This is a genomic window from Hyphomicrobium sp. 2TAF46 (assembly GCF_052114865.1).
In the GTDB taxonomy this organism is placed as follows: domain Bacteria; phylum Pseudomonadota; class Alphaproteobacteria; order Rhizobiales; family Hyphomicrobiaceae; genus Hyphomicrobium_B.
On the sequence record NZ_JBFRFO010000003.1, the window covers coordinates 458,313 to 515,983 of the forward strand.

Below are 57,671 nucleotides of genomic sequence, written 5' to 3' on the forward strand. Positions count from 1 at the left end.
GAATGACGTCGTTGAGCTGGCGCTTCCAAGCATCGTCGCCGTTGCGCACGCCCATCGTGATGCGGAAGGCGATCTTCGCCGCGCCCGTTTCTTTGACGAGAGGAACGACGACGAGCGGCTCGCCGTCCCGTGCGGCCCAATAGGCCGCGATCGGGCCCCACAGAATACCGGCGTCAACATCACCCTTGCGGATGTCGTCCACCATGTCTTTGGCCGGATTTGCATAGCGGCGGTCGACGATCATCGGATAGCCGTGCACGTTGCTCATCAAGCCGTAACGCGCAGCGAGCGTACCGCCCGCCGAACCCTGCTGAACTCCGATCTTCTTTCCCTGAAGGCGCGGATCGGCAAGCGTGTCGACGCCATCGAGACCAGTACCCTTTTTGTAGATGAGCGCCGACGTCGAACGATAGATCGCGTTGGTATTGAGCACGAGGTCGTCACCCTGGCCCCAGCCGATGACGAGATCGCAGCGCTTGGCGCCGAGCGTCATGCGCACGAAACCCGTGGCCTTGGGAAACCACGTATAGACGACCGGCAGCTTCAATTCATCGCCGATGATGTTGGCGATCTTGTTTTCGAAACCTTCTTCCTTCTGATCTGAAAACGGAAGATCTGCGGGATCGGCGCAAACGCGCAGCTGCTGCCTGTTGACGAGATCCGCCTTGGGCGCATCGGCAGCGCGAGAAGGAAGTGCGAAAGCAAATATCGAAATGGCTGCGCAAACTCCGAGAGCCAATGCAGGCACTGGAATGGATGAAATCTTGAGCGCTTGTTTCCTCACATTGGTAACCTTTTTGTTATGGCGGCGTGAACGTCGCGGCTCCTGATATGGAGTGGGGGCACGTCGCAAATGCGACCCGCCCCCTCTAAGCCTTTGCTAGCGATATCTTGGCGATCTAGCGCGACACCGACGCGCCGGACCATCAATCAAGTCTGCCAATCATATGATGAGAACTGGACAAGTTTCCAGATCCTCAGCCCGTGCATTCGTCAGCAGCCTTTTTGGCTTCCGGCGAGATATCTTCGCGGCCATTCGGACGGCCAGCAGGCATACCTGTCTTGGGGTCGGTCGCGTTCTGGGAACGTGCCTTAATGTACGTATAGATATCATCGATGTAGCACATGATGTTCTTGTCTTCGCCGAACGCCGGCATGACGTACTCCGTTCCGGCGCGGTTCACGACGCGGCCGCTCGAAACCGTCGCGATGAACGTATTGTAATCCATCGTCTTCAAGCTGTCCGCCAGCGCAGGAGCGAAGGTGCTGCCGAGAGCGTTCGGACCGTGGCACACGTGGCAAGCATCGTGATAGCGGCGGAAGCCGTTCCACGTACCCCAGTCAACCATGTAATCCTTCGTGACGACGGGCACGGGGTCGCCGTCCTTGTTGCGATAGCGGCCATCTTCAAACTTGATGCCCAGGCTCTTGGCGAGCTCACTGACTGGGTTGGTATAGACGGCATCGCCATCTGCCTTGCGCGATCCCAGCGGCGGCGCGTTCGGATCGTCAGGATTGGGAGCAGCCGACGAGGCAGCGGGAGCTGCAGGTGCGGTAGCTTCGGCGACCTTCTGAGGCGCTTCGGCTGCAGGCGCTGGCGCCGGAGCCGCTTCAGCCTTCTTCTCGGGCACGGCGGCCGGGGCCGGAGCTGCGGCCTCTACCGGCTTCGCGGGTTCGGCAGCAGGGGTCGCGGCAGCCTCAGACTTCGCTTCCGGAGCGGGAGCTGATGTCGATGCTGCAGGCTTCTCTTCCGGCTTGTTCTGTTCTTGGCAAGCGGCAGCGCCCGCCGCGGCGCAGGCCATCAGAGCGACGGCCATTCTCTTACTAAACTTGTTCACGAGGTTCCTCTTCATCCTGTCAATTATTTCCACGAGTCCACTCTGCACTGACCATTTCCCGATCCTTTTTTTTATTATCGTGGATCGTGGATGGTGAGCCGCCGTTCGCCGAGCATCCGCTTGTAGCGTCGCATTTATAAGCGAAAGAAGATCGCCACTTGTCGCGCCGTCGTTTGTATGCGGCCGTTAGTTTCTTAGGACAAGGACTGATTACGGACAGCAAAGAGCCGGCGCAGGTTTCCCCGCACCGGCTCCCCTATTTCTAGGCTCGCGCCTTATGGGAGAGCGAACACGGTGAGCGAGCCACCGAGGTTCGTGTACTCCGAAAGACCGGCGTAGCCACCGACAGCACCGAGACCATCGGTCGGGTTCGTCAAGCCAGCAGCAAGACCGATACCGGCCCAACCACCAACGCCCGAGAAGATGCCAACGTACTGCTTACCGCCGTGGCTGTAAGTCATAGCGTTGCCGATGATGCCCGACGGCGTCTTGAACTTGAAGAGCTCCTTGCCATCCTTCTGGTCGACGGCTTTGAAGTAGCCTTCGAGCGTGCCGTAGAAGGCAACGCCGCCAGCGGTGGTCAGAGCGCCCGACCATACCGAGAACTGCTCAGGCTTCGACCAGACGATCTTGCCCTTTGCACCGTCCCAAGCGATGAAGTTACCCATACGCTTCGGTTCATCCGGACCCGGGAACATGGACAGCGTGGCGCCAACGTAAGGCTGACCAGCCGTGTACGAAACCTTGAAGGGTTCGTAGTCCATGCAAACGTGGTTCGTCGGAACATAGAACAAGCCGGTCAGCTTCGAGAACGAAGCCGGCTGCTGGTCCTTGGAACCGAGAGCCGCAGGGCAAACGCCCTTCGTGTTGACGTCTGCGCCGTTCTTGAACGTCGAGTACTTCGCGACGCGGATCGGACGGCCATAGTCCTTAGAGGACTTGTCCATGTCGATGCCGGTTGCCCAGTTCACGACCGGATCATACTTCTCAGCGACGAGAAGCTCGCCCGTTGCACGATCCCAGGTGTAGCCGAAGCCGTTACGGTCAAAGTGAGTTGCCGTTTTGCGCTTCGTTCCATCGAAATCGAGCTCAGCGAGGATAGGCTCGTTGATGCCGTCATAGTCCCACTCGTCGAACGGCGTCATCTGGTATGCCCACTTGGCAACACCGGTGTCGACGTCACGAGCGAACATGGTCATCGACCACTTCTGGTCGATCGGCTTGCCATCCGGTCCCGCACGCTGTGCAGGGTTCCAGGTCGAGGGGTTGCCGGTTCCGTAGTAGATCAGGTTGAGTTCCGGATCGAAGGCCATGTAGCCCCAGGTCGAACCGCCACCGATCTTCCACTGATCGCCGTTCCAGGTCTTGAGCGAGGAGTCCTTGCCGACCGGCTTGCCGAGCGACGTGGTCTTCTCGGCATCAACGAGGATGTCAGAGTCCGGGCCCATCGAGTAGGCGCGCCAGACCTTCTTACCGCTGTTGATGTCGTAGGCGGTGACGTGGCAACGAACGCCGAATTCAGCGCCCGAGATACCGATGATCACCTTGTCCTTCGTGACAAGCGGAGCACCCGTGCCCGTCTCACCCTTCTTCGGATCGCCGTCGACGACCTTCCACAGTTCCTTACCGGTCTTCGCGTCGAGAGCGACGAGAGCGGTATCGGCCTGGTGGAGGAAGATCTTGCCTTCGGCGTACTGCACGCCACGGTTAACCGTGTCGCAGCACATCACGGGGATGACCGAGGGGTCCTGCTTTGGCGTATACTTCCAGATGATCTTCTGCTCGTCGGCGAGGTTCAGCGCGAACACGATGTTCGGGAACGCCGAGTGAAGATACATCGTGTCGCCGATGACGAGCGGGCCGCCTTCGTGACCACGAAGAACGCCCGTCGAGAACGTCCATGCCACTTTGAGCTGGCCAACGTTTTCGGTGTTGATCTGGTCCAGCGTCGAGTACCGGGTGCCGGCATAGTCGCCAGACTGCTGTGCCCAGTTATTCGGATCGCTCGACAACTTGGCAACGTCATCGTTCGCCCAGACGGGCGCCGAGAACGCGGCTGTTGCGAGCAAACCGTAGGCGAATGCACTTTTGCGCATCGCGCTTCCTCCATTTTGAGAAAAGTCTTGCCACGCTTGCAAGTCGAACCCGAGAACTCCCGATATCTCCTTCTCCGATCTTGGGAATTGCGGGATTTTTTTCCCGTCTTTGCCCCATCGGAGGAGAAGCTCTTCACGAAACCGTGTAGAAACCGATAGTCCTCGTGAACGGGGGGCATGTAGACACTTTTTTTTTAAGCCCGCAACACGAAGTGCGACACTCATTCGCCTGCGGCAAATTAGGACAATACGACTGACCCAAAATATCCCTGTATTTACGGGGAAAATTTGCGCTGCACCAAAAATGCTGCGGCGCACGTCTAATTGTTTCCGAGTGTTGAAAAATAGCCCCAATGGCGAGGAATTTTCGGGCGTTGGTGAAAAGTTCAGAAGGAAAATGCTATTTCAGCCCATTCACAATTGGTGAAGAACTTGAATGCCGCCAATTCCCCCTTTCTCAGCAAAACCTTCCCGCAAGGACTTCCTTCGCGGCGCCACGCTTGCCGCGCTTCTGCCGCTTTTGCCTCGGCTTTCCCGCGCTGAGGCAGAAAGAATCGGCGTGATCGAGATCGCACCCGGAATCTTCGTTCACGTCGGTAAGTACGAATTGGTTAATAGTGAAAATCGCGGAGATATCTCCAACGCGATCTGCATTATCGGCGCCTCGGCTGTAGCCGTCATCGACACGAGCGGCTCCTATGAGGCCGGTAAGGATCTTCGCGAGACTATCTCCAAGATCACCGACAAACCCGTTCGCTACGTGATCAACACGCACATGCATCCAGACCATGTGCTGGGGAACGCCGCCTTCAAATCGCCGACAGTCGAATTCGTCGGCCATTATAAGCTGCCGGCGGCTCTGTACGCGCGCAAGGACAGCTATCTGACGAACGCACGTCAGCGTGTCGGCGACGCGGCCTTCGCCGGCACTGAGATCATTCCACCGGCCGTGCTCGTCAATGACACGCTCGACCTCGATCTCGGCGGCCGGACGTTGACTCTCAAGGCACGCCCAACGGCGCACACTGACAACGACCTGACGATTTTCGATTCCGCGACGGGCACATTTTTTCTCGGCGACCTTCTCTTCTCCGATCACATTCCAACGCTCGACGGATCGATCGTCGGTTGGCTCAATCTCATCCCGGTGCTGAAGCAGGAAAAAGCCGATCGCGCCGTGCCGGGGCACGGACCGAAGACGATGCCTTGGCCCGACGCGATCGCGCCCGTGGAGCGCTATCTGAATGTTCTGGCCGGTGACGTTCGAAGGATGATCAAAGACGGCAAGACGATCGAGGAAGCCGTCGCTACCGCCGGACAATCGGAGCGCGGCAAGTGGGCTCTGTTCGACGAGCATCACCCGCGCAACGTTACAGCGGCCTTCACCGAGCTGGAATGGGAATAGCAAAGCAAAGGGCGCCCGAAGGCGCCCCGAACTGAGATAATGGTACGCAGCTTCCTAGAAGCAGCGAAGCTCGCCCTCGACTTGGGCGCGTCTCAGGTTTTTCACCTTCTCCTGAAACTCTGGCGCGTGCGTCCAGGCGACGTTTTCGCCGCCACGCAGGCCAACGGACACGAGCGTCTCGGCCTCTTCATATTGGCTGTAAGGCAAGATGTTCGCGATCTCGTCGATCGAGCACGAGCACTTCTCGAGCATTGCGCGATTCTGGCCATTCACGGCCATGCACGCATAAACGTAATCGGCGCGCGCTGTCGTCGGGTAGTCGTTCGGCGGCAGCTCCTGAGCTGCGACGCGTCCCGCGGAGGCGGAAATCAGAACAGCCGCCGCTGCGAAAAGTCCGCTGCAAACGCGGACCGCGAAGCGCTTTGTCATTTCACGTCTCCTACACCCTCGAGGGTTGTCGTCTCTTCAAGCGTCGGCGAGTTCTTGTCGGTATTTGTGTACTCCGAGGTCATCTTCGCGAAGTATCCCGGAATTTTTTCCGACAACGCTATTGTAAACGTCGCGCCCTCGAACCCGTTCATCTTCCCTTTTGCGGGATCGTTAACGTAGGGCGTCGCAGTCACCTTGTAGCCTTCGACCGGCTGACCTTTGTAGACAATCGTCGCCGGAGTCATCGTCGCGCCGTCGCCGAGATACTTGCTAAAGGTCCCCTTGAGATAGGCGCTATCCCCGCCGGCCAGCAGGCGGAAATGCGCAACTGCGTTATCCAGGAAGACGATGAGCATAGGGTTGCCGTCCATATCGGTGATCCGCTGCGGTTCGCGGGCCCTATCCCCCGAATACATCTTGATCAGCACGTTTTTCTTGCCGGGCGCACCATCGCTTTCGATCTTCACGACGATATCGTCAGTGAAGCCCTCGCCGAGCGCCTTTGGATTGGAAGGCTTGCGCTCGAATTTATAGACGAGGTCGGTTCCCGGCGCGATCGCGGCGATATGCGGACGATCGAAGAGGATCTCCGTCAGCTTCGGCGTCTCCGCGGCAGTGGCGCCAATGGCACCCAGGCAAATAACCGCGAACGCCGCAATACCGGCCCTGCGGAACAAAATTTTCGACATGTGGGGCGATCCTCCAGATCGTCTATTCGGGATTTTTTGTCCGGCTGTGTAGCGGGACCGGGAAGGCTTGACCAGATGACTTGCCAATTTCAGTCAATGACCGTGCCAATGGTCCCCGTTTCCGGAATGCAAGATTGCCATAGGATGCCGGAAGATCGGAAAGTCTCAACTTACAAGGCAGTAACACGGGAGCTGGAAGGCCCGGCCACCGGAGCGGATCGTCACCGGATGAATTTACCGAACGCCCGGGGCCCGTTCCCGACCGGGGCCCTTCCGGTCACCTTGAGGCTTAGCGGATCGATCCGCAGCAGGACGTCGTCACCCCAGCAGGCGACGTAAACATTCGTCTCGCCGGCATCTGCCTCGATGCCCTCGGGGTGATCGCAGGCGTCGATCCGTTTGATGGGAGCAAGCGTCCCCAGATCRAAAACGGTGATCGTTCCCCCATATTGATCGGTGACGAACCCCCTCCCCTGCGCCAGGGCCACCGCGTAAGGCCGCCGGCCCGTCGGCACCTTGCCGACAACCGTTCTTGTCGCGATGTCGATTACGGTGACGTCGTCGCTTTTGACGTTGGCCGTAAAGGCCCGCATCCCGGACTTATCGATGGTGATGCCGAAAGGGCGGCTGCCAGTCGCGACCGTTCCCAAACGCGTCCGCGTCGCGACATCGATAATGGAAATGGCGTCGCTGTCCCGGTCCGCTGAAAGCAGCAAACGGCCGTCCGGCGTCACCGCGATCCCCGACGGAGAGAGCCCGACGGCGATCTCCCCCGCAACAGCAAACTTGACCGTGTCGACGACGATCAGCTTATGCGCATACCAATCGGCGACATAAACTTCGGGAAGCGTGGGATGCGCGGCAATCCCGAGCGGTGCGCCGCCGAGAACCAGACGCCGCTTCACAGCATGCGAAACGGCGTCGATCTCGATGAGCTCTTTGCTGTCCGGGGCCGTAACATACGCGGTCGCCTTGTCGGGCGAGAGAGCGACCCCGGCGGGTTTGCCGCCGACGCCGATACGGCCGGTTTCTTTCATCGCTTCGAGATCGACGAAAGAAACGCTGTCGGCTGGCTGATCCGTTACGATCGCCTCATGAGCGACGGCGGGCGCGATGGCAGGTACGCCCTCCGGGCCGAGCAGCGCGAGCAAGCAAAGGCCGAACCCGCGCCCGAACCTCTTGAAACGCAAGAGTCCTATCAGCTTCCACCCTCGATCTTCTTCTTCAACGCCGCGAGCGTCGAGGTGTAGAGATCCTTGATCGCCTTGAACGCGACTTCGTCCGAAAGCTCCGGCGGCGGATCGTTAAGCATGTAGCCGCGGTAGAACGCGCCCTTCCACTCGACCGTCGACTTGTCGCCGTTCGCCGTCACCGTGACGTGGGAGGAATAATCGTTGATCGGCAGAACCTTCACATCGACCTTGGTGATTTCGTACCCGAAAGAGTGCTCCGCGGCGTCGTACTTGTCGAGCTGCTCCTCGACCGTACCGCCGCTCTTGAGCGTCAGGGTGCGCGTTGCGCCAACGTCGTTGCCGCCCTTGCCTTCCGTCTTGGCGACGGCCGGGATCCAGCTCCCGTCCTGGAAATTGCCGATCACGGCCCAAACCTTGTCGGCCGGGGCGTTGATCTCGATGGACTCAACGACTTTCTGACGCGACGGGCCGTGCGCCCATGCCGGAGCGGTCGAAGACAGCGGTGCCAGGCCGAAGATTGCTGCGGCGATCAGCAAGCGTTTGAGCATACATTTCCTCCGGAAATTTTATGATGCGATGGCCGGGTCGGTGGCCCGGGGATCGAGCGGGGGACATTAGGCAGGTTTCATTATCTACGGAAAGACGGCAAAATGTGTCGCATTCGAAGTGACCGTTCGCAACGCTTGACCGCCCGGGTAACGTTGTTTTACCTGCGGCCGCGTGCTTTGGTCGAATCCCGCCGGTTGCAAGACCAGGGGCCATGAGGAGCAGGATTTGGAACCTGAAAAGTCGAGTAACGGCGCCAACCACTATCAAAACGTCGCCTGTCCTTTTTGCGGCATTCTTTGCGACGATCTGGAAATCGGACCGTCTGGTAGCGGACTGAAGGTTCTGAAGAACGGCTGCGTGAAATCGGTAGCCGGCTTCGAACGCCCACTCACCGAGCCCAAGCCGCAAGTCGACGGCAGAGACGTGACGCTGGACGAGGCGATAGCGGCTGCGGCCCGTTTGATCCGAGAGAGCCGCCTGCCGGCCTTTGGCGGTCTCGGCACCGACGTCGATGGCGTTCGCGCGACCATCGCCCTTGCCGAAAAGGGTGGCGGTGTCGTCGACCATGCGCTGAGCGACGCTCAGTACCGCAACTTCAGAGTGCTGCAGTCCTCCGGCTGGGTGTTGACGACGCTCACCGAGGCGCGCAACCGCGCCGACCTGTTCATCATCGCCGGAAGCGACGTTCACAAATTGCATCCCCGCTTCTTCGAACGCATCGTTTGCAACGAAGCCTCGATGTTCTCCGATAACCCGCCGAAGCGAACGGTCGTGTTCCTCGGCGAAGGCCTGGATCAGTCCGCCGTCATCGGGAAAGAGCGCATCGGCGAGGTCGTGACGCTGCCGGTGAAGGCCGAGCGGATCGCCGAAGTTCTCGACGCCATGCGCGCGCTGAACAAAGGTGCAACGATCCCGGGCGACGACATCGGTGGTCTGCCGCGCGCGGCCGTCGACGATCTTTTCGCCCGCTGCAAGGCAGCGAGCTATGGCGTCGTCGTATGGGCTCCGCCGAGCCTGGGCTTCCCAAGCGCCGATCTGACCGTCCAAGCTATCTCCGAGTTCGTGAAAGACATCAACCTGACGTCGCGCTTCGCGGGCCTCGCCCTCGGCGGCAACGAAGGGGCCGTCTCCGCAGGCGCCGTTTGCGGCTGGCAGTCGGGCTTCCCGCTGCGAGTCTCCTTCGCGAGCGGCAAGCCGGATTACGATGCGGAACGCTACGCGATCAGCCGCTTGCTCTCTGCGAAGGAAACCGATCTGCTGCTGTGGATCGCGTCCTTCTCGCCCGATCTGACCCCGCCGGATACCGATGTTCCGACGATCCTGCTCGCTACGCCGTCGGTCAAACCGCCGCGCACACCGAAGGTCTATATTCCCGTCGGCACGCCCGGCATCGACCATGCCGGAACGATGGTCCGCGTCGACAACGTCGTATCGCTGCCACTGCGCAAGCTGCGCCAGTCGAACCTGCCCAGCGCCGCCAGCGTGCTCGAAAAAATTGAAGCTGCCCTCTAGACCCCATACCGAGATCGATATCGATAATGTTGATTAAGCTCACCGGCGGCAAAGTCTACGACCCCGCAAATGGCGTTGACGGCGAGGTTCGCGATATCTTCATCGAGAACGGCCGCATCGTCTCTCCCGAGCCGACCGCCAAGGTCGATCACGAATACGCGTTGCATGGCCGTGTCATCATGGCTGGCGGCATCGATCCGCACTCGCACATCGGCGGCGGCAAGATGACGATCGCCCGCATGATGCTCCCCGAGGATCACATCGGCAATGAAGTCGCGCGCACGGAATTGACTCGCGCCGGCGTTGGCCACGCCGTCCCCTCGACGATGACGACAGGCTACCGTTACGCCGAGATGGGCTACACATCGGCCTTCGAGCCCGCGATGCTGCCCGCGAACGCCCGTCAGGCGCACATGGAGATGGCCGACACCTCGATCATCGACAAGGGCGCCTTCGTGATGCTCGGCTCTGACGACTTCTTCTTGCGTCAGCTCGCCGCCAAAGCCGACTTCTCGGCCATCAAGGATTACATCGCCTGGACGATGCACGCCGCACAGGCGATCGCCGTGAAGGTGGTCAACCCCGGCGGCATCAGCGCCTTCAAGTTCAATCAGCGGAAGCTCGATCTCGACGAGAAGCACACCTATTACGGCGTGACGCCGCGCGATATCATCGTGAACCTGGCGCGCGGCCTGAACGAGTTGGGCGTGGTCCATCCTCTGCACGTTCACGGCTGCAACCTCGGCGTCCCCGGCGGCTACGAGACGACGCTCGCGACGATCAAGGGCGCGGAAGGCCTGCCGATCCACCTCACGCACATCCAGTTCCACAGCTACGGCACCGAAGGCGACAAGAAGTTCTCCTCCGCCGCCGCGCAGATTGCCGAAGCGGTCAACGCCAACAAGAACGTTTCGTGCGACGTCGGCCAGGTCATGTTCGGGCAGACCTGCACGGCATCGGGCGACTCGATGCGCCAGTTCGTCAACACGCGCTCCGCCGATCCGAAGAAATGGGTCGTGATGGATATCGAGTGCGACGCGGGCTGCGGTGTCGTCCCCTTCAAGTATCGCGACAAGAGCTTCGTCAACGCACTGCAGTGGGCGATCGGCCTCGAGTTGTTCCTACTCGTCAACGACCCCTGGCGTCTGTTCCTGACGACCGACCATCCGAACGGCGGTCCGTTCACATGGTACCCGCATCTCATCCGGCTCCTGATGGATAAGAACTTCCGTCGGGACATGATGCAGAAGATCAATCAGGACGCGCTGCAGTATTCGACGCTTGGCTCGCTCGACCGCGAATATTCGCTCTACGAAATCGCGATCATGACGCGCGCCGGTCCGGCGAAGAGCCTCGGCCTCGTAGATCGCGGCCACCTTGGCGTCGGCGCCTGGGCGGACATCACCGTCTACGACGACAATCCCGACCGCGAAGCCATGTTCACGACGCCCGAGCTTCTCTTCAAGAATGGCGAGCTGATCGTGCGCAACGGCAAGATCGTCAAGGTCGTCAACGGCGGAACGCACGTTGCCCGGCCGAACTACGATCGAAGCATCGAGAGGTCTTTGAAGCGCTATTTCGAAGATTTTCACACGGTCCGCATGGATAACTTCCGTCTCTCAGACGATGAAATCATCAACGGCGGCCGCGGTTCGCTGATCATCCAACCGACCAGGGCGCGCGCAGCATGAGCAAGACGGTCAACGGCGTCGTCATCGACGATACCTTCGCCGAAGCTTTCGGCATGAGCGGAACCGGCATCATCATCACAGCCGATACGCTGAAGTGGGCACGCATCGCCGCAACGGTCGCGACGGGCTTCGGCACGTCCGTCATCGGCTGCGGCGCCGAATGCGGCATCGACAAGGAATTGTCGCCGGATGAAACGCCGGACGGCCGCCCGGGCGTCCGCATCCTCATCTTCGGATTCTCGCCCGACTCGCTCGTTCCGCAAATCCGCAACCGCATCGGCCAGTGTGTGCTGACGAGCCCAGGCTCAGCCTGCTATGCGGGTTTCAAGGCGGATAAGACGATCGGCCTCGGCAAGGGCCCGCGGTTGTTCGGCGACGGATACCAAACGGCGAAGAAACTCGGCGGCACCCGCTACTGGCGCGTGCCCGTCATGGACGGCGAGTTCGTTGTCGAAGAGGAGACCGGCCTGACGACCGACGCCGTCGGCGGCGGCAACATGCTCATCCTTGGCACCGACCGGACCGGGCTTCTCGAAACCGCCGAAGCTGCGGTCGATGCCATCGCCAAGGTCGATGACGTCATCACGCCCTTCCCTGGCGGCATCGTCCGCTCGGGTTCAAAGGTCGGCGCCAAGTACGCCGGCATGTTTGCTTCGACGAACGACGCCTTCTGCCCGACGCTTCGCGGCACCGTCAAAAAAACTGAGCTGGCGCCCGACACGCTCGCCGTCCTCGAAATCGTCATCGACGGCCTGACGTCGAAGGCGGTCGCCGACGCTATGCGCGCCGGTCTCAAAGCCGTCACCGATACCGGTGCCAAACGCGGCGTCACGCGGATCACTGCCGGCAACTACGGCGGCAAGCTCGGACAGCATCACTATCATCTGAAGGATCTCATCTGATGAGCGGCTTCACGCTGCGCCTCAAGGCGCCCGCGACCGAGCGGATGACGCTCTCCGGCATAACGCCCGCAAAACTCTCGGCCCTGTCCGCGCATGAAATCGCGCGCCTCGACGTCGGCATCGAAAAGGGCGGCCTGGCGCTCGGCGACGCCTTCGACATTTCAGGCAGCGCTGGCGAGGTCCTTACCATCGAAGGCGCAACACCCGAGCTCGATTTCATCGGCGCGGGTCTCGACAGCGGCACGATCCGCGTCATTGGCGATGCCGGCTCCTATGCCGGCCGCAAGATGGCTGGTGGCAAGCTCGAAATTCACGGCAATGCCGCGCATTTTCTAGCCTCCGGATCGACCGGCGGCATGATCCACGTCCGCGGCAACGCTGGCGATAATCTCGGTGGTATGATCCCCGGCGATCGCTTCGGCATGCTCGGTGGCATCACGGTCGTCGAAGGCAACATCGGCTCGCGCGCGGGTGACAAGATGCGGCGCGGCGTCGTCGTCGTCCGCGGCAAAACCGGTTCGCACACCGGCTCTCGAATGATCGGCGGCACCATCTGGGCCGAGGGCGGCATTGGGCCGGAACCCGGTCTGATGATGCGCCGTGGCACCCTGATCGGTCCGAGCGTCGAGAAACTGCTGCCGACCTTCGTCGACACCGGCAAACACGATCTCGTGATCACGCGCGTCATCTCGCGCTACCTGAAATCGGTGCTCGGTGACTTGGCTCCGAAACCTATGCCCTTGTTTGTCCAGAAGATTGGCGGCGACCTGGCGACCATCGGGAGAGGCGAAATCCTGCTGCCGGCGGCCTGACGCGTTTAATTTGACAGCTTTTTTCCGATTGGGCTCACCTGAAACAAACCTTCGAGCCGCAACGTCATCGTATGGTCAAGTACCGCTGACGCCCAATCCGGAAAACCGCCATGCTTGCAATCGTTCTTTCCGCCTGCCTCACGAACGATCCGAATGTCTGCCGCGATTACAAGATTCCGATCGATGCGGACGTCGACGCCATGACATGCATGGTCGAGGCTCCTCCGCATTTCGCGAAATGGGCCAATGAGCATCCTGGCTGGCAGGTGACGCGTTGGCGTTGCGCTTCCACTTCTGAAAACGACATCTGACCTGTGGCCCGGCAGCTACCGGGCAAAGTTCGTCTTCGAATAGATGGGCGCTTCCAAGCCGCTCACCTCGATGACGAATTTTTGCCGGATCGCCCGCTCGAAATCGGCATAGCCTTGCGCAGGAAGCACGAAGCTTCCCGGGCCCGCCATGACGTGCTCACGATACCACTGCTCGAGGGGATGCTTGCCGCCGGGAACCGCCTTGGGCAGCAGCGCCGAGTCCTCTGGCGTATCGAGCAGGATCGGCAGACCGTTGATCGTGACGCCATTGCTGACGAGCTCGTTGCGAACGGTATCGATGGACTCTTCCGCGTTGCAGTTGTCCGGTCCATCCCCCGAAACATCGATAAGAATGCGGGCGGCCTTGGCCGGAATTTGCGGAACGATTTTATCGTTCGCCGACCTCAGCATGCGCGTCATGCAAGTGAACTCACCGCCCTGTTGCGGCAACGTCCGAACCCGCTTCGCAGCCGCAAACGCGTCGGCCTTGTTGGCGATCCGGATCCACGGAATGACGAAGGACGGCGTGTCTGCCCACGTCACCATGGAGAACAGAATGCCGCCGGACGATCCGCCCGTAATCGCGTCGATGACGCCGGGGTCTTCAAGCGCCTTGGCTATCCCCTCCATCTGCAGTCGGTAACGTGCTTCGTCGACCGAGTTCGAGACATCGACGGAGACGACCAGCGCCGTGTCGACGGGCGCCCCCTCCTGCGCCCATACCGCGAGAGCGCCAGCCAAGAACGTGCCGGCAGCCATGACAGCGGAAATCGCCGCCCGCCGCTGTTTGAAAAAGCTGAAAATGGAGAGAACTCCCGCGGGCATCGCACGGCACCAGATGCCGCACCTATATTCCATACCTATCAAACAGATTTTTTCCCGCCAAGCGCTCCCTGGTGCCTCCGCCGGAACCCCTAGACCGATTGGCCAGGCTTCGGCATCGCGGCCGATGAAGCTGTACGCCCGCGCGCTGAGTCGGATGCCGATACGCGGATGTCGGCCTGCAGGGTCAACAGCTCGCAGAGGATCTGCATCACGCGATTTTCGGAGCGCTGGCACGGTGGCGAGGCCGCCGAGTGGGGCTGCCGCCGCCCTCAGCATTTTTTGCCGTCCCGCGCTGTTCCCGGCGGAACAGAGGTCTCAGGTCCCTCGTGTGTTAGAATGTGGTTAACGGCGGCGATGCCCCGTTCTTCCGGTCCGCAAAAACGCCCGACCGCCCGTGATCCCATGATTTTGATCACGATACTGATCGAGCACGCATTTCCTGTCCTCGTGCGGCAGTCCGGCCGGATGCCTTCGCTCACAAAGGAGAGCACCATGTCGAGAACGTTTCTTCTCATATGCGCCGGCGGAGCCCTTGCGCTCGCGACGGCCGCCTGCGGTGCCGTGGCGGCGCCGCTGAACCTTGGACCGGCACACCCACCGGGCGGCGACAACAGCCTCCAGACCCTCGTAAAGTCCGGCGGCATGCACGCTGGATCTGGAGGCATGTATAGCGGCCACCCCATGGGTGCGCCCCATGTCTACGGGCGTGCGTATTACAATCGCAGAATCGCTCGAAGCCAGTTCGCCGGACGAAGCCACCATCGCCACAACCGCTTCTTCTTCGTCGGTTATCCCTATTATTATGACGACTATTACTACGGCTACGACTCCTGCTGGTGGAGCCGCCCTCGCCACCGGTGGGTCTGCGACTACTAATGATGATCTAATCAGATCCTAGATAAGCACCCTCAACGTGCGTTGGGGGCGCTTTGCTCTTTTTGCGCGCACGCATCCGCATTGGATCTAGCGGACTCGTAAAGACACGAAACATCGACGATGATGCTTTACTTGGACACACGCTAATTAATGCTCAATCATCTTCAGGCTACGCTGCGTTTCCACCTTGCCTGTCCGCATACTCAAGGTCTGAAAAATGTTCCGTCTGCACCCAAAGCGGCAGTCCCCCTCCCTGGGCCTCGCTTCGTTGGCAATCGTTGCATTGGCATTCGTCTCGACCGTCGATGACGCCGGGGCCGCCAGCCGCCGCTCGGCTCGTCTTGAGGATGTTGCGCAGGGCTCTCTCACCGGCCCGCCCGTGATGGCGATCGTCTCACTCAGGGATCAGCGCGTAACCATTTACGATGCCGCCGGCGGCACGATGCGGTCGCGCGTTTCGAGCGGACGAACGGACTACGAAACGCCGGTCGGGATCTACAGCGTCCTGCAAAAGGAAGAGGAACACTATTCGAACGTCTACGACGACGCGTCGATGCCGTTCATGCAGCGGATCACCTGGTCCGGCGTCGCGCTCCATGGCGGCGCCCTTCCCGGCTATCCGGCGTCGCACGGATGCGTTCGCCTCCCCGAGAGCTTCGCCCAGCGCCTCTATCCGCTGACCAAAGTCGGCATGCGCGTGATCGTTGCATACGACGATGTGGCCCCCGTCGAAATCTCACATCCCTTGCTGCTGAAGCCGGCGCCCCCGCCGGCCGTCGAGTCGGCCGTCGCGATTCCAATGTCTTACCAGGATCAGGAGAGCGACGATAACGCCAGCCCATTTGAGCCCAATGTGAAGCGTTGGCCGGCACGCGTTGCCCAGCTCGAAGCTCTGAAGTCGATCGCAGCCGGCAAGCGGATTGAAGCCGATGCCGCGAACGATCAGGCCGATCAGATGACGCAGATCGTCACCGAGAAGAAAGAGCCACGCGATAAGGCGGCAAAGGCTTTGCGTAAGGCCGAAGCGGCGAAGAATGCCGCCGACGACAAACTCGCAAAGGCCGAGAAGGGACTGAACTCGGCGAAGTCTCCCAAAGCGACAAAGAACTGGGAAGAGGCCAAGGCAAAAGCCCTCAAGATCGCCGAAGACGCAACCGCTAAGGTCGCCCAGTTAACGGAGACGCTCAAGGCGGCCGAGGCCGAGTTGCAGACAGCCACGCAAAAGGCTGCCCCCTTCGTAGCGGCACGAGACGCAGCCGTCGCCCTGGCCGACGCAGCGAAACACAAGACGCAACCCGTTTCGATCTTCATCAGCCTCAAGACGCAACGCCTCTACGTCCGCCAGGGCTACGAGCCGGTATTCGAAGCTCCCGTCACGATCAGCGAGCCCGACAAGCCGATCGGCACGCACATCTACACCGCCGTCGATTATACGAACGATGGCAAGAATTTGCGCTGGACCGCCGTGACGATGGAACACAAGGGAGCGGACTACGCTTCCTACGACGACGATCGTCTCGATCAGACGAATAGCGCCGCCGACGCGCGCCAAACGGACGTCGCCAAAGCCACCGCCGCGCTCGATCGCATCACCATTTCGCCGGACGTTCTCGCGCGCGTCACCGAGGCGGCATGGCCCGGTTCATCGCTGATCATTTCGGACGAGGCGGCGAGCAAGGAAACCGCCAAGGCGACGGACTTCATCGTCCTCATCAGCACCGAACCGCAAGGCGGCATCAAAAAGCGTCCGAAGCAGTTCTTCCCCTCCGACAACTTCTATCGCGATAGCTCGTACGACTTTTATTACAACTACGATCGCTACGGCCGGCGGGGGTATTATCCGCGCCAGAAGTCGCTGTTCTGGTGGTGACTTGAGAAACCGTCGAAGCTTCGCCAGCCTTGCCTGTTCCCAAGAATAATCGGGCCGGGCGTAGCCTCACCTTGAAAATGCCGCGAGGACGTTATTGCCTCCGAAGAAACGTCTTCGGAGGAACCGTCATGAATGCCCAACCGCGGCTCGCAAGCGATATTTCGACACTCGGCGTCATTGAGCAGCTTCGCGATGCGTTGAAATATGCCGACAGCGAATTGCAGCGCCGCTGCGTCATCTCGAGCAAAATTCGAGAAGCACTCGGCGTCGCAGAACGTTTTCTCGCCAACGCCGGTCCCTGACAGGCTGTGCCGCTGACCCATTTCGGGTGAAGCTTCGAACCGAAGAGGTATCCTCAGCGGACGGCCTAACTTGGCTAGGTCGGCCGATGATCGCGGGCGCCGACTTTGAACGCGGCATCCGGCATTTCACGCGGCGACACCAGCCGCAGCAGTCCGCCAGCGCGGATCATATCGATCTCAAATCGTAGACTGCTGTTGCGATGCCCTTTCGGTCGAAGAAGTTAACGAGCCCAAGTGTTGTCTCCACACCGGTAATCGCAATCCCGCAATAGCTAGAACTGATCCGCAAAAACGCCCGAGACTGACGCAACGCCTACGCCGCATTGCGAACCCGGAGTTCAGACGTTAAGGCATCCGAGCGAATTCGGCCGAGACCTGAGCGCACCCTGAGCTGACCAGAATATTTTCTATCGCCCATAATCGATGCTGCAAGTATACAGCCCGGCAAGCAGCCGAGAGCTGTGTGGAGCCTCGATGGCAACTTTAAGGGATCACGAAAGTTGCAGCCTACGAACAAGCGGAAAAAATCCATGCAGGACCGATTGCCAGAAAAGAAGCCGGTGGCTGTCCAAAGTGTCAGCCCTGCGTCCACGCGCGCACCGCTTCTTTCGAAGCAAGCCCTGTCGGTCCTCGGCGTTCTTACTCTCATCGCTCTCATCGCGGCGGCCTATTTCTACTGGCAACACGCGAGCCTCTATCCTTCGACCGAGAATGCGCAGGTCCAGGCCAATATCGTTCAGATAGCTCCGCTCGTGACAGGAGCCGTCACGGAGGTCAAAGTCCATGACTTCACCGCCGTCAAATCCGGCGACGTCCTCGTTCAGCTCGACCGCGCGCCTTTTGAAGCCGCTCTGAAACTCGCAGAATCGCGTCTCAGCGTTGCCCAGCAGCAGGCAACTGGAGCGGGTCCGCAGGCAGCCGCCGCCAAGGCGAACGTCGAGCAAGCGCAAATTGCCGTTGACCAGGCCCGCACCGATCTCAATCGCACGACCATCAAGGCACCCGCCGACGGAACGGTCGGAAAGGTCCGCATTCAGCCCGGCGAAATCGCAAAAGCCGGCATGGGCATGTTCCCGCTCGTCGATACGGCGCATTGGTGGGTCGACGCCAATTTCAAGGAAACCGATCTCGCCCGCATCAAGCCCGGACAAACCGCCACGATCACCATCGATGCGTATCCGTCGCAGAAATTCACCGGCAACGTGGAAGCGGTCAGCCGCGCCAGCAATGCCGCGTTTTCTCTGATGCCGGCCGAGAACGCGACCGGCAGCTGGGTGAAGGTTGTCCAGAGATTTCCGGTTCGCATCGGCCTGACGCTCAAGCCAGAAGATCCCGCGATTGGCGTCGGCGCCTCCGCATACGTGATCGTCGACACCGCCGAAGAGGCGACCAGTGGCGCTAAGTGATCAGGTTGCCGATCATACGAGCACGCCGCTCCCTCAAAGGCTCCTGAGTTCGCTCGCCGTCCTGCTCGCCGTGCTCATGGTCATCCTTGACATGACCGTGGTCAACGTCGCGCTGCCCGACATGATGGGAGCGCTCGGCGCCACGCCGGACCAGATCACGTGGGTGCTGACGTCGTACATTGTCGCTGAAGCCATCGTCATTCCGATGAGCGGCTTTCTCGCCGAACGGTTCGGCCGCAAGAACGTTCTCGTCGTCAGCGTTGCCGGTTTCGTAGTCGCTTCCATGCTCTGCGGTCAGTCCGGCACGCTTTTCCAGATGGTGCTGTTCCGTCTCCTTCAAGGCGCGTTCGGCGCAAGCGTCGTTCCGCTCTCGCAGGCGACGATGGTCGATACCTACGATGCGCAGAGCCGCGGCAAGGCAATGGCCGTTTGGGGAATAGGCGTTCTCCTCGGTCCGATCATGGGCCCGACGGTCGGCGGCTTCATCACCGATCACCTCGGCTGGCAATGGGTGTTCTACATCAACCTGCCGATCGGCATCGTCAACCTCGTGCTTCTCGTCGCTTACATCCAGCCGACAAAGGCCATGCGAGTGCCGATCGACTGGCTCGGCGCCGCTCTTCTGGCCATCGGCGTCGGCAGCCTCCAGATGCTGCTCGATCGCGGCAATGTCGAGGACTGGCTGCAATCGCCACTGATCGTAGTCTTGGGCATCGTATCGATCGTGTGCCTCGCCACATTCGTCATCAGAAGCTTCAACCGGCGGGATGCAATTCTGCGGCTCAACCTCTTGAAGGACCGGAACCTCGCGACGTCGTCATTTCTCATCATGGCATTCGGCGTCGGAATGCTGAGCACGATCGCGCTGCAGCCGCTCTTTCTCGAACACCTTCTCGGTTATCCCGCCAGCACGGCCGGACTCGTCATGGCACCCCGCGGTGTCGCCGTCATGATGGGCATGGTCGTCGTCGCGGCGCTGATCTCGCATGTCGATTCACGGTGGCTCGTCTTTTTCGGCCTCGTCTTGTCCACCGTCGGTACGTATGTAACGACGAGGACGTACAATCTCGAAATCGATCAATTCTGGATAATCTTGCCGACCATCGTTCAGGGCATCGGCATGGGCATGATTTTTGTGCCTCTCTCGACGCTTGCCTATCAGACCTTACCGAAGGAGGCGTCGGACCAGGCCGCCGGCATTTTCAACATCGCGCGGACCATCGGCGGATCGCTCGGCATCGCGATCGCCGCAACGATCCTGACACGCGCCTCGCAGCAGAATTGGCGAACCCTCGGCGGCGCACTCGATCCTTACAATCCCGCGCTTCATGCATGGTTCAACGCGACCGGGCTATCGGCCTCCGATCCACGGGCGCAGCAACTGCTCGGCGCTGAGCTCATGCGCCAGTCGATGATGATCGGCTTCATCGAGGCCTTCGGCTTCATCACGCTGAGTTTCCTCGTGTTGATCCCGTTCGTGATGCTGCTGAAGGATACCGGCGCGGGCTCGCCCTACGCCCCGGCCAGCACGAAATAGCGTCCCGCAAATCCACTTGGTGGGACTTTACAAGGTTAAAGCATGGCAACTTTCTGGATATGCGAAACCACTTCGCTGACCCGAAAGCGGGTTAGGTCCTTATCGATTTCGGCAACGATCTTTTCACGCGTATTGGAAGGTAGAACCTTACGCAGTTGACCGAGCATCGTCGGCGGTGCGACCACGACAAGGCGATCGAATGAGTTGCGTGCGGCATACCCGCCGAGCATTGCTCCGAGTTGGCTTGCAAAGAGAACCTCGAGCGCGCGATACAGATCCTGCTTTGGCTCGATCGAATGGCGCGTGTAACCGAGAGATTCGTGTACCCGGACAACCCTATCCCTAAATTTCAGATGGCTCGGAGTATTGTTCAGGTTGGCTTCCGAAAAGACGTGAACGTTTTTGCCTCGGCCGAAAGCTTCCAATATCCGTGCATGACCGCCATCCGTGACGAGTATCCATGTTCGCGTAGGTTTCATCGAATTTTCCTTGAACTTCGCCCGTTCACGCCTCCGCTTCGCTGTGGCTCGGACGGGACAACGAGGACGCCGCTCGATGCGTTTGCAAACGCACGACAGGTTCTGTCGTTGCTCAAGCTGTTGGAATGACCGCCGTAACCCGTGGCTAATTCCTGATCGAAATGCCGTCCGACACGCAATCACCTCAGGCAGTCCCCGCCAGTCTGAGCCTTCCGTCAGCACGAAAATCAAATGTAAGACGCCGGGCTATTCTCTGCTCAAAGCCTCTGCGCAGGATTGAAGGTCTGCTATGGAATGCTCCGATGAAATGAAGAATCTCAGCCGGCTCGTATCGATGCGAACGGCAGGATAAATGATCGGCGATGGGTTGAAACCGCGCTCCATCATCCGCTCCAGAAGCCTGCCGGTCTTCTTCACGGAACCGGCGATGACAGGGATCATTCCAAGCCCGATACTCGTCCCCGTATCGAGGCCGCGTTGTCTGCACTCCCGGAAAAACAGTTTGCAATTTTTCTGGAGACGATGGACCCGCTCCGGATCACTTCTGAGCAACCGAAGGCTTGCGAGTGCGGCGGCCGTCATGGCCGGAGGGAGTCCAACCGAGTAGACAAAACCCGGCGCGGAATACTTGAGGATTTCGATCAGCTCTGCATTGCCTGCAATAAAGCCGCCACAAGAGGCTAGCGTCTTGCTCAGCGTACCCATGAAAATATCGATCTTCTTTGGGTCGACGTTTGCGTACTCGGCAATTCCACGCCCGTTCGCACCCAGAACGCCAATGGCGTGCGCATCGTCGACCATGAGCCAGCAGCCGAAACGCTCTTTGATCGCCACGAGATCGGAAAGATTGGGGCAATCTCCCTCGGTGGAATAAAGGCCCTCGACGACGATCATCACGTTTTTAAAATGATCGCGACGTTGAAGAAGGATGCGAACAAGCGATGCCAGATTATTGTGTCTGAAAGCCTTGATTTCCGCACCGGATAATCGCGCCCCGACTTTGGCGCTGTTATGCACCAGTTCGTCGTGGACAATCAGGTCGCCCTCACCCACGAGCGTTCCAATTGTCGACACGTTGGCAGCGTGTCCGCTCACAAACAAAAGGGCATCTTCAAAGCCAAAAAATTCCGCCAGCTCCGTTTCGAGCTGACGATGCATTTCGAGGCTGCCGGAAACCATAGGACTTGCCGATATGCAAGAGCCAAACGTGTCGATAGCACTCCTCGCCGCCCGCAAAACTTCGGGGTGATCGCTGAAACCCAGATAATCGGTCCACGCGAAGTTGACGAAACGCTGTCCTTCGATGGTCACGGACGTGTTCGAGCGGCTTTCCTGAATTTTGAAGAAAGGCTCCTTCACCCCCCAAGCTCGCGCCAGCATTCGGTACTGCCGTATCGACCGGAAGCGTGATGTATTGGAAAATGCGGTAGCCTCGCGATAGCCAAATCTTTCGGCCTGTCTCGAACCAAGCAACGGTTTGATGGAGCGAATAGTAATTGATGCCATGGGCTGGACCTTTACGCTTTTCAACAAATGATGCGCCCTGAGTGACTCCAATCGAAGACCGTTACAGATGCAGCCCTGAGTCCTGTCACGGGCCGAACTCTCATCACGAGATCCATGATGAAACGTACAATCGCTACGGCATGCGCAATGATCCAAGCCTTGCGGAACAATTGCGTTTCGCCAGTCGGGCTAGCTGATCGGCCTAGTCACTTTGATCGGTGCAGGAAAATTATCTCGTCCATCGACAAACATTCTCTCGCTTCCAAGCGAAACGTGAGCACGGGCTCACAGAACGTCCGCATGCAAACGATACAATAGAAACTAGACGTTCAGTTTTGCCTCACTTAAAAATTTTAGCAGCTGCTCACAAAGGTTCGTACTCTGTCTTTGCCCGTTCGAGACGCGCGCCCTTCTGGTCTAGTCCCCATCGATGATCGAAAAAAAACTCGAGCGCTTTCCGTGTCTCCACACGCAGGAGTTCGCCCTCGAATCCATATTCCCGCCGAACGACGGTCTCCTGTTGCGCGGAAAGACCTGATTTCGGTCGCAGCCAAATGATCGCCCTGGTGTTCCAGTCCGCGTCCTCCGGCAGCAATCCCGCTGACGGCCTTTCTTCGAACGTGCTGTCGGGCTCAATCCGGACGGGCAAGTAATTCCGGAATTCCTTATGTTTGAAGCTGAAGGCTCTGAGGTGCACAATTTCGCCGTCCGACGTGAAGCGCGTCGGGGCAATCCACTGCCCTTTGTCCGTGCCCGATGTCATCGACGTATAGCGCACGTAAAGTGCTTTCTCCGACCGAATCGCTTGATAGAGATGCGCGATTATTTTTGGATCAGCGCGCCGTTCTGGCCGCGGAAGCGCGGAGAGAGGCCCTTTTTCGCCCTCGTCCGTCAGTATGCCGAAGGCCGCCGTGAGGCTGGACGGCACCAGCGGTTCATGCCGGTCTGAGGCGAAGTACGTCTTGCGAACCGTATCATAGGAAGGGGGCTTGGCGCGCGCCAACTTGAGATAGGTTCTGAAATCCAGCGCGGCCTGCGCCGTCGAGATGCCGAAGCGATCGACCAGATCCCGGCGGTTCGCCACGCCGCGCCAAGTGAGACATCTGTCGAGGAAGATCACCCGCTCTCTCTGGGCGTGCTTGAGGTCATCGAGGGTCATGACAAGGTCACTAACTTGACATGCCGCCCCATGTCCATATAAAAACTATACATGTAAAAATTATACGGATAAAACTATGAGGGTTTTGCACACGGCGGATCTGCATCTCGGGCGCCAATTCAATGGCATCCCGCTCGATGAGGATCATCAGGCAATCCTCGATCAGATCGTTGGCACAGTCGTCGATCTTCGCGCCGATGTCCTCATAATCGCGGGCGATATCTTCGATCGCGCGGCCCCACCGGCGGCTGCGGTCCGACAGTTCAATGCGTTCCTGTCACGTATCGCGGCCGAGACGTCTGCCGCCGTTGTGTTGATTGCCGGCAATCACGATTCCGGTGACCGTATCGCATCGATGTCGATCATGACCGACGCGCGCCGTGCGCTCATCCGCGGTGTCGTCAGCGCCGACGAGAAACCTCTCCTTCTCAGCGATGCGCACGGAGTCGTCGCCTTCTCCGGCTTGCCCTTCTCATACGAATTTGCGGCGCGTGAGTGCTTCTCCGACGAAACGATGCAGACACCCGAAGATGTCATGGCCGCACAGGTTGCCTCGGCCCGGCGCAATGTTCCGGAAGGCGCCCGCTGGGTCATCGTCGCCCACGCCTTCGTGGCGGGCGCTGATGGAAGCGACAGCGAACGCCCGCTTGCGCGCGTCGGTGGTGTCGAGACTGTCCGGCCGGACGTCTTCAACGGCGCCCATTACGTCGCCTTGGGCCATCTTCATCGCCCCCAGTTCGTCGGCGTACCGCACCTTCGGTATTCAGGATCGCCGTTGGCTTTCGGATTCGACGAGGCGGACGCGGCAAAATCCATGAGTCTCGTCGAAATCGACGTCGCAGGCAAAACGACAATCGAGGACATACCATTCAAGCCCCTCCGAGGCGTTCGCATCCTCAAAGGCAAGCACGCCGAGCTTCTCCTCGCCAAGCCTTCGGACAATTTCGTCAAAGCTGTTCTCACCGACGAAACTCCTGTCATCGACGCCATGAAGCGCCTGCGCGCGGTGTTCCCGAATGCCTGCGATCTGACCTACCAGCGTGAAGAACGCGCGCCGGAAATCAAGTCCCTCGCAGGAACGGGTGCAAGAGCTGCAGATCCGATCGAGGTGATCGGCGATTTCCTGAACTTCGTCAGAAACGACCCGATGACCGACACTGAGCGGGCGATCGTCGCCCCCGCCCTTCACCTCGCCCAGAACGGTGGGGAAGCGGTATGAGGCCCGTGAGACTGACAATGCAGGCCTTCGGGCCCTATCCGGGACGCGTCGTCGTCGACTTTCGCGATGCCGTCGATGCCGGGCTTTTCGGCATTTACGGCCAGACCGGATCGGGCAAGTCGACTATCTTCAGCGCCATAACGTTCGCGCTATTCGGCGCACCTACGAAGACGGATCAGGACGCGCCGTCGCTCCGCGCGGATCACGCCGACGCCGGCATCCTGACGGAAGTCGAGTTCGTCTTCGACATCGGAGAGCGCCGCTTCGTGATCTGGCGGAAGCCGGATCAGATGCGGCCTAAACAGCGCGGCAGTGGCGAGACCGCGAGCGTGCATGAAGCCAGGCTCTTCGACGCAACAGGCTTATCGGTCGACGAAATCACGGACAACCGCCGAGGCAAGATCATCGCGGAGAAGAAGGTAGGCGTGGTCAATGCCGCCATCTCGGATATGCTGGGCTACGGCGCGGACCAGTTCCGGCAAATCGTTCTGCTGCCGCAAGGCCGGTTCGAAACGTTTCTCGCGGCGAAGACAAAAGACCGGCTCGAAATCCTGCGCGATCTCTTCGATGTATCGCTCTATCGTGATCTTGCGGCCAGGTTGAAGGCAGACGCCGCCAGCGCTGAAAATCATGTGCGCGGAGAACGCGACGCATGCTCACGGGATCTCGCGCGGGCAGGGTTCGAAAGCACCGACGCGCTCGCGGCTGGGATCGTCGAAGCCGAGAGGCGCCACGCGGAACATCTTGAAATCGAGAACGCCGCTCGTCAGGCGTTAGAAGTTGCACAGATCGCACTGCGCGACGCCGAAGCAATCGAAGCAAAATTCAAAGCCGCCGAAACAACCGCGAGCGCGCTTGCCGCGCTTCAGGCAAGCAAGTACGAGGCGGACGCGCTGGCCGAGCGCGTCGCCAAGGCCGAACGGGCGCGTTCCCTGCTCGATGCGGAAGCCCGTGTCACTGAAGCCGCGAACGAAATCTCGAAACTTGAAGAGGAACTGCAAAACGCTCAAGGCAGCGCCGAGAAAGCAGCAAACGCAGCGAAGTTGGCTGCTGAAGCACTGGCCCGCGAGACTGCACGAGCAGGCGAAATCGAAGTCTTGCGCCGGCAGCTCGAAGAACTCGACCGTCACCAACAGACTCTGGAAAAGGCCTCCGGCACGAAAAACGCCGTTGAAAAAATGCATGCCGCCGAACGCAAGGCGAGCGTCGAGTTGGACAGCGCTCAACAGACCTTGACGAGCCTTCAGAATGCACGGGGCGAGAAGTCCGAGCTCCTCAAAGTTGCGCGCGCCACAGAAACACGTCGTCACGAAATTGGCGTTCGATTGGCCGCTTTGCAGGTATCCTTCACCGCTGCCGAGGCATTCGAGAAGGCAGGCAAAGAAATCCTGGCCGCAAACGCCAATGCCGAGAAACTCCACTCGGCGCACGAAACGGCCCAACGCCGCGCTGAGGAGACGCTAACCAAATTCGAGGACGCCGAGCAGAAACTTTCTGCAGCTCAAGCCTTGCATCTCGCCGCGAAGCTTGAAGCCGACACGCCCTGTCCTGTCTGCGGAGCGACCGAGCATCCGGCGCCAGCAACACGCGCACTCGAGAACGTCGAAAGCGATCAGACGTTTCGCGATGCAAAGACCGCTTGGCAGCAGGCGGACTTGGTTGCGCGCGATGTTGCCAAGAAGCTGGCAGCGGCGCGAAGCATCCTGCGGGAGCGTGAAGATCGGCAGTCCGGGATGCAACGGCCCAGCGACAGCGCTGCTGTACTGAACGGCAAAGTTCACGGCGAGCAACAGGCTCTCGACGGTCTCGGCCCGAAAATCGACCTCGGGCGAGCCGAGACCGAAATTGAAGGCCTGGACGGAGAGATCGCTGCGCTCGCGACGACGCGCGATGCGCTGCGCTATGCCTATTCCGAGTGCCAAAAAGCGACGTCCGTCGCACACGCTCGGTTGGAAGAAATGTTGTCCGCCGTGCCGTTGCCGCTGCGCGATCGCACGACCCTTACCGCAACCAGAGAGACGGCTTCTCAGGCGTTGACCGATCGCGAGAGCACAAAGGCAGCAGCCGAAAAAAAAGCATCGGAAACACGCGACGCCACCTTGACCGCGCAAAAGGATCAGCAGGCGGCTGGCAATGCTCTCGCCAGCGGGCGTGAGCGCCAGCAGAAAGCCATCGGCGCCTTCAAATCCCGCCTCGTGGAGGCCGGTCTTTCAGAGGAGGACTTCCGCTCCTTGAAACCGGCGATTGCCTCCATCGACATGGATCGGGCAACCGTCGAACAACACAGCCGCAAGCTCGTGATCGCCAAGGACGCGGCTGAAAATGCCGCCGAAGCCATCCGAGAACAAGTCCGTCCCGATCTCGCCGCCGTTACAGCGAGGCAGAAGGAAGCCGGGGAGAAACTGTCGGACGCGGCTCGCGAGCAACTCGATGCCGAGCTTCGATTGCAAAACCTGACGAAACTCCGCGACGAACTCGCCGACACGCTGCGCAGGCTCGATGCAGCCGAAGCAGCATCCGGCCCCCTCCGCAAACTCGCTGAGCTTGTGAACGGCGAAAACGCGCAGAAGCTCGATCTGGAAACCTTCGCCATCGGCGCGATGTTCGATCAGGTGCTCGAAGCCGCCAACCTGCGCATCGGGCCGATGACGAACAATCGCTATCGGCTGGAGCGCGATCTTGAAGGCGGTCGCGGGCGCCGCGGCCTCGGCATTCAGGTGTTCGACACGTATACGGGCAAGTCGCGACCGACGAGCACCCTTTCCGGTGGCGAAACATTCATCGCCGCGCTTGCGCTTGCGTTGGGCCTCGCCGACGTTGTAGAAAGTGCGAGCGGCAAGATCCGGCTCGACACCATTTTCATCGACGAGGGATTCGGCAGTCTCGACACCGAGAACGGAGCGGGCACCCTCGATCAAGTCCTCCAGGTTTTGAGCAAGTTGGTCAGTCAAAACCGTTCAGTCGGCATCATCTCGCACGTCCCGCTCGTGCAGGAAGCCATCCCGAACGGCTTCTATGTCCGAAAGGACATCACCGGCAGCACCGTCGAATCCCGAGGCGTGATTTGACTGCGGACGGAAAAGTCGTTGCGCCACCCCCATTCATCGGCGGGCGTTTTGGGACTGTATGGGGTCGCTCAGCTCCTCTTGTCATGACGACTGTTTGCGGGTACATACCCCTTCATGGCATCTAAATGTTACTGCATCGCGCTTCGCAAGGCTGAGAGGAGGGTGACATCGGTCTACGATGAAGCCCTGAAACCAGCCGGCGTCAATATTGCGCAATTCAGCCTGATGCGGACGATCGAACGGGAAGCACCAGTCTCGCTAAGTAAAATTGGCAGGTTGGCCGAGCTCGATCGCTCAACCGTTGGCCGGAATGTCAAGGTTCTCGAACGCATGGGTTTTGTAAAAACGCTTCATGGCGAGGACCAGCGTGAGGCAGCTGTAGTGCTCACGGCTCGAGGAAGAAAGGTGCTTGTCGATGGTGCAAAGCTCTGGGACGAAGCCCAGACAACGATCGAGAAAAAGTTGGGCGTCGTCGCTACAAGGCACTTGAGAACACTTCTTCAGACACTCTAATTGCTTGTTCGCATACGGGCACATACCCATATTACCCAACGAGCGTCAGGACTTGCTATGATCTCGACCCGGCTTGCTTCATGGCTCGACACGAAGAACATCCACTACGGGTGGGTCGTCGCCGCGACAACGTTTCTGACCATGCTCGCGACTGCCGGGGCCTTGGGGTCGCCCGGCGTTATGCTGGAGCCGCTCCAACGTGATTTCGGCTGGCAGAATGCTGATATCTCTTTCGCGCTCGCCGTTCGCTTGGTGCTGTTCGGTTTGATGGGCCCGTTCGCCGCGGCGCTGATGAATCGTTTCGGCGTTCGCAACGTCGTCATCGCGGCATTGTCGCTGATTTCCACTGGCCTCCTCGGATCGATGGCGATGATGTCGGTGTGGCAGCTCGTCGTCTTCTGGGGCGTTCTCGTAGGATTAGGCACCGGCATGACGGCGCTCGTCCTCGGCGCGACAGTCGCCACGCGCTGGTTCTCACGACGGCGCGGTCTCGTCGTCGGCATGATGACTGCGAGCACCGCCACCGGTCAGCTTGTCTTCCTGCCTCTTCTCGCCGAGCTGACGCAGCGCATCGGATGGCGCGCCGCTCTTCTCGTCGTCGTGGCGGTCTTGCTTCTCGCTCTGCTCGCCGTCGTGCTCTTTATGCGCGACTATCCCTCCAGTGTCGGCTTGGCGCCGTTCGGCGAAAAGGAAGTCATCGAGCCGCCGAAGCGTGATCACCGCCTTTTGTCGCTATTGTCTTCTCCGTTGGTCGCACTGCGCGAGGCATCGCGGTCACCGACGTTCTGGGTTCTGTTCCTGACCTTCTTTGTTTGCGGCCTCAGCACCAACGGTCTCATACAAACGCATTGGATATCGCTGTGCGGAGATTTTGGAATCGCGCCGGTCGGCGCAGCGGGTATGCTCGCCATGATCGGCGTCTTGGATTTCATCGGTACGATCTTCGCGGGTTGGCTATCGGACCGCTACGACAATCGCTGGCTGCTTTTCTGGTTTTACGGACTTCGCGGACTGTCGCTCCTCTACTTGCCCTTCAGCGAGTTCACGGTGCTCGGTCTGTCGATCTTCGGTCTTTTCTACGGCCTTGACTGGGTGGCGACGGTGCCGCCGACTGTCAAGCTAACGGCCGAACGCTTCGGGCCCGAGCGGGCTACGTTGACCTTCGGCTGGATTTTCGCCGGGCATCAGCTCGGAGCCGCAACTGCTGCATTCGGCGCAGGCGCAACACGCACCATCTTCGGCACGTATCTTCCGGCGCTCTATGTCGCCGGCGTTATGTGCATCGTCGCCGCCTTGCTCGTCATTTCTCTCAAGCCAAGGGCGAAGCTCGAGCCTCAGCTTAAGTTGGCGTAAGGGAACCATCAACCGATCATCGCGTAAGCATCGTTGCGGATGAGAGGCGCCGCAAACACTCTCGAATACACCTGTCCGATCCCAAGGATCAGCGGCTCACGGCGATCGAAGCCGTCAAGTGCGTCGCTGAGTTCTGCGAGTTTACAGCGGACGATCTTTTCATTGCTTCGGCTGAGCGCCGATGCGATCCCGACCGGGGTATCGCCAGACATCCCGATTGCCATAAGTCGCGCCGCGATCTCCCCGGCAAACGGCGCACCCATATAGAAAACCGTCGTCGTCGATGGATCAGCGATTGCTTGCCAGTCGATGGCCTCGGGCAGCCCGCCATTTTTGGAATGACCTGTGACGAAGCGCACGGACTTGGCATGATCGCGATGCGTGAGTGAAATTCCAAAGGCGGCGGCCATTGCGGATCCCGCGGTGATCCCCGGCACGATTTGTGCGTCGACACCAGCGGATGCGAGATACGACATCTCCTCGCCGGCTCTTCCGAAGATCGCGGGGTCACCCGATTTCAGACGAACGACGTGCTTGCCGGCACTTGCGTGTTCGAGCATCAGTCTATTGATGTCGTCTTGACGGCAACTTGGTCGGCCGCCTCTCTTGCCCACACAAATGAGTTCTGCGTGTCTCGGCGCCAGTTCGAGAACGGCGTCGGAAACAAGAGCATCGAATAGAATAACGTCGGCGCTTTCAATGGCGCGCACCGCCTTGACCGTCAAAAGCTCCGGGTCTCCCGGCCCCGCGCCGACCAGCGTCACGCAGCCCCGTGGCCGGACGCGATCACTTTTGCTTTTGGAACGGTCTGTCGATTTAGAAGCCATTCTGCTCAGATTAGCGAACGTGATCGACGCCGCTCTCAGAGCCCACTGGACGACGCCGAGCAAGGAATGCCCTCTACCCAAAACGCGTTCCGGTAATGATGTCGCGTCAGCATGCATCTGAAAGACCTCCGCCATCTCGTCCCAATCAGCCACCTTAGAAGTTGATCAGCCCACCGACGCTCACGAGGTCGAGCCCCTGGAGATCGGTCAAAGCCTGAGTTCCCGACACGTCGGCATTATAATGCTGAAATTTGAGGTAGAGGGTCATAGCTGCAGCATCGATTTCCTGCGCAATGCCTCCGCCATATCGGGAGAATTTGCTTCCCGTCGCACCTAACGCAAGTGCTGTCGGACCTAATTGATCGTCGTACTCGGCGTAGTCGCCGTAGACGATCGTGGCACCCAGTGCCATCCATTGCCGCCGGATACCGGACTTGACGTACCACTGATGACTGTCGGGCGCGGCATGACCATTCGTCAGAAGCGCGTTGTTGTTGTCTTCACGACCGTAGGCCGCATGCACGAAAAGGCCCGTCGGTTGGTGCTCGAGATAGCCGCCTGCCTGGAAGAATTGTGAATCCTTCGACGTCATGACGGCCGTTCCGCTGATGCGCTCGTCGGTATTCTCCGAATAGCCGGCGCCAAGTTGCACCTTGAACTCGTTCCATTGCCCCGCATAGCGCGCTGCGATTTCCCAATCGTCATCTTCGCCCCAGCTCGCCGATACCGAAAATCCTCCAAAGAGGGGAGAATCATATCGTACCGAATTCATAACGAGGCCGTCGCAATCGCCGCCGAGCGGAACGTTCTGGGAATAGCAATACGCGAGCTGGCCCCACGTAAGCCCCGGCACAAGCGCACCGTTTCTCCGAATACCAAACTGCGGAAAGCCGGCGAGGAACGTATAGTTGTCGATGATCTGAGTACCCGACTGATCCGTGAACATCGCAGCGCTCTTCGAAGCGTCCGCTTGCCGGCCGATGCTCACCTTGCCGAGATCCTTGCTCTGCAAATACCAATACGACATCTGGACGTTGAGGCCTTGGTCGAAGTCGGCCGAAGATTGATTGATCGCTGCGCCCGTCGTGGCGTTGCGCCCAAACGGGTTGTCGGAAAGATTCTGAATTCTGAGCGTGTATCCCGCCTTCCAGCCCGGCATGAACTGGGCTTCTCCGGTGAACTTGACATGCGTCGCCTGCGTGGGTCCGAGCCCGTGGAGATAAGCGTTGCTCTCCGCACCATCATCCCACCAGGTCAGCTCCTGGGCGACGTAACCGGATATCGTCAGAGAGACCTTGCGATTACCTTTGCGTGCGGTCGTCGCTTCGAGCTCGGCAACGCGCTCTTCGAGATCGCTGCAGCAATCGCCGCCCAGATCGGCAGCATGTGACGTACTGGACAATCCCAGAAGCGCACCAAACGCCAACGTTAGAGGCAAATATTCGCTTACTCGTTTCAAGGGTCACTCCGCTGCTTCGAGGTTCTGCGCGTCGAGGATGGTTCGAATTTCAGCGCGGCAAGAGCCGCAGTTTGTGCCGGCCTGCAATGTCTCTCCGATCGCCGCGACAGTGCCGCAGCCACGGCGTGCAGCAGCCGCAATCTCATTGGCGCCGACGCCAAAGCACGAGCAGACGGTCGCTCCCTTGTCGGTGGCGCCCGCACCGGGGCGCCCGGCAATCAATCTGAAGCGCGCAGCAGCCCGGGGATGCGGCGCCGTGAGTTGCCCCACAGCCCAATCTCGTGAAACGGCGACCGGCTCTGGAGCCAGAAAGAGCGCGCCCAATAAAGCTTCATCGCGATAGCAGGCGAAGCGATAGCGAGCGCTCTGGCGATCGTGGAATGCGATGGTCTCAGCATTCTCTGACTTGCCGAAAAGGTCGGCGGCTAGAGTTGCCCAATTCTCGCGGGACGTGGCGAAACCAAGCTCTGCGCGCCAGCCTCCGTTACACTTCGCAATTGCCCAATACTCAGCGTCGATGTGCTTGGGCTTCTGAGCAACAACAGCAAATCCGTACGCCTCAGCGACGAAACGTTCGATGCGGACGGCAATATTCTTCGATGCGGGTTGGCCCGAAACAGGATCCACAATCGGGGGCACAAGCGTATCGACGCGCGCCTTCGACGCGAATTGATCAGTCCAGTGCATCGGAACAAAAATCGAGCCAGGTTGCTGGCGCGTCGAGACAAGCGCGCGCACGATGATGAAAGCAGACCCGGTCGAAACCCGAACGAGATCGGCGTCCTTGATGTTGTGGCGCGCCGCATCCTCCGGGTGAATTTCCGCGAACGGTTCTCCGTAATGCTGTGAGAGGCGCTGGCTTTTTCCGGTCCGCGTCAACGTATGCCAGTGATCGCGAATGCGCCCGGAATTGAGCGTCATCGGGAAGGCATGGGTTGTCCGCGGAAGGTCCTCAGCGCCGATTGCGAGGAAGCGCGCCTTTGTGTCGGACGTGAAGAACCTTCCGTCGCCGAATATCCGCGGACGTGGCGCTGAGCCCGCACGGCGGGGCCATTGAACCGGCTCCAGCTGATTGAAATTATCTTCCGAGATATTTTCGAATTCGCCGATATCAAAATCACGAGTTCCATGGTTCTCGAAGGCGGAAAGCGCTGCGTGCTCAGCAAAGATCTCCGCCGGTGATTGAAAACCGAAAGCGGTACCGAAGCCCATGCGCTTCGCCACGTCGCAAATGATCCACCAGTCGGGCCGTGCTTCACCGGGAAGGGAAAGGAAGCTCCGCTGCCGGGATATCCTCCGCTCCGAATTGGTCACCGTGCCGCTCTTCTCGCCCCATGCTGCGGCCGGCAATCGAACATGCGCGTAGCGTATTGTGTCGGTGTTCGCGCTGACGTCAGAGACAACGACGAACGGGCAATTGCGAAGAGCCTCCTCGACATTGCCCGCGTCGGGCATCGAGTCCACGGGATTTGTCGCCATGATCCAAAGCGCCTTGATGCGGCCTTCGGCGACGGCACGAAACATATCGACGGCCTTGAGGCCCGGCTTCGTCGCAACCGTGGGCGATTGCCAGAAGCGTTGGACGCGCTCGCGATCCGCTGGCTTCTCGATGTCCATGTGTGCCGCAAGCATGTTTGCGAGGCCGCCGACTTCCCGGCCACCCATCGCGTTTGGTTGGCCAGTAACGGAAAACGGCGAGGCTCCAGGCTTGCCAATGCGTCCTGTCGCGAGATGACAATTGATGATGGCGTTGACCTTGTCGCTTCCGCATGAGGACTGGTTGACGCCTTGGCTGAAGACCGTGACCGTCTTCTCCGTCCTCGCGAAGAGATCAAAAAAACTTTGAATTACCGCGTGGCTGAGGCCCGTTCGTTCGACGATCGTCAGGGCATCCAGAGCTTCCACGGCATTTAGGGCTTCTGCACACCCCGAAGTGTGAGTCGCGACAAAATCCCGATCGATGGAATCCGTCTCGAACAGATGTTTGAGGAGCCCGACGAAAAGCGTGACGTCGCCATCCGGCTTGATCGGCAGGTGCAGGTCGGCGATGTCGGCTGTCATCGTGCGGCGCGGATCGATCAGCACGATCTTCATGTGCGGCCGCTTCTCTTTCGCGGCGACAATGCGCTGATAAAGGACCGGATGACACCAGGCTAAATTGGAGCCGACAAGCACGATGAGGTCGGCGATTTCCAGATCCTCGTAGCACCCTGGCACCGTATCTGAGCCGAACGCACGTTTGTGTCCCGCAACCGACGATGCCATGCAGAGCCGCGAATTGGTGTCGATATTCGCGGAGCCGATGAACCCCTTCATCAGCTTGTTGGCGACGTAATAGTCTTCGGTCAGCAGCTGGCCCGAAACATAGAGCGCGACCGAATCCGGGCCGTATTCTGCGATTGTCTTCGAGAAGCGCGACGCGACGAGATCGAGTGCCGCGTCCCAACTCGTCCTTTTCCCGCCAACTTCCGGATAAAGGAGCCGCTCGTCGAGAGCGACCGTTTCTCCCAGTGCGGAGCCCTTCGAGCAAAGCCTGCCGAAGTTCGCTGGATGATCTGTATCCCCGCGCACCGTGACCTTGCCACCGGCAGAAACCTCCGCCACGATGCCACAACCGACGCCGCAGTATGGGCAGGTCGTTTTGGTGGGCTGCTGCGCCATCATCGGTGTTTGACCTCACGCCGCACGATCGGCTTTGGCCTCGGCGGCCACAGCGATGAACAGTCGCTCGCCTTCGAGCTTGACGGGAATTGTCCGCACGCTGCCTTCGTCGGCGCCGAGGGCCTTTCCGGTTTCGAGCGAGATAACCCAGTTGTGCAGAGGGCACGCGACGGCGGCACCGTGGACGATGCCCTGGCTCAGCGGCCCGCCTTTATGCGGACAGTGGTCTTCGATCGCAAAGACGCGATCCTCGGCCGTGCGGAACACCGCGATTTTGCCGAGCGGAGTTTCGACACAGCGCGCGCCACGCCGCGGAATGTCGGTAATGCTGCCGATCGATACCCAGCTCATGTCGTCACTCCGCCGCGTCAGCCATGCCGATCGTCGCCATCGGCTTGAATTCATGCTTGTGAAGGCCGGAAACGCGCTCTGACCAGGGATCGACCTGCGCAAATTTCTGCGAATAGACGAAGCGGTCGTAGTAACCGTGGCGCTTGTCGAGATCGTCGAGAATCTGCCGGCGGACTTCTTCGATCGTCACGCGCTTCCCCCACTTGTAGATGCGTTCGAGATAGCGCGCTTGCTCACGATACATCTGGACGAGCGCGACGATGACCTCCAGCGCTTCATCCTCCGTCTTGACGAGGCCGAGCACTTCGGTGCCCTTGATGTCGAGGCCTGCGGCGCCAGCAAAATGAATCTCGTAGCCGGAATCGACGCAGATGACGCCGACGTCCTTGCATGTGGCTTCGGCACAGTTTCGCGGACATCCTGAGACCGCCATCTTGACCTTGGCGGGTGTCCACGAGCCCCACATGAATTTCTCGATGCGAATTCCAAGGCCGGTCGAGTCCTGCGTGCCGAAGCGGCACCAGTCGGTCCCGACGCACGTTTTCACGGTGCGCAGCCCCTTGGCGTAAGCATGACCAGAGACGAAGCCGGCTTTGCCGAGATCGGCCCAGACGGCCGGCAAGTCTTCCTTTCTGACGCCGAGCATGTCGATGCGCTGGCCGCCAGTCACCTTCACGGTCGGAATGTTGAACTTGTCGACGACATCGGCGATGGCGCGCAACTCTTTGGCGCTCGTCACGCCGCCCCACATGCGCGGTACAACGGAATAGGTGCCATCCCTCTGGATATTGGCGTGAACGCGCTCATTGATAAAACGCGATTGGTAATCGTCGGCGTATTCGCCGGGCCAATCACAGACGAGATAGTAGTTCAATGCGGGGCGGCACTTCGCACACCCGCACGAGGTGGTCCATTCAAGCTCCTGCATGACGGCGTAGATGTTCTTGAGGCCTTTGGCTTTGATCAAGCGACGCACGTCATCATGACCGAGCGTCGTGCATCCGCACATCGGCTGCACGGCCGCCGGGTTGTAGGCATCTCCGAGCGTCACAGACATCAGCTGTTCGACAAGGCCGGTGCATGATCCGCAAGACGCGGAGGCCTTCGTGTGCGCACGAACGTCGTCGAGCGACGTCAGGTTTTTCTCTTGAATCGTGCCGACGATCTTCCCCTTGCAAACGCCGTTGCAGCCGCAGATCTCTGCGTCATCGGGCAAGGCTGCAACGGCCGCCATAGGGTCGAGGGGGGCACCTCCCTGATAGGCTTGGCCGAAGATCAAGGTGTCACGCATGTCGGTGATATCGACCTGTTTTTTCTTCAGGTCGTTGAACCACGCTCCATCGGCCGTCTCACCGTAAAGCACAGTACCGATGATGCGGTTATCTTTCAGAACAACGCGCTTGTAGATGCCCGCCGAAGCGTCGCGAAGAACGATCTCGTGGCGATCTTCGCCGTCTGCGAAATCCCCGAGCGAAAAGAGCTCGATGCCTGTGACCTTGAGCTTCGTCGGCGTATCGCTGTGGACGAAGGCAGCCGTGCTTGCCTCATCGGCAAGATGCGCCGCCGCGACGCGCGCCATTTCGTAAAGTGGTGCGACGAGGCCGTAGACATGCCCGCCAACCTCTGCGCACTCGCCGAGCGCGTAAATATCCGGATCCGAAGTATGCATCCCGTTATCCACGACGATGCCCCGGTTCGTCGCGAGTCCCGCTTCTTTTGCGAGGCCAGCGTTCGGCTTTATTCCGGCCGCCATGACGACGAGCGTTGCGGGAATGATCCGGCCATCGGCAAGCTCGACGCCTTCGACCTTCTTGTCACCGACAATGGCCTTCGTATTGGCTTTGCAGATGACTTTGATGCCGCGATCTTCGATGGCCCGTTGCAACAGATATCCGGCCGCTGGATCGAGCTGCCGCTCCATCAGCGTCGGCATCAAATGCAGGACGGTGACGTCCATACCCTGGGCTTCGAGACCGGCGGCAGCTTCGAGCCCGAGCAGGCCACCACCGATAACAACAGCTTTGGCGCGGGCTTGCGCGGCAAGCAGCATCGCGTTGACGTCGTCCAGATCACGGTAGCTCAAGACCCCGGCGAGAGTGTTGCCCGGCACCGGCAGAATGAACGGAACCGAGCCGGTCGCGATAACGAGCTTGTCGTAAGGCTCGACAACACCGTGATCGGACGTCACGGTCTTGGCCTCGCGATCGATCTCGACGATCTTATGGCCCTTGTAGAGGGTGATGCCGTTCTTGATGTACCAGCCGTCGCCGTGAATGATGATTTGTTCGTAGTTTTTTTCGCCCGAGAGAACGGGAGAGAGCATGATGCGATCGTAATTGACGCGCGGTTCGGCGTTGAAGATCGTTACTTCGTAGCGGCGGGGCGCGCTCTCGAGTAAATGTTCGAGCATGCGGCCCGGCGCCATGCCATTGCCGATTATGACGAGTTTCATGCCTGACCTCCCATCGCGATGAGAGATTTGCGAGCGCCGGACGAGTTTGCAGCGCTTTTCTCCATGCGCCGGATGGAAACGTGCATCCAGACGAAGAGCGTCATGACGATCGCGAACAGCAGCATGAAGCAGCTCGTCCAAAGTCCAGTCACCTGATTGAGGAAGCCGAACGCGATCGGCAGGACAAAGCCGCCCAGACCGCCGATCATGCCGACAAGACCACCGACCGAACCGACATTGTCAGGGTAATACGTCGCGACGTGCTTATAGACTGCGGCCTTGCCGATGCTCATGAAGAAGCCGAGCACAAATGCGATGCCGACGAACACCAGCGGACCGATCTCGAAATGCCTGGCGATCGGGCCGTTCGTTCCGTGCATCACATAGTCGGTTGGCGGCAACGACAGGGCAAGCGTTGCGATGGCCGAGACACCGAAGCACCAATACATGACGGTGCGTGCGCCGATGCGATCCGACAAGACGCCTCCATAGGCGCGGAAGATGCTCGCCGGGATCGAATAAGCGGCAGCGATCATGCCGGCTGTTTCGATGTCGAAACCGTAGACGCCGATCAGATAACGCGGCAGCCACAGCGCCAGCGCAACAAAGGCACCGAACGCGAAGAAATAGTAGAAAGAAAAGCGCCAGACGCGGACGTCCTTCAGCGGCGCGAACTCCATTGCGTAAGCCTTGGGCGCGTCGCCTGTCCGGCGGCGCTCAGCGGTGACAGGATCGTCGGTCGTCGTGAACCAGAAGATGATCGCCATGACCGCCAACACGGCGGCCCAGATCAGCGCGACGGCGTGCCATCCCCATGCGACGAGCGCGAACGGCGCGAGAAATTTCGTGACGGCAGCACCGACGTTGCCTGCACCGAAGATGCCGAGCACAGTGCCCTGCTGTCCCTTCTGATAAAACCGCGAGACGTAAGCGATGCCGACAGCGAACGAGCCGCCCGCCAATCCGACGCCGAGCGCAGCCAGCAGCATTTCAGGATAGGTTTGGGCAAAGACGAGGAGCGCCGTTGCAACGCTCGCCGCCAGCATGTTGAGCGTGAAGATCAGACGGCCGCCGTAGCGATCCGTCCAGATGCCTAGAAAGACGCGGGCGAGAGAGCCTGTCAAAATCGGCGTCCCCGCAAGCAGACCGAACTCGGTTTCGCTCAAACCGAGCTCAGCCTTGATGCGGATGCCGATGATCGCGAAGATCGTCCAGACCGCAAAGCAGACTGTGAAGGCGATGGTCGACACCCAAAGGGCACGCCCTTCGGCCGTGGACATCGTCAAAACGGAACTATCCTGTGTGCGCATGAATTGCTCCCGGTCGTAGCGCGGAAAACAAAAAGCTGCCGGCCAAGCGCTCGCGCCCGTCGAAACTGGGTGAGAATGCTTGATCGGCAGCTTTGCCTGGAGCGCCCGCCATTGGACGCCGATGAATTCCTAAGAGCGGAAATCTCGCAACTTAGGCGAGTTGAAACCTTCAACTCGGTTCATGAAACTAGGGATACTGGCGTCGGGAGATGCTTCGCAAGTCCAAACATTCAGCATTTTAGCGCAGCGTCAGTGCAAATTTTGTGCAGTGCACGGTTTGACGCAGATCGCGATGCTCACTGCTTCTGGCTCACGATATAGGCATCGAGCTTGTCGGGATCGAACAGGCCGCCATCGAAAAATCCGTCGGGTCCGAGCACGAGGCTTGCGCCGGAAGAGCCCACCGGAGTCGCGGCCGTCAAGGCACCCTCGACCTTGGCATTCGCAACGGGAAGCGCGATGCCCAAGGGCTTCAACGCGGCACGATAAAGGTCAGGCCGATATGTCTCGCGCGCGATTTGTGCGTTTGCCGCCGTGTGCTGGACTTGCCCCAAACGGACCATCTGTGAATAGAACCAGAGCGCGTGGCTCTTCCACGGGAAGGTCGCACCTTTCGCGAAGGGCACGAAGAAATCACAAACAGCGAAGGTGCGCTCCCCCCCGATGGGCAACTGGCCGCGAAGCGCCGGCAACATCCATCCCGCCGGCTGAGCGACATACAGCTTCTCCGCAAGGATCCGCGCGAGGTCGTCGTGATTGTGCGCATCTCCACACCATTTGGCGGCGTTGCTAAGTGCTCGCAACAATGCGGATAGCGCTTCTGGATTTTCCTCTGCCCAGAGCGCACCCGCACCGAGAACCTTCTCGGGACTCGATCGCCATATCGCAGCTTTCACGGTCGCGATGTGCCCGTGGCCAAGAAGAGCGGCGGCGGTGTTCCAAGGCTCACCAACGCAATAGCCATCGATAGTTCCACTCGCCAATGCGTCGACCATCAGCGGAGGCGGAACAATGACGATCTCAATATCGCGCGACGGATCAATGCCGCAGGCTGCCAGCCAATAGCGAAGCTCGTAGTTGTGGCCCGAGTACGGATGGACGACAGCGAAGCGCAGCGGCGGCTTCCGCTGCGAGACGCGTTCGAGAACGACCTTTTTCAAAGCATGTCCCGCTATCGCCGGGTCGAAGTTCTCCTCTGCGCCGTGCGCCGACATCGCGGCCCAAACCGCATTCGAGACGGTGACCGCATTTCCGCCTTGGCCAAGGGCCATCGGAACGATCGTCGGAACGGCAAGTGGCGTCAGGCCGAGATTGCAGGCAATCGGCATAGGCCCCAACATATGCGCGACCTGAAAGTGTCCAACGGCCAAGCGATCACGGATATTGGCCCATGACATCTCGCGTACCAGCGTGAGGTCGATTCCCTCGGCCTCGGCGAATCCCATCTCCTTCGCCGTGACGAGCACCGCGCTGTCCAGAAGTGGCATGAAGCCGGCGGTGACCTGGTGCGTCTCGGCCATATTCACTCCTCCTCGTCAGGTGGTGCGAGGAGCCCCGCTGCTGTGATCAGGCTTTCCGCAATTTCCGAAATTTTTCGGTTCTGGCTCATGGCCGTCTTGCGCAACAGCGCGTAGGCTTGCTGCTCCGACAAGCCTCGCGTCGACATCAGAATGCCTTTGGCGCGTTCGACGAGCTTGCGCTTTTCGAGTTCCGAGCGCGCCTCATCAAGCTCTCGCGACATACGTGAGAAAGCATTGAAACGGCTGATCGCCATGTCGAGGACGGGCTTGACGCGCTCACGTTTGAGGCCGTCGACGACATAGGCCGAGACGCCGGCTTCCACAGCCGCCTCGATCGAAGCACTGTCCGAACGGTCGACGAACATTGCGATGGGGCGCTTAACGGCGCGCGAAAGCTGGAACATGTTCTCGAGCATGTCGCGGTTTGGATTTTCGAGATTGATCATGATGACGTCTGGCTGGATCTTCTCGATGCGCCGCGCGATACCGACGACATCGTAAACGATCGTCAGGTCGTCGTAGCCAGCTTCGCGCAGCCCCGCTTCAATGACGGAAGCACGGAGATGGTTCTCGTCGATGACCAGAATTGAAAGTTGCTTCTGCCCCGCTGGCATATCTTTATCCATGTGCGAGACCAATCCGCCTACATGATTTATTCGACCGGTCAACTGCGCAAAGGAGCATCGCGCTGAGTGGAACCGTATAGGCAAGCGGTGCGGCAGGTCCGGCCAAGTCCGCTTGAGCAGATAATGCTGTCGAAGGGGCCGTCGAGGTGCCCCTGCTATTTCGAACATATTTCTGGAAAATAGAGTCCTTCCTGTTGGCGGATCCACCACTGCCCGGTCTCAGCATGTGTGGCCGGATCGGCAAATCGATAGTCGAAGAGAAGTGCCCGCACGCGTTTGGGCGGGTGGTCGGGAAACGGGTTAGGACCGAGCAACGCAAGCACGGGTGCGCTACCTTCGAGTAGCCGCCGAAGCAGACGTTCGAACCACCGATTTTGCGCATAGCTGCCGTAGGCCGCAAACCACATTTGCCAATCGAGCCGCGGCTGATGTGGGATATTCCACGACGGCCGCCGATCGATCGGCCCGGGCTTATAGCGGAACTCGTACTCACGCCAGCTATGACCGTCGTCGGAACCCTCGATAATGATCTCCGGCCGGCTCATCGTTGTCGTTGCGAACGGTCCATAGGCATTGACGATGAGCCATGGCGAAATCGCTTGAGTTATGGAATTCACAACGGGCAGATTTCGCAGTGCGAGTGCCTCAGCGATACGATCGACGCCGACCGGAACGACCAACAGCGCCACCGCGAGCGCGCAGGCCGTTGCGGCCTTCACCGGCTGTGGGGCATGACTTTGAATCCATTGGCTCAGCCTTTGAGGAATAACGTGTCGGATCGCGGCGTCATCGAACAGAAAAACGCAAAGCGCAATCGTCAACAAATTGAAAAAGCCGTAGTTGCCCGTGAGTATGATCAGGGCCTGGAATATCAGGATGCACCACGCTGCAAATGCACGCAGCCTGCGCGGCAGAAAGATCAAAAACACGAGAATGAGCTCAATGACGAGCGTCGCCGCGGTCCCGACCGCGAGCATCCAGGGTGGAAGCTGAGCTGCATACCACGCGAGAGGCGTTGGGAGAGGCTGCGACATGAAATGGTACTTGAGCGCAGTGAGATCATGCCACGTTGGCTGCGCGGAAACGGCCTTCACGATTCCGGACATGAAAAGATAGCGAAAGATAAGCCATCGGTAGAGCCAAACGACGATGCGCGAACCCGCCGTCAGAAAAATTGCCAGGAAGCCAGATTCGAGCAACAGCAAGTCCCACTGATAGCTCATGAAGAGCTGGCCGGCGTAAACGCACGAGAGGTAAAGAACGAATAGCCCGACCAGTGCAGCACGGGTCCATCTTCCGAACACAACGAGAAGCCCCAGTAGAACGCCGAGACTGGTCGCCGCGAAAAGCGCGGCATCGTTGGCATTCAGCCAGAACAGCGTCGGCATCCGCCAATAGGCCGATATTCCCCATCCCTGACGTGCCGCATTCAGATATTCGCCGGCGGGAAGAATGCCACTCTCCCCGACCAACCCCTGGATTTGTACCGCCAAAGAAGCGAATGCGATGACGTAAATGCCGCCGAGCAACCGCAGGAACAGCCACGAGACGAGCTCATAGCATTCGGCCTCCAAGTGCACTCCCCACAAGATGTAAGAAAGCCGGCTAAGCAGACCCCTGCGCCGTGCCAAGAACGCGTAGCCCCATTCGCTCGCACCAGCGAATCCCGGGATACGTTCGTACATCCACCACCAAGCGTCACGCCCCGGCGCGTGACGCAAGGTTCTGTAGGTCGCGGCTGCGCCAGCGTAGATCGTGCCGTCGGGCTCAATGAGTTGAATGGCGCGTGCGAAGCATTCTCGTGGGATGGCGGGAAAATCCCCGGCCGCCTCTTGATAAGGCCGGTAGACAACGTGGTCGCCGGTTTGCTGCTTCCAGTAGTCTACCCAATAGCGACAGATCCCGCAGTCGCCATCGTAAACCAATGTCGCGCGTCGTTCTCCGGGCATGATCCAACGTCCTGCAGGAGCCGACGAGAAAACGCGTTACGGAGTACACTGAACGCCGGCCCGGAAACTGCGACGGGGCGAAGACATCGCTTACTACCTGTTCCCGAAAATTTAGCGCTGAGGAACGGCATGACCTCCATTTAACGGCCAATTCAATAGGTCGTTAATTGGAGTAGATACAAATTGCACAAATTACGTATAATTCGCCCTCACCGAATGGTTTTTTAAAGAAGGATACACGAACTTCATAATACGCCTTTTGAGCGTTTGTTGAGTCAGGGAAAAAGCCGCGCGACGCTTGAAGTGGATCCCATGCCGCAGAGTACCGAGCCCCAACGCTTATTCTTCCCATTGGATCTTGGCGTTATCGGTTTTCCTCGGGACGAGCTTCGTGAAACCGTTGGCACAGCGGCAATATTCGGCGTAATTGCGTATCTATCGATGGCGTTCACGCCGAGCGGCGGTGTGGCGATGGTTTTACCTTCCAACGGTATCGTGCTTGCCGCACTGCTGCTCGTTCGACGCACGCCAAGTCGCATGGCAATTATCGTATTTTCGATGATTGCGGATGTTTTTGCGACAGCTGCAATCCGTCACACACTGTTGACCAGTATTGGGCTTTCGTTGATCGACGGCCTAGAAATTTTGATTGCCTTTTCCATCCTCGAATCTCGTGAGCGTCTCCCTTTCCAATTCAAAGGCATACCCACGCTATTGTCATTCAGCGTGGCGGCCTTTGCGGCCAGCGCCGCCGCTACCGCAATTCTCGCGGGAATTGTCTACTCCTTCTCGCAAAAGCCAGTTGATGCGCACTCACTGTTTTCTCTTTTTACTGCACACCTGCTAGGTCTTTTCACCGTTACTCCGGCGCTCATTCGCTTTCTGGGAAGCTCGAAAGCGTTGCACATGACGCCGTCGTCATATGAAAGATTTGGCCTTCTTGGGTTGTTGGTCTTTCTGCCCGTGATAATGATTGTCTCCCATCAGTCGCCTTTTGGTTTCGTGATCCTCCCAATCCTCGTCACGGTTGCCTATCGGCTCGGACCAAAAGATACGTCTGCCGCGGTTTTTCTGCTATCCGTGGTGGTTCTTATCTGCTCGGCGCTTGGCTTCGATCCCAGCGCCAACATTGCACCCACATCACTGCTGAGCGGCCCGCTGATCCTTCAGCTTCGCATTCTCACGACGGTTTTCACGGTCATGCTGTTGGCTGAGACGATTGCGTCACAAGCACGCCTGCGAGCGCGACTGTCGGCCGAATTGTCCCGCCGCTCGAAATTAAATTTTCACCTCAAGTCACAGGAAGAAGCGCTCATTCTGCAAAAGGCTGAACTCGAAAGAGCTCATAATAGATTGAAGGAAGCCATCGATATCTTGCCGGAAGGCATGGTCATTCTCGATGCTGAAAATCGATATGTTGCCTGGAACAGGCGGTACGCTGAGATCTATGGCAAAACTGACAATTTACTATCGGTCGGCGGAAACTTTATTCGTGAAAATGGTCTCAATCCAGAAACAGCAGGCCGCGAGGATACGTGGCTCGCGGATAAATTGAATTTAGGGGAACCCGCGGACCCGCGCGAGCAGATCCTCGATGGCCGCTACTATCTTGTCGAGGAGAAACGGACTAGCGAAGGTGGACTCATAAGTCTGCAAATCGATATCACCGATATCAAGAAACGCGAGAGCTCCGCCGTCTACATGGCGCGACACGATGCACTGACATCGTTGCCAAATCGCCATGTGCTGACCGAGCGCATGCACGCAGCCACAACCTGCGAGCATCGAGGAGAGGGCATGGCCCTACTGCTTCTGGACCTCGATAATTTCAAGACGGTAAATGATACGCTCGGCCACGCCGCAGGGGATGAATTGCTGYAGGCGGTGGCTGATCGGCTAAGAAATGCACTCCGGGAAAGTGACACCGTAGCCAGACTTGGCGGCGACGAGTTTGCTGTGCTGATAAAGGTTTCGCAGCCGGAAACGGTGGGAGCCACGGCCGCTCGAGTACTCACTATGTTGAAACATCCGGTTCGTATCGGCGGCAAGGACGTCGTGTGCAGCGCGAGCATCGGCATTGCGATCACGCCCGACCATAGCAGCGAAGCCATCGAACTCTTCCGGCTTGCTGATCTCGCACTCTATGCTGCCAAAGAGATAGGGCGCGGCACCTACCGGATATTCGAGCCTGAATTGGACATCAAGTTCAAGGCCAAGGCCCAACTCGAAACAGAAGTTCGCGAGGCGATTTTCGGCAAGCAATTCGAAATCCACTACCAGCTGATCACTTCCCTTTCGACGCTAAAGCCCATTGGAGCTGAGGCCCTGGTGAGATGGAGACACCCACGGCAGGGTTCCGCATCGGCCGCGGACTTCATAATGATTGCCGAAGAGATTGGATTGATCTCCGAACTTGGAGCCGAAATTCTTCGGCGGGCCTGCTTTGAGGCAGTGACATGGCCAGACGAAATGAGTGTCTCGGTAAACGTCACCGCTACGGAACTAGAGGCCGATAATTTCATCGATACGGTCAAATCCGCTCTGGCTCACTCAGGCCTTGCCGGCGATCGCCTCATTCTAGAGGTCACAGAATCGACTGTGATGAAGGATGTCGAGCGCTCCGCGCGCATTCTGCGAAGTATAAGGGAACTGGGTGTTGAAGTGGCCATGGACGATTTCGGCACTGGTTACTCGTCCTTAGGTTCGTTGGCGAAGGTTCCCTTCCAAAAAATCAAGATTGATCGGTCGTTCGTGCGCGACCTCGCAGCATCTCCCGAAGCTCGCGCGATCCTTGCCACGATTGTTGACCTCGCCAAAACACTGGGCATGGCCACCACGGCTGAGGGCATCGAGACCGCTGAACAGCTCAGCATCGTCAAAGATTACGGTTGCACGTCGGTGCAGGGATATTTGTTCCATCGGCCACAACCGGCAGAGGAGGTGCGGGCTCTTCTGTGGAATCCCTGCGATACTGAACAGAATGCAGCATAGCCCCACAACAGCTACTTCGGAGTTGGCTCAAGCGTTGCTCTATCATTCGTGGAGATCGCGGATCGAGCCGTAAAACGAAGAGCAACGTATTCGGAAAGAATGACATCGCTGAACAGCGTCGGCAGCGAATAATGCTTCCATGATTTCATGGTTGCCACTGATTTCAGTCTAACCCTTTCATCATATCGCTAGCACTTCCACTCTTCCTCAAAACGCGCACCTGCCCCTTTTCAGGAGACAGCTCGGCGCCCAACTGCTTCAGCGCGTCGGACGTATCGAACCTATCGAGCATGATTTCAATCAAGACGGGGCCGTCGTTTGTCGCCCGGGCGTGCGCGAGTGCATCCTCGAGTTCGTCTTCGGTTGTCACGCGCCGGCCCCAGCCTCCGCCGAAGACCTCCGGGAGCTTGTGATAGGCCCACGGTTGAATGTCGTTGTAAGGCCCTTCGTGAATGACCCTTTCGGTTGTATAGCCGTCGTTATTCAGCAGAAGCACGATGGCATTGCTCTTTCTTCGACAAAGCGACGAGAGTTCCTGGGCCGTCATCTGAAAGGCGCCGTCACCGATGAACGTAACCGGCCGTCGCAACGGATCGGCAAGCGCTGCACCAAGCGTCGCGGGAAGAGCATAGCCGATCGAGAGGTAAAAGGCCTGGCCGATAAAGCCGACATCGTGGTGCATCACGAGATCCGCAGCTAGGAAAATCGAGTCACCAGTTTCCGCAATGACCGTCGTGGCCTCTCCGATGAAGGCGTTGATCCGCTTTGCGACGCGGGCGACCGTAAGGGCGCGGCCGGGCTCGACAGTAAAGCCGGTGTCCAGCAAGCGCGAAACGCTCGTGAAGGGCGGATGAGATAGACCGCCTTGCGGCATGCGGTCAGCCAACCCCGCAACCACATCGCCGATCCACACCTGTTCGTAGACATGTTGGCTGATCTTCAAGCGTCCGGAGTTCGCGAGGATCATGTGACGGCCCTCGAGCCGCCCCGTGTACACACCGAAGTTGATATCGCTAATCCAGGCCCCAAGGCACAGCAGGACATCACTATTCTCAACGATGTCGCAGATCGTCGGACGCGAGGTCCCGCCCTCATAGACACCGATCGCCTGCGGATGAAGTTCGGAAATGACCGTCTTACCGAGCAGCGTAGTCGCAACTGGCAGAGCGCTCGCCTCAACAAACCGCCGGAATTCTTGCATTAAGCCGTACCGATGCAGTTCGACGCCACCCAGAATAACCGGTCGGCGCGCTGTTGACAGAAGCGCCATCACCTCATCGAGCGCCTCCCCCAGCGCATCAGGATCGGACGGCGGCCGCGCGGGCGGAGCGAAGGTGCCTGGCGCTTGGCAGGACCGATCGACCATATCGACAGGGATCTCGATCATGATCGGCCGCTTTTCGGCGATGCAGAGGGCAAGCGCACGATCGATGTGCTGTGGAGCATCGACGGCATCGTCCAGCAACACAGAGGCCACCGTGATGTGGGAGTAGGCCTGCTGCATTGTTGCGACATCCCCTACGCCGTGGTGCAACAGCATGGGGGAACGCCGTTGCATCGTGCGCGGGCCACCGACCAGGACAACCAGCGGCACTTGCTCCGCGTAGGCGCCCGCTACAGCGTTCATGGCACTGAAGCCACCCACTCCCCACGTGACGCAGATGCAGCCGATACCGTTGATGCGAGCATAGGCGTCTGCGGCGTAGCCGGCGTTGAGTTCGTTACAGGTGCCGACAAATTCGATACCGGACTCGATGAGGCGGTCCATGAACGTCAACACATAATCGCCTGGCACGCCGAACGCATGCTTGAGACCGATCTGCTTCAGTCGGTCAATGAGATATGTGGCGACTGTCGCTTGCATCGCATGCCTAGTTGGGTAGCGAATCAAAAAGCATCACACAACCTTAGAGCCAGTGAGATCAATTTTGGACGATCAGCATTGTCCGACAGCATATGTTTCGAAAAACACTCCGCGCCACACTATAATGAGAACTCCAGCGCGGCAGTCCCGATTGTAGTGAGTTGGAGCGATGGACTTCAATTATGCAGGAAAGTAGCGGCAGCTCGTCTCGAATCTCCGGTGTTCTCCTAGATTTAGGGGGCGTAATTTATGTGGGCAGTACTCCCATCGAAGGAGCACTTGCGGCGGTCGAGCAGCTTCGCCATGCCGGTCTGCCGCTCCGCTTCATCACAAATACGACCAGACGCTCACGGCGTCAGGTGCTAAGTGATTTGTGCCAAATGGGTCTGCGTGTCTCAAACGACGAACTGTTGACGCCGGCTACGCTAGTGCGGGCATACTTGGAAAAGCACACCCTATCGCCATTCCTGGTCGTTCATCGCGAATTGGAAGAGGACTTTGCGGATCTCCCTTCTGACCGCAGAGAGGCTGTCGTCGTCGGAGACGCGGGAGAATACTTCACCTACGACCGGCTCAATTGCGCTTACCGGAAGATCGCGGAAGGCGCAGAACTTTTGGCGCTCGCAAAGAACCGGAATTTCAAAGACGCAGATGGCGAATTGAGCCTCGACGCCGGACCCTTTGTCGCCGCACTTGAATTTGCGACCAACAGTCGGGCMATACTTTTTGGCAAACCATCATCGGATTTTTTCGGCGCTGCCGTCGAAGATCTCGGATGTCCCGCGAGCAAGACCATCATGATAGGCGACGATGCAGAAGCCGACGTTGAAGGCGCAATCTCCGCAGGCTTGATGGGCGTTCTCGTTCGAACTGGTAAATATCGTCCGGGAGATGAATCCAAATTGCCCTCTGCGCCTGACCTCGTCGCAGAAAATCTCGAAGAGGCAGCACAATGGATTTTGGCGCACCGTTAACGTGAGGTCGGCAGTGTGACGCCGACGGCCGGTTAGCTCCGCTCGCCCGAGTGTTTGCCAAGATGGCCGAGGAGGTCCATCGGCAGCGGGAAGACGACGGTCGAGGAGCGTTCACCGGCGACGTCGTGGAGCGCCGCAAAATAGCGGAGCTGCATCGCCTGCGGCTCCCGCGCCAGGATGCGTCCAGCCTCGACGAGCTTCTCGGCCGCCTGCTGCTCGCCCTCGGCGTTGATCACCTTGGCGCGGCGCAGGCGCTCGGCCTCGGCCTGCTTGGCGATCGCGCGCACCATATTCTCGGCAAGGTCGATATCCTTGATCTCGATGTTTGCCACCTTGATGCCCCAGGCGTCGGTCTGCTGGTCGAGGATCTCCTGGATGTCCGCGTTGAGCCGGTCGCGCTCGGCCAGCATCTCGTCGAGCTCGTGCTTGCCGAGCACGGAGCGCAGCGTCGTTTGCGCGAGCTGGCTGGTCGCAGCCATGAAGTCCTCGACCTTGATAATCGCCCGTTCGGGATCGATGATCCGGAAGTAAAGCACGGCGTTGACCTTGACCGAGACGTTGTCGCGCGAGATCACGTCCTGCGGCGGCACGTTGTGCACGACGACCCGAAGGTCGACCTTCACCATCTGCTGCACGAAGGGCACGAGGATGATGAGGCCGGGGCCCTTGACCCCGGTGAAGCGGCCGAGCGTGAAAATCACGCCACGCTGATATTCGCGCAGGATGCGGATCGCCGCGGACAGGAAGATGGCGACAATCACGGCGACGAGCAGATAGGGCAGATAATCGAGCGTCATGGGGGCTCTCCTTCGGCGGCCGCCGTGTCCGGCCGGCGCCGCACCATCAGGGTCAGCCCGCTGACGGTCGCCACCTCGACCGTCTCGCCGGGAGCAAAGGTTTCGTCGCCGCGGGCTTGCCAACGCTCGCCATTCGCGCGGACGTGGCCCTCCCCCGCCCGCCAGTCGAGGATCTTCGCCGGCAGTCCCTGCATCGCCTCGCCGCCGACGCGCGGCTGCCGGCGGCGAGCTCGCCAAAGCGCACGACCAACGACGACAACCAGACCGAAGACCAGCATGGCGGCAACGCTGACGACAGTCGGCGAGAGGCGGAAGCCGGGCGCCTCGACCTTGAACAGCATCGCCGTGCCGAGCAGGAAGGCGGCGAGACCGCCGAGGCCAAGGATGACGGTGGGGTTGAAGGCCTCGACAATCAGGAAGGTCAGCCCAAGCAGCATCAACGCGAGACCGGCATAGTCGATCGGCAGCAGGTTAAGCGCATAGAGACCAAGCAGGAGCGCGATGGTGCCGACGACGCCGGGCGCCACCATGCCGGGGCTGGTGAACTCGAAAATCAAGCCATAGACGCCGACGAGGATCAATATGACGGCGACGTTCGGATCGGTAATCACCGAGAGCAGACGGATGAGCCAGTCCGGTTGCAGCGTCTCGGCGGTGAGGCCGCGGGTGGCCAGATGCTCAGAGGCGCCGCCGGTCACGGCGACGGTACGGCCGTCGATCTTCGCCAACAGCTCGGTCGTGTCTGAGGCCACGAGATCGATCACACCGGCCCGCAGCGCTGCGCTGGCCGAGAGACTTGCAGCCTGACGCACAGCCTTCTCCGCCCAGTCGGCATTGCGGCCGCGCAACTCGGCCAGGCTGCGGATGAAGGCGACGGCGTCATTGGTCATCTTCGCCGTCATGGCGTCTTGCGCGGGCGCCGGCGTCGCGCCCTTGTCGCTGCTGCCCTGGTCTCCCTTATCGGGCGGGCCGGGAAGGCCCGGCATAGGAGCGCCGATCTCGACCGGAGTCGCAGCGCCAAGATTGGTTCCAGGCGCCATGGCCGCAATATGCGTCGCATAAAGGATGTAAGTGCCGGCACTCGCCGCATGGGCGCCAGACGGTGCCACGAAGCCGACGACCGGGACCGGCGAGGCGAGCACGTCGGCGATGATCTCGCGCATGCTTGTGACAAGGCCGCCGGGCGTGTTGAGGCGCAGGATGACAATTTCCGCGCGACGCTCGTCTGCGGTCGCCAGCGCCTCCTTCACTTGCCGGGCGGTGGCGGGACCGATCGCGCCGTCGATATCGATCTCAAGTGCAAGTTTGGCGGAACCCGCCTTGCCGCTCACAAAGGACGGCGAGAAGGTCGCCACGGCAGCGGCAAAAAACGCTGCAACAAGAAGGGACGCGCGCACCAGTTCCACGGTCATAGCTCCCTGTGAAGCCGATCGCGCAATGCGAGAAGCCCACACGAAAGCAATCAACGCCGCAGTGGACCTATTGTCCAAGCGAGCGGCGGCTTAAGTCCGCAAACGTCCGCGCACATCACCGGCCCCGGTAAGGCAACGAGCGGCTCAGAGCGAGCTTGCACTATGTGCCTGCCGCTCGGCCTCGTCGGCAGCCCGACGAAAGTCGTCGGCTTCCTTTTGCCAAGCTGACTCATTGCCGAACAGGGACGGAGAGATGACGAGGACCGCGAAAAACGACATATGCTCAAGCATCTCCAGCGACGGCACTTCGCGCTCAACACTCCGCGCGTCGGTCGTCTCGTAGATGATGCTTTGCGGAAGAGTGGTCCCCATCGGAACACCCTCCAGGCAACACCGGCGCCAAACGCCGGCATTCCAAAAAGAACATGGGCAACTCCAGCCGGGGTTTCAATGCCCCGGTCGTTCGCGGCCGAAGATATTCATATCGTAACGGGTTACGCAGCCGACGCCATCAGGCGCTCAACCGTCGCCGCGAAGTGACCGCACCAATCCTTCTTCTCCACCATTGGCCACACTCCATGACCATTGGCGGCTGATTGAGCCATAGGCGGATTAAAGCGGCACAGGCCGGCGTCTTTCTCCTTATGCTTCGTGGCAGTCTTGCTTTGATTATCGAAGAATTGGCAATTGCCGCAGGCACAGGTGGTCATTTGGATGCCTCCTCGTCCTAGTTGGCAGTTCTCGCGCGAAACCGAATCTACTTCATTTCTCGAGCCCTGGCTTGAGCCATCGCAAGAGGGTCACCCATGACCCAAACCGGATCTCCCGTCAGGGTCCGCCCATCGCCAGCGCACTTTTCGCATCGTTCCGGACGGCTTCTAGAGCCAAAATCGCATCGTCGACAAAACGATCAATCTCGGCTGCCGTTCCCATATGCGGAGAAATGGGCAGATCAGCCACCCGGCTCATGGCGCTGGATTTCACATAGATTTGGACGAAAGCCGCTGCCGGACGGGCGTCGTCATCGGTCGCTGAAAAGTGAAATCCAAACCGACCTTTTGTTTCTTCGATTTGCATCTGGGGTCTCCCACACGCGCCGGCGCTTCAATCAAACCAGCCGGTGTGCCTTCAGTTCTCCCTTTTACCCGCTAGTGGTTCAGCGGTCGCCTTTGATGTAATGTTCGAGCTGCTCGATAATGAACTTTTGATCTGCAATGACGTTTTTGACCAAATCGCCGATCGAAACCAATCCGATAACCGTCGTGTGCTCAAGGACCGGGAGATGGCGAACGGCCTTTGCGGTCATGATAGCCATGCACTCCTCGACGGTTTGATCCAGCCGGGTGCAGATGACGGTCGTCGACATGATCTCCCGTACCAGAGTCCGAGGAGAGGTCCGTCCCTTCAACACGATCTTTCGAGCGTAGTCACGTTCGGTGATGATCCCGCTGAGATTGCCACCGTCGATGACGACTAACGCCCCAATCTGATGCTCCGCCATCATCTCGAGCGCGGCCAGCACGGAAGCATCCGGATGAATGTGATAGACTCCGCGCCCTTTCTGCTCGAGCACATCTCGAACGGTTGCCATCTTGCGTCACCTCTCGACATCTTGTCGGCAACCATCAACGGGTATCTCAAAACCTGCAGCCGTTACGGCGGTTCATATACCCCAGCCAGTGACTGCTAGGACTTGCCCTGTCACTCCGGCAGAAGCGTCGCTTGCCAGAAACGCCACGGCTTGAGCAACATCGGAGCGTTTCACCCAATGCTTAAGGTCCTTGGGCTTCATGGCAGCGATGTTGGAGTCCGTATCGACTAGCCCAGGCGCCACGGCGTTGACCCGGATACCCACGTCACGACCTTCGATTGCGAGCGTTCTCGTAAGCGCCTCGATGCCCGCTTTGGCGCAATTGTAGGCGACCATGTTGGCCTGCGGCAGCCCGGCACGGGCGAAGTTGATGATGGTTCCGCCCCCGCTATCCCGCATGCGCAAAAAGGCGGCGCGTGAGCACAAGAACGACGACAGAAGATTGTTGCTCAGTTCATGCTGCCAGTCGTCCAAGGAGTGTTCCACCGCCGGCTTGTAACGCGTGAGCCCGCCCGCCAAGTTCACCAGAATATCGATGCGACCGTACTCCCGGATCATCTGATCGATCGCCTCGTTCACTTCTTGCTCGTTAGCTAGATCGGCGGCCAGCGCCAGGACGCGAGTGCCACCTGAGCGTAGCTCAGCCGCCCGTGCCTCGACATTGGCCCGATTGCGAGCCGAGATTGCGAGACTCGCGCCAAGGTCAGCCAGCGCCTGGCATGCGAAAACCCCGATCTGTCCGCTCTTACTAACCCCGGTGACGAGAGCAAACTTGCCGTCCAACCCGCCCGCCATGGCCATCTCCTTTTAAGTTGGTTCTAGATCGGCCAGCAGACGAGCCGTCAGTCCGCATGCGGAACGAATGCAACATGAGCCACCTTGCTCTCGACCGCCGTCACACCTTCAACACCTTGTAACAAACGCACGGCATCGACGATCATCTGTTCATCCATCGTTGCTCCGGTGAGCAGCACCTTGCCGCTGAAAACATGCACATCAAAGCAATTCTGGACAGACTTGGTGCCGAACTGTCGATCCATGGCGGCCCGCGCGCGAAACAGGATGACCTGGTCCATCAGCACGTTCCGGGATCGCGCGGTCTCCTGAAACGCAGAACTCTCCGCCAAGCGAACGATGTGTTCGACGCAGTCTTCGACCGGGACCCGTTCGGTATTGAGCACGATCGCATAGAGCGACGGATCCTCCCAGTCGATGCCAAATAGCTTTTGCATTGTTCCATTGTGAGCGGCGTCGCTGTGCTCGATTTCCCGCCGTGCGTTTTCGGCAATGCCAACGCCGAGCCGTTCCATCAGAACTCTTTCACGAAATAGCATCGGCGCGCAGATGCGCACGCAGATAACATGCGGTATGGACTTCAAGAGATAGGTGGCGCCCCAGCCCCTGATCAGTACGTTTCCCTTTACTGCCAGCTCCAAAATCTCTTGCGCTGTATACCGGGACATTCGCTTGCGATCGAGCGTCCACCGCTCCAGCAACGATGTCTCGCCTTCGAGAAATCGATGCACCTCGCTTTCCGGCATGCCGGCTCGTTCGGCGATGTCGTGTTCGACGATCTCATGGTGAACAATAGCAAGCCCCAATTGCTTTGCGAGGCTCACAGCAACTTCGCTTCCGCGCGTCGCCATTTCGCGCGTCATGGCAATGACAGCCATCGTATCCTCCTTTGCGGCATCGCGTGCCGGAGGATGCGCCTGCGGGCCCGACGGCCCGCCAAGCAGCATGCGGGTACTTAGAGCTCACGCTCGCCGCCCAATGGATCCAGTCCGAAAAATTTTAGGCCGTTGTTTCGAACCTCGCAACACGAACGGAGTGCGATGGCTAGGTTTGCTGGCACTCCCGTGGCGGAATGTTCCGCACACAGCGAGCGTATTGCGTTGCGGTAGCGCGGGCGCGATTGATCAAATTTTCCGATTCCGGCTGCCGCGTCCTTGAACGCGTTCGCCGATTAATTACGTCAAATGTAATGTAGAGATGCGAATGTCCCTTACGGGACTCGCGGCGTCAACCACAGGAGGTTGGCAATGGATGCAAAGCAAAATATCACAAGCGACTGGCAGGACTCGGCCAACGTCCTGCTCGGAATTGCACTGTTCATCTCACCTTGGGCGCTAAACTATGTGACGGAAACCAACGCTGCACTGAATGCACACATCGTCGGAGCAGTCATCACGTTGCTGGCTCTTGCGGCTTTGTTTGCCTTCCGCGTCTGGGAGGAATGGATCAGTGCCGTCTTGGGCGCTTGGCTGATCATAGCGCCATGGGTGTTGAACTTTAGCGGCCATACGGTTGCGACGCGTATGAGCATGCTAATCGGCATCGCTACGATCGTGCTAGCGCTGTGGTCGGCGAATGAGCACACCTCAGGGCATTTGAGTGCCTGAGGTTAAAGGAAGAGGAAGCGGCCGACTGGCACGTCGCTTAGGATCGTATCGCGTCGTCTTTGATCCGGCGCGTTAGATCTTCGGTGACGCGGATTGGCTTGATTTCCTTCATCCCGTTAGCAGACGTCGCTTGCAGCGAAGAACTCGGCGCGGCTGAAGTTCCAGCTGCCATCTGTTCCTGAACATGAGCCGACGTAGCACGCGATCTACAGTGAGAGTTCTATAAAGAGCGGCGAACGCTGAACAGCATACCGGGCGTAACTGTTCTTTGAAGCACTCGAACCGACATGACATGGTTATGTGCGGAGGGGCAATTCATTTCCCGCAGCATCGTTCGCACTTGCAGCTCGGCAAGCAATCAAGGCATTCTTCCTGACGATCGCTGTTATTGGAAGGGTCGACGCTTGCCGATTTCAAAGCTTTCCCCTTGGCACATTGCTGTCGGTGATCGGCTACGCGCTGCCCGTAAAGCTAAGGGTCTCACGATACGGCAGGTGGCCGATCACATCGGATGTTCCTACCAAATGTATCAGCGCTATGAGACCGCGACAGCGCGACTGCCTGCAGACGCGCTCGTGCGCGTGGCTGCGATGTTCGGTGTGACGCCCTCATCCCTTTTACCCGAGACACGTAAGGGGCTTACGAAAGCCGGGACTCAAACTTAGCGTTTTTTCCGCCGAAAAGCATCTACCCCGAGATGCGTAAGCCTCCATGCAGGCCCCCCTCCGCAAACAGACTCCGGTTCAGCTTTAGCTGATCTCGCCGGGAGTAAATCCCGGTTTTTCGGGCATTCTTTGGAATTCCATCCCATGAGGCGAATTGCCGACCCTATGCATGCGCGTTCAGCATAAGGCGCAATAAAAACGCCAAATATCTGATCTCGCGCCCCTTTCTGAAAACGCCTGATCAACAGGCAATGCCGTGATCAGGCCAGAAAGGGAACTCTGGGGAGCGTATCGCGGGGGAAGGACCGATGAAGTCACTTAAAATATGTGTCGCGACAGCAACGCTTGCGTGCCTTTCTGCACCTGGCGCCATTGCTCAGGACGCAGGAAGCACAACGCCACAGCCGCCGCCCGCTGCCGGCGAAGCTCAACCGGGGCAAAAACTTCCCGAAGTACAGGTGATTCAACAGCAACAGAAACCTACGGCAAAGCCGAAAAAGGCAACCCACACTCCAAAGAAAGAACCTGTCCAACAGGCCGGACCGGCGCCTCCTCCGAGCGCAGAGCCGGCAATTGCGGAACAAGGAGCGGCGCCAACGGGGCCGGTCTTCGCCGTGCCCGCCCCGCCCTCAGATGTGAAGTTGTCACCGCTGCCCGGCAGTGAAGTTCCCATCGGCAAGGTTCCCTATGGCGTAACGGGCCTTTCATCCGCCGACATCAATCGCGATCACTCTGTCAACATGCAGGACACGCTCAACAATCGCATCCCAGGCGTGGTTGTTGACGACTTGCAGGGCAACGCATTCCAGACGGGAGTGCAATATCGCGGCTTTGAGGCTTCGCCCGTCAACGGTCTGCCGCAAGGTATCGCAGTCTATCAGAACGGCGTGCGCATCAACGAAGCCTTCGGCGACACCGTCAACTGGGACTTCATTCCGGCCAACGCGATTGCCGATCTTACCGTCATGAGCAGCAATCCGATCTTCGGTCTCAATGCGATCGGCGGTGCTATCAATGTGACGATGAAAGACGGCTTCAATTTCCAAGGAGCCGATATCGATACGCGCTTCGGGTCGTTCGGCCGCAAACAGGTCAGCACTGAGGCCGGCATGCGAAGCGGAAATTGGGCCGCTTACGGCGCGTTCGAAGCCATCAATGACGATGGTTTCCGTGATTTCTCCGACGCCGAGGAGCGGCGCGGATACGCGGATCTCGGCGTCAAAGGCGACGGCGCAGAGTTTCACTTGAACGGGACAATCGCGAGCAGCCACGTCGGCGTGACGGCCGCAGTGCCGGAAGAGCTGCTTGACTTTGGCGGCCGCACGCGCACGTTCACCTCGCCGCAGATCACCCAGAGTGACATGCAGATGGTATCCTTGAACGGCATCGTTCAGGCGACGCCCGATGTCTCGGTCTCCGGCGTCGGTTATTATCGCCACTTCAAGCAAAGCCACATCGACGGCAATATCTCAGAGTTTGAGCCTTGCACCGTCCCGGGCGGTGCCGGCGTCATCGGCACGTCGCTTTGCACGGAGGACGGGGCGCCCCTCTACGCGCTTGGTGCTGGAGGGCTCACTGGCATAACACTTCCCGACGGCGTGCTTGGGTCGATCGACAAAACAGGACAGAACACCGACGGTTACGGATTCTCCTTGCAGGCTGTGAACAAGGCGAACCTCTTCGGCCACCGCAACCAGTTCATCATCGGCACCAGCTACGATCACGGCCACGTCGCTTATCGGGCGTCGAGCGAACTCGGCACCTTCCTGCCGAAATACGTGGTTAAAGGAACGGGTCAGACGCTGTCCGGAGACTCGAACCTACCTGAGGAATGCGATGACGGCGATCCGGCGCCCTGCCCGTACACGGACGCCACCAGCGTTACGCCTCGATCGCTGACCACGCTCAACGACTACGTCGGTGTCTACGCGCTCGATGCCTTCGACGTCACGGATAGACTGACGGTTACTGTGGGCGGCCGCTTCAACTACGCACGTGTGCAGATCATAAATACGGGCGAGCCGTCGCTCGATGCGCTCGATGGCGTAAATACGTATAACCGGTTCAATCCTTCGGCCGGGTTCACCTACAAGATCAATCCCAACCTGTCCTTCTATGGCGGCTATTCGGAGGCCAACCGCGCCGCGACGGCGTCCGAAATTGCCTGCTCGGACCCTGATAACCCTTGCATCATCGAAAGCGCACTGGCTTCCGACCCGCCTCTTAAACAGGTCGTGACGCGGACCTGGGAACTCGGCTTCCGTGGCGAGCACAACTACT

At 59.3% G+C, this 57,671-nt stretch carries 49 protein-coding genes (2 of these 49 cut by a window edge); 20 read left to right on the forward strand and 29 right to left on the reverse strand.

Annotated elements, in window-relative coordinates; translation table 11 throughout:
• The 3 genes from AB4Z24_RS08915 to AB4Z24_RS08925 all read right to left on the reverse strand — a co-directional run.
• On the reverse strand, nt 1-784 hold the 5' portion of the coding sequence (locus AB4Z24_RS08915) for a substrate-binding domain-containing protein (protein WP_441707576.1). The gene continues 179 nt to the left of window position 1, outside the view; 784 of the gene's 963 nt are visible here — the first part of the coding sequence; its start codon is at nt 782-784; its stop codon lies beyond the left edge, outside the window.
• A 193-nt stretch (nt 785-977) separates the two neighbouring features.
• Nucleotides 978-1,838 carry a c-type cytochrome, methanol metabolism-related gene (locus AB4Z24_RS08920; protein ID WP_441707578.1) on the reverse strand — a complete coding sequence of 287 codons (861 nt, stop codon included), beginning with the start codon at nt 1,836-1,838 and terminating at the stop codon, nt 978-980.
• 275 nt (nt 1,839-2,113) lie between these two features.
• Nucleotides 2,114-3,934, reverse strand: coding sequence for a methanol/ethanol family PQQ-dependent dehydrogenase (locus AB4Z24_RS08925; RefSeq protein ID WP_441707580.1), 1,821 nt, complete (start codon nt 3,932-3,934; stop codon nt 2,114-2,116).
• Between the two features lie 436 nt (nt 3,935-4,370).
• On the opposite strand from AB4Z24_RS08925, the gene AB4Z24_RS08930 reads away from it, so the two are divergent.
• Nucleotides 4,371-5,339, forward strand: a complete 969-nt coding sequence (locus AB4Z24_RS08930; protein ID WP_441707582.1) for a quinoprotein relay system zinc metallohydrolase 2 — start codon at nt 4,371-4,373, stop codon at nt 5,337-5,339.
• Nucleotides 5,340-5,393: 54 nt separating this feature from the next.
• On the opposite strand, the gene AB4Z24_RS08935 is transcribed toward AB4Z24_RS08930, so the two are convergent.
• The 4 genes from AB4Z24_RS08935 to AB4Z24_RS08950 all read right to left on the reverse strand — a co-directional run bounded on the left by AB4Z24_RS08935 (nt 5,394) and on the right by AB4Z24_RS08950 (nt 8,198).
• Entirely contained in the window at nt 5,394-5,768 is a 375-nt protein-coding gene (locus AB4Z24_RS08935) for a hypothetical protein (RefSeq protein WP_441707584.1), read from the reverse strand.
• Complete coding sequence (locus AB4Z24_RS08940; protein ID WP_441707586.1) at nt 5,765-6,457, reverse strand: hypothetical protein; 693 nt, start codon at nt 6,455-6,457, stop codon at nt 5,765-5,767. Before AB4Z24_RS08940 ends, AB4Z24_RS08935 begins: the two co-directional genes overlap by 4 nt.
• Nucleotides 6,458-6,678: 221 nt before the next feature.
• Nucleotides 6,679-7,647, reverse strand: a complete 969-nt coding sequence (locus AB4Z24_RS08945; RefSeq protein WP_441707588.1) for a beta-propeller fold lactonase family protein — start codon at nt 7,645-7,647, stop codon at nt 6,679-6,681.
• 8 nt (nt 7,648-7,655) lie between these two features.
• Entirely contained in the window at nt 7,656-8,198 is a 543-nt protein-coding gene (locus AB4Z24_RS08950; RefSeq protein WP_441707590.1) for an SRPBCC family protein, read from the reverse strand.
• Between the two features lie 226 nt (nt 8,199-8,424).
• Here AB4Z24_RS08950 and AB4Z24_RS08955 point away from each other — a divergent pair, with 226 nt between their 5' ends.
• From AB4Z24_RS08955 to AB4Z24_RS08975, 5 genes are all read left to right on the forward strand, one after another.
• On the forward strand, nt 8,425-9,711 hold the full coding sequence (locus AB4Z24_RS08955) for a formylmethanofuran dehydrogenase (protein ID WP_441707592.1): 1,287 nt from the start codon (nt 8,425-8,427) through the stop codon (nt 9,709-9,711).
• 26 nt (nt 9,712-9,737) lie between these two features.
• Complete coding sequence (locus AB4Z24_RS08960; protein WP_441707594.1) at nt 9,738-11,402, forward strand: formylmethanofuran dehydrogenase subunit A; 1,665 nt, start codon at nt 9,738-9,740, stop codon at nt 11,400-11,402.
• A complete protein-coding gene (gene fhcD, locus AB4Z24_RS08965) occupies nt 11,399-12,304 on the forward strand; it encodes a formylmethanofuran--tetrahydromethanopterin N-formyltransferase (RefSeq protein WP_441707596.1) in 906 nt (301 codons plus the stop codon). Before AB4Z24_RS08960 ends, fhcD begins: the two co-directional genes overlap by 4 nt.
• On the forward strand, nt 12,304-13,116 hold the full coding sequence (locus AB4Z24_RS08970) for a formylmethanofuran dehydrogenase subunit C (RefSeq protein ID WP_441707598.1): 813 nt from the start codon (nt 12,304-12,306) through the stop codon (nt 13,114-13,116). Before fhcD ends, AB4Z24_RS08970 begins: the two co-directional genes overlap by 1 nt.
• A gap of 110 nt (nt 13,117-13,226) precedes the next feature.
• Nucleotides 13,227-13,427 (forward strand): hypothetical protein, encoded by a 201-nt coding sequence (locus AB4Z24_RS08975; protein ID WP_441707600.1) that lies wholly within the window; start codon nt 13,227-13,229, stop codon nt 13,425-13,427.
• Nucleotides 13,428-13,442: 15 nt separating this feature from the next.
• Here AB4Z24_RS08975 and AB4Z24_RS08980 read toward each other — a convergent pair whose 3' ends face one another.
• On the reverse strand, nt 13,443-14,252 hold the full coding sequence (locus AB4Z24_RS08980) for a DUF1194 domain-containing protein (protein WP_441707601.1): 810 nt from the start codon (nt 14,250-14,252) through the stop codon (nt 13,443-13,445).
• 492 nt (nt 14,253-14,744) lie between these two features.
• On the opposite strand from AB4Z24_RS08980, the gene AB4Z24_RS08985 reads away from it, so the two are divergent.
• The 5 genes from AB4Z24_RS08985 to AB4Z24_RS09005 all read left to right on the forward strand — a co-directional run bounded on the left by AB4Z24_RS08985 (nt 14,745) and on the right by AB4Z24_RS09005 (nt 20,243).
• Nucleotides 14,745-15,128, forward strand: coding sequence for a hypothetical protein (locus AB4Z24_RS08985; RefSeq protein WP_441707603.1), 384 nt, complete (start codon nt 14,745-14,747; stop codon nt 15,126-15,128).
• A 217-nt stretch (nt 15,129-15,345) separates the two neighbouring features.
• Nucleotides 15,346-16,998 (forward strand): L,D-transpeptidase family protein, encoded by a 1,653-nt coding sequence (locus tag AB4Z24_RS08990; protein WP_441707605.1) that lies wholly within the window; start codon nt 15,346-15,348, stop codon nt 16,996-16,998.
• A 128-nt stretch (nt 16,999-17,126) separates the two neighbouring features.
• On the forward strand, nt 17,127-17,300 hold the full coding sequence (locus AB4Z24_RS08995; RefSeq protein WP_290989458.1) for a hypothetical protein: 174 nt from the start codon (nt 17,127-17,129) through the stop codon (nt 17,298-17,300).
• Nucleotides 17,301-17,830: 530 nt separating this feature from the next.
• Nucleotides 17,831-18,706 carry an efflux RND transporter periplasmic adaptor subunit gene (locus AB4Z24_RS09000; protein ID WP_441707607.1) on the forward strand — a complete coding sequence of 292 codons (876 nt, stop codon included), beginning with the start codon at nt 17,831-17,833 and terminating at the stop codon, nt 18,704-18,706.
• Nucleotides 18,693-20,243: a DHA2 family efflux MFS transporter permease subunit gene (locus AB4Z24_RS09005; protein WP_441707609.1), complete on the forward strand. Its 1,551-nt coding sequence runs from the start codon at nt 18,693-18,695 to the stop codon at nt 20,241-20,243. The genes AB4Z24_RS09000 and AB4Z24_RS09005 overlap by 14 nt, the downstream gene beginning before the upstream one ends.
• Nucleotides 20,244-20,278: 35 nt before the next feature.
• On the opposite strand, the gene AB4Z24_RS09010 is transcribed toward AB4Z24_RS09005, so the two are convergent.
• The 3 genes from AB4Z24_RS09010 to AB4Z24_RS09020 form a co-directional block, all read right to left on the reverse strand.
• Nucleotides 20,279-20,722, reverse strand: coding sequence for a host attachment protein (locus tag AB4Z24_RS09010; RefSeq protein WP_441707611.1), 444 nt, complete (start codon nt 20,720-20,722; stop codon nt 20,279-20,281).
• A gap of 246 nt (nt 20,723-20,968) precedes the next feature.
• Nucleotides 20,969-22,228, reverse strand: coding sequence for an aminotransferase class I/II-fold pyridoxal phosphate-dependent enzyme (locus tag AB4Z24_RS09015; protein ID WP_441707613.1), 1,260 nt, complete (start codon nt 22,226-22,228; stop codon nt 20,969-20,971).
• A 364-nt stretch (nt 22,229-22,592) separates the two neighbouring features.
• Complete coding sequence (locus AB4Z24_RS09020) at nt 22,593-23,387, reverse strand: WYL domain-containing protein (protein WP_441707615.1); 795 nt, start codon at nt 23,385-23,387, stop codon at nt 22,593-22,595.
• A 76-nt stretch (nt 23,388-23,463) separates the two neighbouring features.
• Here AB4Z24_RS09020 and AB4Z24_RS09025 point away from each other — a divergent pair, with 76 nt between their 5' ends.
• The 4 genes from AB4Z24_RS09025 to AB4Z24_RS09040 all read left to right on the forward strand — a co-directional run bounded on the left by AB4Z24_RS09025 (nt 23,464) and on the right by AB4Z24_RS09040 (nt 29,540).
• Nucleotides 23,464-24,606 carry an exonuclease SbcCD subunit D gene (locus tag AB4Z24_RS09025; protein ID WP_441707616.1) on the forward strand — a complete coding sequence of 381 codons (1,143 nt, stop codon included), beginning with the start codon at nt 23,464-23,466 and terminating at the stop codon, nt 24,604-24,606.
• Complete coding sequence (locus AB4Z24_RS09030) at nt 24,603-27,674, forward strand: AAA family ATPase (protein WP_441707618.1); 3,072 nt, start codon at nt 24,603-24,605, stop codon at nt 27,672-27,674. The genes AB4Z24_RS09025 and AB4Z24_RS09030 overlap by 4 nt, the downstream gene beginning before the upstream one ends.
• A gap of 114 nt (nt 27,675-27,788) precedes the next feature.
• Nucleotides 27,789-28,187, forward strand: coding sequence for a MarR family winged helix-turn-helix transcriptional regulator (locus AB4Z24_RS09035; RefSeq protein WP_441707620.1), 399 nt, complete (start codon nt 27,789-27,791; stop codon nt 28,185-28,187).
• 57 nt (nt 28,188-28,244) lie between these two features.
• A complete protein-coding gene (locus AB4Z24_RS09040) occupies nt 28,245-29,540 on the forward strand; it encodes an MFS transporter (protein WP_441707622.1) in 1,296 nt (431 codons plus the stop codon).
• A gap of 8 nt (nt 29,541-29,548) precedes the next feature.
• Here the strand turns inward: AB4Z24_RS09040 and cobA are convergent, their stop codons facing one another.
• The 9 genes from cobA to AB4Z24_RS09085 all read right to left on the reverse strand — a co-directional run bounded on the left by cobA (nt 29,549) and on the right by AB4Z24_RS09085 (nt 42,695).
• Nucleotides 29,549-30,304 (reverse strand): uroporphyrinogen-III C-methyltransferase, encoded by a 756-nt coding sequence (gene cobA, locus AB4Z24_RS09045; protein ID WP_441707624.1) that lies wholly within the window; start codon nt 30,302-30,304, stop codon nt 29,549-29,551.
• 217 nt (nt 30,305-30,521) lie between these two features.
• A complete protein-coding gene (locus AB4Z24_RS09050) occupies nt 30,522-31,826 on the reverse strand; it encodes a porin (RefSeq protein WP_441707626.1) in 1,305 nt (434 codons plus the stop codon).
• A gap of 3 nt (nt 31,827-31,829) precedes the next feature.
• The gene (locus AB4Z24_RS09055) at nt 31,830-34,490 is read right to left on the reverse strand and encodes a nitrate reductase (RefSeq protein WP_441707627.1); all 2,661 of its coding nucleotides are present in this window, start codon (nt 34,488-34,490) and stop codon (nt 31,830-31,832) included.
• A 12-nt stretch (nt 34,491-34,502) separates the two neighbouring features.
• The gene (gene nirD / locus AB4Z24_RS09060) at nt 34,503-34,838 is read right to left on the reverse strand and encodes a nitrite reductase small subunit NirD (RefSeq protein ID WP_441707629.1); all 336 of its coding nucleotides are present in this window, start codon (nt 34,836-34,838) and stop codon (nt 34,503-34,505) included.
• Between the two features lie 4 nt (nt 34,839-34,842).
• Entirely contained in the window at nt 34,843-37,290 is a 2,448-nt protein-coding gene (gene nirB, locus AB4Z24_RS09065; protein WP_441707631.1) for a nitrite reductase large subunit NirB, read from the reverse strand.
• Nucleotides 37,287-38,600: an MFS transporter gene (locus tag AB4Z24_RS09070; protein WP_441707633.1), complete on the reverse strand. Its 1,314-nt coding sequence runs from the start codon at nt 38,598-38,600 to the stop codon at nt 37,287-37,289. Before AB4Z24_RS09070 ends, nirB begins: the two co-directional genes overlap by 4 nt.
• Nucleotides 38,601-38,896: 296 nt before the next feature.
• Nucleotides 38,897-40,120 carry a CmpA/NrtA family ABC transporter substrate-binding protein gene (locus AB4Z24_RS09075; RefSeq protein ID WP_441707635.1) on the reverse strand — a complete coding sequence of 408 codons (1,224 nt, stop codon included), beginning with the start codon at nt 40,118-40,120 and terminating at the stop codon, nt 38,897-38,899.
• A gap of 2 nt (nt 40,121-40,122) precedes the next feature.
• On the reverse strand, nt 40,123-40,746 hold the full coding sequence (locus tag AB4Z24_RS09080; protein ID WP_441707637.1) for an ANTAR domain-containing response regulator: 624 nt from the start codon (nt 40,744-40,746) through the stop codon (nt 40,123-40,125).
• A 155-nt stretch (nt 40,747-40,901) separates the two neighbouring features.
• Complete coding sequence (locus AB4Z24_RS09085; RefSeq protein WP_441707639.1) at nt 40,902-42,695, reverse strand: lipase maturation factor family protein; 1,794 nt, start codon at nt 42,693-42,695, stop codon at nt 40,902-40,904.
• Between the two features lie 270 nt (nt 42,696-42,965).
• Here AB4Z24_RS09085 and AB4Z24_RS09090 point away from each other — a divergent pair, with 270 nt between their 5' ends.
• A complete protein-coding gene (locus AB4Z24_RS09090; RefSeq protein ID WP_441707641.1) occupies nt 42,966-45,686 on the forward strand; it encodes an EAL domain-containing protein in 2,721 nt (906 codons plus the stop codon).
• Nucleotides 45,687-45,849: 163 nt separating this feature from the next.
• Here the strand turns inward: AB4Z24_RS09090 and AB4Z24_RS09095 are convergent, their stop codons facing one another.
• On the reverse strand, nt 45,850-47,550 hold the full coding sequence (locus AB4Z24_RS09095) for an alpha-keto acid decarboxylase family protein (protein WP_441707643.1): 1,701 nt from the start codon (nt 47,548-47,550) through the stop codon (nt 45,850-45,852).
• Nucleotides 47,551-47,732: 182 nt separating this feature from the next.
• On the opposite strand from AB4Z24_RS09095, the gene AB4Z24_RS09100 reads away from it, so the two are divergent.
• Nucleotides 47,733-48,524, forward strand: coding sequence for a TIGR01458 family HAD-type hydrolase (locus AB4Z24_RS09100; RefSeq protein ID WP_441707645.1), 792 nt, complete (start codon nt 47,733-47,735; stop codon nt 48,522-48,524).
• Nucleotides 48,525-48,556: 32 nt separating this feature from the next.
• Here the strand turns inward: AB4Z24_RS09100 and AB4Z24_RS09105 are convergent, their stop codons facing one another.
• The 8 genes from AB4Z24_RS09105 to AB4Z24_RS09140 form a co-directional block, all read right to left on the reverse strand.
• Entirely contained in the window at nt 48,557-49,321 is a 765-nt protein-coding gene (locus tag AB4Z24_RS09105; protein WP_441707647.1) for a slipin family protein, read from the reverse strand.
• Entirely contained in the window at nt 49,318-50,727 is a 1,410-nt protein-coding gene (locus AB4Z24_RS09110; protein ID WP_441707797.1) for an NfeD family protein, read from the reverse strand. The genes AB4Z24_RS09105 and AB4Z24_RS09110 overlap by 4 nt, the downstream gene beginning before the upstream one ends.
• Before the next feature lie 150 nt (nt 50,728-50,877).
• Complete coding sequence (locus AB4Z24_RS09115; RefSeq protein WP_441707649.1) at nt 50,878-51,105, reverse strand: hypothetical protein; 228 nt, start codon at nt 51,103-51,105, stop codon at nt 50,878-50,880.
• Between the two features lie 122 nt (nt 51,106-51,227).
• Nucleotides 51,228-51,443 carry a hypothetical protein gene (locus tag AB4Z24_RS09120; protein WP_441707651.1) on the reverse strand — a complete coding sequence of 72 codons (216 nt, stop codon included), beginning with the start codon at nt 51,441-51,443 and terminating at the stop codon, nt 51,228-51,230.
• 118 nt (nt 51,444-51,561) lie between these two features.
• Nucleotides 51,562-51,810: a hypothetical protein gene (locus tag AB4Z24_RS09125; RefSeq protein ID WP_441707653.1), complete on the reverse strand. Its 249-nt coding sequence runs from the start codon at nt 51,808-51,810 to the stop codon at nt 51,562-51,564.
• A gap of 79 nt (nt 51,811-51,889) precedes the next feature.
• Nucleotides 51,890-52,324 (reverse strand): CBS domain-containing protein, encoded by a 435-nt coding sequence (locus AB4Z24_RS09130; RefSeq protein ID WP_441707655.1) that lies wholly within the window; start codon nt 52,322-52,324, stop codon nt 51,890-51,892.
• A 72-nt stretch (nt 52,325-52,396) separates the two neighbouring features.
• A complete protein-coding gene (locus AB4Z24_RS09135) occupies nt 52,397-53,119 on the reverse strand; it encodes an SDR family NAD(P)-dependent oxidoreductase (protein ID WP_441707657.1) in 723 nt (240 codons plus the stop codon).
• Nucleotides 53,120-53,166: 47 nt separating this feature from the next.
• Nucleotides 53,167-54,066 (reverse strand): cytidylate kinase family protein, encoded by a 900-nt coding sequence (locus tag AB4Z24_RS09140; protein WP_441707658.1) that lies wholly within the window; start codon nt 54,064-54,066, stop codon nt 53,167-53,169.
• Nucleotides 54,067-54,366: 300 nt separating this feature from the next.
• On the opposite strand from AB4Z24_RS09140, the gene AB4Z24_RS09145 reads away from it, so the two are divergent.
• The 3 genes from AB4Z24_RS09145 to AB4Z24_RS09155 form a co-directional block, all read left to right on the forward strand.
• Nucleotides 54,367-54,726: an SPW repeat protein gene (locus tag AB4Z24_RS09145; RefSeq protein ID WP_441707660.1), complete on the forward strand. Its 360-nt coding sequence runs from the start codon at nt 54,367-54,369 to the stop codon at nt 54,724-54,726.
• Nucleotides 54,727-55,013: 287 nt separating this feature from the next.
• Nucleotides 55,014-55,391: a helix-turn-helix domain-containing protein gene (locus AB4Z24_RS09150; protein WP_441707662.1), complete on the forward strand. Its 378-nt coding sequence runs from the start codon at nt 55,014-55,016 to the stop codon at nt 55,389-55,391.
• A gap of 635 nt (nt 55,392-56,026) precedes the next feature.
• On the forward strand, nt 56,027-57,671 hold the 5' portion of the coding sequence (locus AB4Z24_RS09155) for a TonB-dependent receptor (protein WP_441707799.1). The gene runs 737 nt beyond the window's last position; the window shows 1,645 of its 2,382 coding nt (coding positions 1-1,645); the start codon lies at nt 56,027-56,029; its stop codon lies beyond the right edge, outside the window.

Excerpts from the sequence above, each read along its gene's own strand:
- AB4Z24_RS08925 (WP_441707580.1), bottom strand. The coding sequence starts at position 3,934 with ATGCGCAAAAGTGCATTCGCCTACGGTTTGCTCGCAACAGCCGCGTTC.
- AB4Z24_RS08930 (WP_441707582.1), top strand. The coding sequence starts at position 4,371 with ATGCCGCCAATTCCCCCTTTCTCAGCAAAACCTTCCCGCAAGGACTTC.
- AB4Z24_RS08935 (WP_441707584.1), bottom strand. The coding sequence starts at position 5,768 with ATGACAAAGCGCTTCGCGGTCCGCGTTTGCAGCGGACTTTTCGCAGCG.
- AB4Z24_RS08940 (WP_441707586.1), bottom strand. The coding sequence starts at position 6,457 with ATGTCGAAAATTTTGTTCCGCAGGGCCGGTATTGCGGCGTTCGCGGTT.
- AB4Z24_RS08950 (WP_441707590.1), bottom strand. The coding sequence starts at position 8,198 with ATGCTCAAACGCTTGCTGATCGCCGCAGCAATCTTCGGCCTGGCACCG.
- AB4Z24_RS08960 (WP_441707594.1), top strand. The coding sequence starts at position 9,738 with ATGTTGATTAAGCTCACCGGCGGCAAAGTCTACGACCCCGCAAATGGC.
- fhcD (WP_441707596.1), top strand. The coding sequence starts at position 11,399 with ATGAGCAAGACGGTCAACGGCGTCGTCATCGACGATACCTTCGCCGAA.
- AB4Z24_RS08970 (WP_441707598.1), top strand. The coding sequence starts at position 12,304 with ATGAGCGGCTTCACGCTGCGCCTCAAGGCGCCCGCGACCGAGCGGATG.
- AB4Z24_RS08975 (WP_441707600.1), top strand. The coding sequence starts at position 13,227 with ATGCTTGCAATCGTTCTTTCCGCCTGCCTCACGAACGATCCGAATGTC.
- AB4Z24_RS08980 (WP_441707601.1), bottom strand. The coding sequence starts at position 14,252 with ATGCCCGCGGGAGTTCTCTCCATTTTCAGCTTTTTCAAACAGCGGCGG.
- AB4Z24_RS08985 (WP_441707603.1), top strand. The coding sequence starts at position 14,745 with ATGTCGAGAACGTTTCTTCTCATATGCGCCGGCGGAGCCCTTGCGCTC.
- AB4Z24_RS08990 (WP_441707605.1), top strand. The coding sequence starts at position 15,346 with ATGTTCCGTCTGCACCCAAAGCGGCAGTCCCCCTCCCTGGGCCTCGCT.
- AB4Z24_RS08995 (WP_290989458.1), top strand. The coding sequence starts at position 17,127 with ATGAATGCCCAACCGCGGCTCGCAAGCGATATTTCGACACTCGGCGTC.
- AB4Z24_RS09000 (WP_441707607.1), top strand. The coding sequence starts at position 17,831 with ATGCAGGACCGATTGCCAGAAAAGAAGCCGGTGGCTGTCCAAAGTGTC.
- AB4Z24_RS09010 (WP_441707611.1), bottom strand. The coding sequence starts at position 20,722 with ATGAAACCTACGCGAACATGGATACTCGTCACGGATGGCGGTCATGCA.
- AB4Z24_RS09015 (WP_441707613.1), bottom strand. The coding sequence starts at position 22,228 with ATGGCATCAATTACTATTCGCTCCATCAAACCGTTGCTTGGTTCGAGA.
- AB4Z24_RS09020 (WP_441707615.1), bottom strand. The coding sequence starts at position 23,387 with ATGACCCTCGATGACCTCAAGCACGCCCAGAGAGAGCGGGTGATCTTC.
- AB4Z24_RS09025 (WP_441707616.1), top strand. The coding sequence starts at position 23,464 with ATGAGGGTTTTGCACACGGCGGATCTGCATCTCGGGCGCCAATTCAAT.
- AB4Z24_RS09030 (WP_441707618.1), top strand. The coding sequence starts at position 24,603 with ATGAGGCCCGTGAGACTGACAATGCAGGCCTTCGGGCCCTATCCGGGA.
- AB4Z24_RS09035 (WP_441707620.1), top strand. The coding sequence starts at position 27,789 with ATGGCATCTAAATGTTACTGCATCGCGCTTCGCAAGGCTGAGAGGAGG.
- AB4Z24_RS09040 (WP_441707622.1), top strand. The coding sequence starts at position 28,245 with ATGATCTCGACCCGGCTTGCTTCATGGCTCGACACGAAGAACATCCAC.
- AB4Z24_RS09055 (WP_441707627.1), bottom strand. The coding sequence starts at position 34,490 with ATGATGGCGCAGCAGCCCACCAAAACGACCTGCCCATACTGCGGCGTC.
- nirD (WP_441707629.1), bottom strand. The coding sequence starts at position 34,838 with ATGAGCTGGGTATCGATCGGCAGCATTACCGACATTCCGCGGCGTGGC.
- nirB (WP_441707631.1), bottom strand. The coding sequence starts at position 37,290 with ATGAAACTCGTCATAATCGGCAATGGCATGGCGCCGGGCCGCATGCTC.
- AB4Z24_RS09070 (WP_441707633.1), bottom strand. The coding sequence starts at position 38,600 with ATGCGCACACAGGATAGTTCCGTTTTGACGATGTCCACGGCCGAAGGG.
- AB4Z24_RS09075 (WP_441707635.1), bottom strand. The coding sequence starts at position 40,120 with ATGGCCGAGACGCACCAGGTCACCGCCGGCTTCATGCCACTTCTGGAC.
- AB4Z24_RS09080 (WP_441707637.1), bottom strand. The coding sequence starts at position 40,746 with ATGGATAAAGATATGCCAGCGGGGCAGAAGCAACTTTCAATTCTGGTC.
- AB4Z24_RS09085 (WP_441707639.1), bottom strand. The coding sequence starts at position 42,695 with ATGCCCGGAGAACGACGCGCGACATTGGTTTACGATGGCGACTGCGGG.
- AB4Z24_RS09095 (WP_441707643.1), bottom strand. The coding sequence starts at position 47,550 with ATGCAAGCGACAGTCGCCACATATCTCATTGACCGACTGAAGCAGATC.
- AB4Z24_RS09105 (WP_441707647.1), bottom strand. The coding sequence starts at position 49,321 with ATGACGCTCGATTATCTGCCCTATCTGCTCGTCGCCGTGATTGTCGCC.
- AB4Z24_RS09115 (WP_441707649.1), bottom strand. The coding sequence starts at position 51,105 with ATGGGGACCACTCTTCCGCAAAGCATCATCTACGAGACGACCGACGCG.
- AB4Z24_RS09120 (WP_441707651.1), bottom strand. The coding sequence starts at position 51,443 with ATGACCACCTGTGCCTGCGGCAATTGCCAATTCTTCGATAATCAAAGC.
- AB4Z24_RS09125 (WP_441707653.1), bottom strand. The coding sequence starts at position 51,810 with ATGCAAATCGAAGAAACAAAAGGTCGGTTTGGATTTCACTTTTCAGCG.
- AB4Z24_RS09130 (WP_441707655.1), bottom strand. The coding sequence starts at position 52,324 with ATGGCAACCGTTCGAGATGTGCTCGAGCAGAAAGGGCGCGGAGTCTAT.
- AB4Z24_RS09135 (WP_441707657.1), bottom strand. The coding sequence starts at position 53,119 with ATGGCGGGCGGGTTGGACGGCAAGTTTGCTCTCGTCACCGGGGTTAGT.
- AB4Z24_RS09140 (WP_441707658.1), bottom strand. The coding sequence starts at position 54,066 with ATGCTGCTTGGCGGGCCGTCGGGCCCGCAGGCGCATCCTCCGGCACGC.
- AB4Z24_RS09145 (WP_441707660.1), top strand. The coding sequence starts at position 54,367 with ATGGATGCAAAGCAAAATATCACAAGCGACTGGCAGGACTCGGCCAAC.
- AB4Z24_RS09150 (WP_441707662.1), top strand. The coding sequence starts at position 55,014 with ATGACATGGTTATGTGCGGAGGGGCAATTCATTTCCCGCAGCATCGTT.